At 60.7% G+C, this 57,671-nt stretch carries 46 protein-coding genes and 1 riboswitch (1 of these 47 running past the window's edge); of the genes, 26 read left to right on the top strand and 20 right to left on the bottom strand.

All coding sequences use genetic code 11. The features are described from left to right. The 4 genes from crcB to RBR41_RS11010 form a co-directional block, all read right to left on the bottom strand. Positions 1–279 carry the 5' portion of a fluoride efflux transporter CrcB gene (crcB, locus tag RBR41_RS11025; protein ID WP_320352645.1) on the bottom strand. Its footprint begins 111 nt before the window's first position, so only the first 279 of its 390 coding nucleotides appear in the window; its start codon is at positions 277–279; its stop codon lies off the left edge, out of view. A gap of 75 nt (positions 280–354) precedes the next feature. Continuing rightward, positions 355–413, bottom strand: a riboswitch (Fluoride riboswitch). Positions 414–632: 219 nt separating this feature from the next. Further along, the gene (gene lipA, locus RBR41_RS11020) at positions 633–1,517 is read right to left on the bottom strand and encodes a lipoyl synthase (protein WP_320352644.1); all 885 of its coding nucleotides are present in this window, start codon (positions 1,515–1,517) and stop codon (positions 633–635) included. A gap of 12 nt (positions 1,518–1,529) precedes the next feature. Then, positions 1,530–2,219, bottom strand: coding sequence for a lipoyl(octanoyl) transferase LipB (lipB, locus tag RBR41_RS11015; protein WP_320352643.1), 690 nt, complete (start codon positions 2,217–2,219; stop codon positions 1,530–1,532). Between the two features lie 278 nt (positions 2,220–2,497). Then, positions 2,498–4,066 carry a BPL-N domain-containing protein gene (locus RBR41_RS11010; RefSeq protein ID WP_320352642.1) on the bottom strand — a complete coding sequence of 523 codons (1,569 nt, stop codon included), beginning with the start codon at positions 4,064–4,066 and terminating at the stop codon, positions 2,498–2,500. 38 nt (positions 4,067–4,104) lie between these two features. Between RBR41_RS11010 and RBR41_RS11005 the strand changes: the two genes are divergently transcribed. From RBR41_RS11005 to argJ, 6 genes are all read left to right on the top strand, one after another. Then, the gene (locus tag RBR41_RS11005; protein WP_320352640.1) at positions 4,105–6,771 is read left to right on the top strand and encodes a valine--tRNA ligase; all 2,667 of its coding nucleotides are present in this window, start codon (positions 4,105–4,107) and stop codon (positions 6,769–6,771) included. 609 nt (positions 6,772–7,380) lie between these two features. Continuing rightward, positions 7,381–7,725: an SMR family transporter gene (locus RBR41_RS11000; protein ID WP_320352639.1), complete on the top strand. Its 345-nt coding sequence runs from the start codon at positions 7,381–7,383 to the stop codon at positions 7,723–7,725. A gap of 166 nt (positions 7,726–7,891) precedes the next feature. After that, positions 7,892–8,263 (top strand): 30S ribosomal protein S12, encoded by a 372-nt coding sequence (gene rpsL, locus RBR41_RS10995; RefSeq protein ID WP_012625691.1) that lies wholly within the window; start codon positions 7,892–7,894, stop codon positions 8,261–8,263. Between the two features lie 114 nt (positions 8,264–8,377). Continuing rightward, a complete protein-coding gene (rpsG, locus tag RBR41_RS10990; protein ID WP_179980039.1) occupies positions 8,378–8,848 on the top strand; it encodes a 30S ribosomal protein S7 in 471 nt (156 codons plus the stop codon). Between the two features lie 103 nt (positions 8,849–8,951). After that, positions 8,952–11,030, top strand: coding sequence for an elongation factor G (gene fusA / locus RBR41_RS10985; RefSeq protein ID WP_320352638.1), 2,079 nt, complete (start codon positions 8,952–8,954; stop codon positions 11,028–11,030). A 518-nt stretch (positions 11,031–11,548) separates the two neighbouring features. Next, positions 11,549–12,736: a bifunctional glutamate N-acetyltransferase/amino-acid acetyltransferase ArgJ gene (gene argJ, locus RBR41_RS10980; protein WP_320352637.1), complete on the top strand. Its 1,188-nt coding sequence runs from the start codon at positions 11,549–11,551 to the stop codon at positions 12,734–12,736. 332 nt (positions 12,737–13,068) lie between these two features. On the opposite strand, the gene RBR41_RS10975 is transcribed toward argJ, so the two are convergent. The 6 genes from RBR41_RS10975 to RBR41_RS10950 form a co-directional block, all read right to left on the bottom strand. Continuing rightward, on the bottom strand, positions 13,069–13,560 hold the full coding sequence (locus RBR41_RS10975) for a FeS-binding protein (protein WP_320352636.1): 492 nt from the start codon (positions 13,558–13,560) through the stop codon (positions 13,069–13,071). Next, positions 13,557–14,555 carry a 4Fe-4S dicluster domain-containing protein gene (locus RBR41_RS10970; protein ID WP_320352635.1) on the bottom strand — a complete coding sequence of 333 codons (999 nt, stop codon included), beginning with the start codon at positions 14,553–14,555 and terminating at the stop codon, positions 13,557–13,559. Before RBR41_RS10970 ends, RBR41_RS10975 begins: the two co-directional genes overlap by 4 nt. A 276-nt stretch (positions 14,556–14,831) precedes the next feature. After that, the gene (locus tag RBR41_RS10965) at positions 14,832–16,271 is read right to left on the bottom strand and encodes an oligosaccharide flippase family protein (RefSeq protein WP_320352634.1); all 1,440 of its coding nucleotides are present in this window, start codon (positions 16,269–16,271) and stop codon (positions 14,832–14,834) included. Between the two features lie 9 nt (positions 16,272–16,280). Then, on the bottom strand, positions 16,281–17,279 hold the full coding sequence (locus RBR41_RS10960) for an efflux RND transporter periplasmic adaptor subunit (protein WP_320352632.1): 999 nt from the start codon (positions 17,277–17,279) through the stop codon (positions 16,281–16,283). Then, positions 17,279–18,742 (bottom strand): TolC family protein, encoded by a 1,464-nt coding sequence (locus RBR41_RS10955; protein WP_320352631.1) that lies wholly within the window; start codon positions 18,740–18,742, stop codon positions 17,279–17,281. The genes RBR41_RS10960 and RBR41_RS10955 overlap by 1 nt, the downstream gene beginning before the upstream one ends. Positions 18,743–18,808: 66 nt before the next feature. Then, on the bottom strand, positions 18,809–23,281 hold the full coding sequence (locus tag RBR41_RS10950) for an acyltransferase domain-containing protein (protein ID WP_320352629.1): 4,473 nt from the start codon (positions 23,279–23,281) through the stop codon (positions 18,809–18,811). Between the two features lie 351 nt (positions 23,282–23,632). Between RBR41_RS10950 and RBR41_RS10945 the strand changes: the two genes are divergently transcribed. The 9 genes from RBR41_RS10945 to RBR41_RS10905 all read left to right on the top strand — a co-directional run bounded on the left by RBR41_RS10945 (position 23,633) and on the right by RBR41_RS10905 (position 35,226). Further along, a complete protein-coding gene (locus tag RBR41_RS10945) occupies positions 23,633–24,952 on the top strand; it encodes an aminotransferase class I/II-fold pyridoxal phosphate-dependent enzyme (protein ID WP_320352628.1) in 1,320 nt (439 codons plus the stop codon). Between the two features lie 57 nt (positions 24,953–25,009). Next, positions 25,010–26,392, top strand: coding sequence for a glycosyltransferase (locus RBR41_RS10940; RefSeq protein WP_320352627.1), 1,383 nt, complete (start codon positions 25,010–25,012; stop codon positions 26,390–26,392). Then, complete coding sequence (locus RBR41_RS10935) at positions 26,389–27,426, top strand: glycosyl transferase family 1 (protein ID WP_320352626.1); 1,038 nt, start codon at positions 26,389–26,391, stop codon at positions 27,424–27,426. Before RBR41_RS10940 ends, RBR41_RS10935 begins: the two co-directional genes overlap by 4 nt. Before the next feature lie 91 nt (positions 27,427–27,517). After that, positions 27,518–29,053, top strand: a complete 1,536-nt coding sequence (locus tag RBR41_RS10930) for a glycosyltransferase family 4 protein (RefSeq protein WP_320352625.1) — start codon at positions 27,518–27,520, stop codon at positions 29,051–29,053. After that, positions 29,041–30,966: an asparagine synthase (glutamine-hydrolyzing) gene (gene asnB / locus RBR41_RS10925; protein ID WP_320352624.1), complete on the top strand. Its 1,926-nt coding sequence runs from the start codon at positions 29,041–29,043 to the stop codon at positions 30,964–30,966. Before RBR41_RS10930 ends, asnB begins: the two co-directional genes overlap by 13 nt. A 179-nt stretch (positions 30,967–31,145) precedes the next feature. Then, a complete protein-coding gene (locus tag RBR41_RS10920; RefSeq protein WP_320352623.1) occupies positions 31,146–32,009 on the top strand; it encodes a M48 family metalloprotease in 864 nt (287 codons plus the stop codon). A gap of 94 nt (positions 32,010–32,103) precedes the next feature. Next, the gene (locus RBR41_RS10915) at positions 32,104–32,496 is read left to right on the top strand and encodes a DVU_2496 family lipoprotein (RefSeq protein ID WP_320352622.1); all 393 of its coding nucleotides are present in this window, start codon (positions 32,104–32,106) and stop codon (positions 32,494–32,496) included. Positions 32,497–33,040: 544 nt separating this feature from the next. Then, the gene (locus RBR41_RS10910) at positions 33,041–33,469 is read left to right on the top strand and encodes a TOBE domain-containing protein (RefSeq protein ID WP_320352621.1); all 429 of its coding nucleotides are present in this window, start codon (positions 33,041–33,043) and stop codon (positions 33,467–33,469) included. A gap of 548 nt (positions 33,470–34,017) precedes the next feature. Beyond that, a complete protein-coding gene (locus RBR41_RS10905) occupies positions 34,018–35,226 on the top strand; it encodes an iron-containing alcohol dehydrogenase (protein ID WP_320352620.1) in 1,209 nt (402 codons plus the stop codon). A 92-nt stretch (positions 35,227–35,318) separates the two neighbouring features. On the opposite strand, the gene RBR41_RS10900 is transcribed toward RBR41_RS10905, so the two are convergent. Then, positions 35,319–37,469, bottom strand: coding sequence for a substrate-binding domain-containing protein (locus RBR41_RS10900; protein ID WP_320352619.1), 2,151 nt, complete (start codon positions 37,467–37,469; stop codon positions 35,319–35,321). A gap of 196 nt (positions 37,470–37,665) precedes the next feature. Here RBR41_RS10900 and RBR41_RS10895 point away from each other — a divergent pair, with 196 nt between their 5' ends. From RBR41_RS10895 to RBR41_RS10870, 6 genes are all read left to right on the top strand, one after another. Beyond that, positions 37,666–38,445 (top strand): HpcH/HpaI aldolase family protein, encoded by a 780-nt coding sequence (locus RBR41_RS10895; RefSeq protein WP_320352617.1) that lies wholly within the window; start codon positions 37,666–37,668, stop codon positions 38,443–38,445. A 315-nt stretch (positions 38,446–38,760) separates the two neighbouring features. After that, complete coding sequence (locus tag RBR41_RS10890) at positions 38,761–39,675, top strand: NAD(P)-dependent oxidoreductase (RefSeq protein WP_320352616.1); 915 nt, start codon at positions 38,761–38,763, stop codon at positions 39,673–39,675. A 363-nt stretch (positions 39,676–40,038) separates the two neighbouring features. Further along, a complete protein-coding gene (locus RBR41_RS10885) occupies positions 40,039–40,809 on the top strand; it encodes a 3-deoxy-manno-octulosonate cytidylyltransferase (protein ID WP_320352615.1) in 771 nt (256 codons plus the stop codon). Continuing rightward, positions 40,810–41,604 (top strand): acyltransferase, encoded by a 795-nt coding sequence (locus RBR41_RS10880; protein WP_320352613.1) that lies wholly within the window; start codon positions 40,810–40,812, stop codon positions 41,602–41,604. 2 nt (positions 41,605–41,606) lie between these two features. Next, positions 41,607–42,257 (top strand): HAD family hydrolase, encoded by a 651-nt coding sequence (locus tag RBR41_RS10875; RefSeq protein WP_320352612.1) that lies wholly within the window; start codon positions 41,607–41,609, stop codon positions 42,255–42,257. Between the two features lie 112 nt (positions 42,258–42,369). Next, positions 42,370–43,362, top strand: coding sequence for a hypothetical protein (locus RBR41_RS10870; RefSeq protein WP_320352611.1), 993 nt, complete (start codon positions 42,370–42,372; stop codon positions 43,360–43,362). Positions 43,363–43,596: 234 nt separating this feature from the next. Here the strand turns inward: RBR41_RS10870 and RBR41_RS10865 are convergent, their stop codons facing one another. The 5 genes from RBR41_RS10865 to RBR41_RS10845 form a co-directional block, all read right to left on the bottom strand. Next, on the bottom strand, positions 43,597–44,295 hold the full coding sequence (locus tag RBR41_RS10865) for a methyltransferase domain-containing protein (RefSeq protein WP_320352609.1): 699 nt from the start codon (positions 44,293–44,295) through the stop codon (positions 43,597–43,599). A gap of 461 nt (positions 44,296–44,756) precedes the next feature. Next, positions 44,757–44,909 (bottom strand): sulfate respiration complex protein HmcD, encoded by a 153-nt coding sequence (gene hmcD / locus RBR41_RS10860; protein ID WP_320352608.1) that lies wholly within the window; start codon positions 44,907–44,909, stop codon positions 44,757–44,759. 26 nt (positions 44,910–44,935) lie between these two features. Further along, on the bottom strand, positions 44,936–46,150 hold the full coding sequence (gene hmcC / locus RBR41_RS10855) for a sulfate respiration complex protein HmcC (RefSeq protein WP_320352607.1): 1,215 nt from the start codon (positions 46,148–46,150) through the stop codon (positions 44,936–44,938). Further along, positions 46,151–47,254 carry a 4Fe-4S dicluster domain-containing protein gene (locus tag RBR41_RS10850; RefSeq protein WP_320352606.1) on the bottom strand — a complete coding sequence of 368 codons (1,104 nt, stop codon included), beginning with the start codon at positions 47,252–47,254 and terminating at the stop codon, positions 46,151–46,153. A 14-nt stretch (positions 47,255–47,268) separates the two neighbouring features. Continuing rightward, on the bottom strand, positions 47,269–48,252 hold the full coding sequence (locus tag RBR41_RS10845) for a nine-heme cytochrome c (protein WP_320352604.1): 984 nt from the start codon (positions 48,250–48,252) through the stop codon (positions 47,269–47,271). Between the two features lie 685 nt (positions 48,253–48,937). On the opposite strand from RBR41_RS10845, the gene RBR41_RS10840 reads away from it, so the two are divergent. Further along, positions 48,938–49,591, top strand: a complete 654-nt coding sequence (locus RBR41_RS10840) for a carbonic anhydrase (RefSeq protein WP_320352602.1) — start codon at positions 48,938–48,940, stop codon at positions 49,589–49,591. Positions 49,592–49,964: 373 nt separating this feature from the next. Here the strand turns inward: RBR41_RS10840 and miaA are convergent, their stop codons facing one another. The 4 genes from miaA to RBR41_RS10820 are packed head-to-tail and all read right to left on the bottom strand — an operon-like array spanning position 49,965 to position 53,657. After that, positions 49,965–50,927 (bottom strand): tRNA (adenosine(37)-N6)-dimethylallyltransferase MiaA, encoded by a 963-nt coding sequence (miaA, locus tag RBR41_RS10835; protein ID WP_320352600.1) that lies wholly within the window; start codon positions 50,925–50,927, stop codon positions 49,965–49,967. A 16-nt stretch (positions 50,928–50,943) separates the two neighbouring features. Beyond that, a complete protein-coding gene (gene coaD / locus RBR41_RS10830) occupies positions 50,944–51,483 on the bottom strand; it encodes a pantetheine-phosphate adenylyltransferase (RefSeq protein WP_320352598.1) in 540 nt (179 codons plus the stop codon). Further along, positions 51,480–52,031 carry a 16S rRNA (guanine(966)-N(2))-methyltransferase RsmD gene (rsmD, locus tag RBR41_RS10825; RefSeq protein WP_320352596.1) on the bottom strand — a complete coding sequence of 184 codons (552 nt, stop codon included), beginning with the start codon at positions 52,029–52,031 and terminating at the stop codon, positions 51,480–51,482. Before rsmD ends, coaD begins: the two co-directional genes overlap by 4 nt. Before the next feature lie 15 nt (positions 52,032–52,046). Next, the gene (locus RBR41_RS10820; RefSeq protein WP_320352594.1) at positions 52,047–53,657 is read right to left on the bottom strand and encodes an MBL fold metallo-hydrolase; all 1,611 of its coding nucleotides are present in this window, start codon (positions 53,655–53,657) and stop codon (positions 52,047–52,049) included. 452 nt (positions 53,658–54,109) lie between these two features. On the opposite strand from RBR41_RS10820, the gene RBR41_RS10815 reads away from it, so the two are divergent. The 4 genes from RBR41_RS10815 (at position 54,110) to RBR41_RS10800 (ending at position 57,542) form a co-directional block, all read left to right on the top strand. Next, on the top strand, positions 54,110–54,778 hold the full coding sequence (locus RBR41_RS10815; RefSeq protein WP_320352593.1) for a TIGR00730 family Rossman fold protein: 669 nt from the start codon (positions 54,110–54,112) through the stop codon (positions 54,776–54,778). Positions 54,779–54,786: 8 nt separating this feature from the next. After that, the gene (locus tag RBR41_RS10810) at positions 54,787–55,356 is read left to right on the top strand and encodes a nucleoside deaminase (RefSeq protein ID WP_320352591.1); all 570 of its coding nucleotides are present in this window, start codon (positions 54,787–54,789) and stop codon (positions 55,354–55,356) included. A 353-nt stretch (positions 55,357–55,709) separates the two neighbouring features. Continuing rightward, positions 55,710–57,242, top strand: coding sequence for a fused MFS/spermidine synthase (locus tag RBR41_RS10805; RefSeq protein ID WP_320352590.1), 1,533 nt, complete (start codon positions 55,710–55,712; stop codon positions 57,240–57,242). Between the two features lie 69 nt (positions 57,243–57,311). Then, on the top strand, positions 57,312–57,542 hold the full coding sequence (locus tag RBR41_RS10800) for a hypothetical protein (RefSeq protein WP_320352589.1): 231 nt from the start codon (positions 57,312–57,314) through the stop codon (positions 57,540–57,542). Positions 57,543–57,671: the final 129 nt, after the last annotated feature.

The raw sequence follows: 57,671 nt of genomic DNA, 5'->3' as shown, positions 1-57,671 counted from the left end.
CTGCTGCAAAAGAGCGGTCACTTCAGCGGAAAATGTGGAAAATGTCGTGAGTCCGCCCAGAAATCCGGTAATGCACAAGAGTCGCCATTCCGGAGGCAGGGCCGGAAAAAAGTCAAAAAAGCTGACGGCAAGGCCAACGCAGTAGCCGCCGATGAGGTTGGCCGCAAGCGTACCCATGGGGATTGGAGGAAACAGCGCATTGAGCATGAGTCCCAGCCCCCAGCGCAGAACAGAGCCGGCCGACGCCCCCAGGCTTATGGCAATGACGGATTTCAGCATATACGGGCGCTCCTTCAAAAAAAATAACCACACCCTTGGGCGTGGTTATCGCAAAAAATACCTACCGACGCCGAAGCAGTGGCAGGAGTTATCAGCAAACGCGGTTCAAGGGGAACTCCATCCCCGTTCGTCAAAACATATTCCCTTGGCGCAAAATGTCAATTCCCCGGTGAGGGCCTGCGCCTGAGCCTGCTCCAGCAGCCATCGGGGCAATTTCAAAGTGAAATTGCCCTAAAATAAACGTTTTGGGGGGAGGGGGCGTGGGGGAGGAGACCCCTTTACAAAAGGGTCCCTCCCCCACAAAGCATTTTCCCACAAAACACTCCCCCCCAAAAAAATTTCCTCCCCACAAACTACATAAAGCTGCCTGCCTGATAGCTGCTGCGCACCAGCGGGGCGGAAAACACATGCTTGATGCCCAGGGATTTTCCGTACGCGGCGTAGGCATCAAACTGTTCCGGGGTCACGTAGCGGTCGAGGGGGTGGTGTTCCTTGCTGGGCGGCAGGTACTGGCCGATGGTGATGATGGAACAGCCCGCGGCGTGCAGATCGTCCACCACCTGGCGCACCTGATCGTCGGTTTCGCCGAGGCCCACCATAAGGCCGCTCTTGGCCACGCCGCCCGCAGCGTGTACGCGGCGCAGCAGTTCCAGGCTCTGTTCATAGCGGGCCTGGGGGCGCACGCGGCTGTAGAGGGCCGGATGCGTTTCCACATTGTGATTGATGATGTCGGGCGCGGCGGCCATGACCGTGCGCAGGGCGGCTTCATCCCCCTGAAAATCGGGAATGAGCACCTCGATGCTGCTTGCGGGCAGGGCGCTTCTGACTGCGGCAATGGTGCGGGCAAAATGCGCGGCTCCGCCGTCTTCCAGGTCGTCCCGCGTGACCGAGGTTATGACGATGTGCCTGAGGCCGAGGGTCTGGGCCGCCTTGGCCACGCGCTCCGGTTCGTCAGGGCTGGGCGCTGTGGTCTGCCCCGGATGGATGTTGCAGAAGCGGCAGTTGCGCGTACACGTTTCACCCAGGATCAGAAAGGTGGCCGTGCCCGCAGAGTAACACTCCTGCCTGTTGGGGCAGTTGGCGGCCTTGCACACGGTGAAAAGGCCCAGGTCGTCCACAAGGCCGGTGGTGGTGAAAAAGCGCTTGTCAGAGGCCAGGGGGCGGCGCAGCCAGGGGGGCATGCGCAGGGGCTTTTGCGCGCCGTCGCCGCAAGAGGGGGTGGCGGTGGTTTTGTTCACGTTTTTTGTCCTTTATACACTGTGAAGCAGGGTCATAAGACTGTCGCGCCCCTGCATGACGGGCGGTTCCCCGGCAACGGGCTGAAAAACGGCGTGAAACTCCCTGATAAAGGCCCGTTTGACCGCGTCCATGGACGGCGCGGCCTGCGCGGATTCTCTGGCAATGGAAGTGGCGACAACGCCGTCCAGTCCGCAGGGCGTGACAAAGTTGAAAAGGGAGAGGTCTTCGGCCACGTTAAGGGCCAGGCCGTGCATGGTCACGTATTTTTTTACGGCAATGCCCAGGGAGGCGATCTTTCTGCCGTCTGTCCACACGCCGGGGAAGCCCTCGCGCCGGGCGGCGGTGACGCCAAAATGCGCCAGCATGCGGATGGCGGCCTCCTCAAGGTCGTGCACATAGGCGCGGATGCCGCCGGAGCGCTTTTTCAGGTCAATGAGGGGATAGGCCACCAGCTGACCGGGGAAATGGCAGGTCACGTTGCCGCCTCTGGTGCTCTGCACCACGTCCACATGGCCCTTACACAGGGATTCCAGGTGGGGGGGCACGTTTTCCGCGCCGGAATTCTTGCCAATGCTCACAGTGGGCGGGTGCTCAAGCACCAGCAGAACGTCGTCCCCGCCAGCCTGTACCCATGCCAGTACACGCTCTTGCAGGGCGAATGCGTCAAGATAGCCGATGCGGTCAAGATCAAATGCCAGCATGTTCACGCCGTGGGTTTGTGGGTCTGAGGAGTTTTGCGCATGAGCGTATGCCATGCATGAGCGTATGCCATCGGCCCTGTTCGCGTTGTATCGCCCACGACAGGTATGCGAGGACAGGGCAGAGGCATGGCCCGCGCAGAAGCTGCCGCCGCCCTAGAGCAGTTTACGAATGAAATGAGTTAAATGCTCTGCAAGGATTTTTCTGAAAATCCTTGCCACGAAATGCGAGTAGGCGGGCTTTTGCCTGCCGTACGCGAGCATTTCAAGTGCTATATGCTCTAGCGGAGGTCGCACGGGATCGCGTCCTGCGACAGAAAAATCAGTTCTTCCGTGATGTCCAGCAGTTCTTCCATCAATCCGCCGCCGCTCATGGGATGGCCGAAAAGCGCCTGCCGCTGGTTGTCCAGACCGCGTCTGTCCACGGCGTCCGGCAGTGTGGGATGGAGGGTTTCGGCAAGTCGGCAGGCCAGAAAATAGCCTTCGGCCCCGGCGGCGAACAGATCGGCCAATTTGCTGAAGTGCGGCTCCACTTCCCGCCAGTAGGCCAGAGCGGCGGGCGAGGGCGCAAGGCTGGCAGCCGTGCACAGGGCCGCGTGCAGATTGTTGCAGGCAGCGCCGGGCAGGCCCGCGCGCCAGCCCCACAGCCAGTGGGTGCGGGCAAAAAAGAGATGGTGCTCGACGGCCAGGTCCAGCAGGCCGCGCATGTGGCGCAGGGCCGCCAGCAGCGGGCCGCTGTCTTCCGGCCAGGCGTGGCAGGGATGGCGCAACTGCCACAGGGGCACGTCGGCGCGGGACGGCGCAAGCCCGGTAAGCTGGTGCAGCAGTTGGGCCAGCCATGCGTTGGCGTCCGGGCTGTGCGGGGTCTCCAGATGGGAATAGCTCAGCACATAGTGGCCCTGGCCGTAGTCGCCGCTGACCACAAGGGGCTGGCCCTTGAGAAAGTCCGCCGACAGGTTGACGCCGTACAGCGCCTGCCACTGGTCGAATATGTAGGGCGGCACGCTCTGCAAGGGCAGATCGGCCAGCCAGAAATCGGCGTCGGGCGCGTCGTAGGCCGCCAGAACGCGCACGGGCGTGTTGTCTTCGGCGGCAAAGCGTCCCGGCCACCATACGGGCAGGCTGGGGCCGCCGGGGGCGTCCTGCTGCGGCAGGCTCTGGCGCGGGCTTGGGCATTGGCCGGATTTTTCGGCTGTGGCCGCCGCACTGGCGCGGCGCTGACGTGCAGCGTCGCCCGCTGTACGGGGGTTCGCCTGTGCGCCGCCTGCGTCATTTGGGCTGCGCACGCCGCCTGCGGGGCCATCCGCCGGGCGGCCCTTGCCGTCCGCACCGCCCGCGCCTTCCGCCGCGCCGCGCGCTGGCGGGCAAAAGGAAAATTCGTCGCCCTCACGCATGCGCACACGCGCATGGCCGGAAATAAGGTGGTGCAGTCTTTCGGGGTATCCGGCGCGCGACCAGGGGCAGATGCCCAGCCCCTCCGTGGGCGCGGCATGGCTCAGGGCCAGTCCGGCCCCGCCGCAGAAGCCCAGATAGTTGCCGCCAGCGTGCATCCACTGGCGCACGGCGGCCCTTCCCGCTTCACCCAGTCCGGCCGCCTTGAGGCGGGCGTTGCCGCCGGGAACCAGCAGCAGGGCGGCGCGGTCTGCCGCATTTTTGTCTGTGGCGGCAACCTGTTGGGCCTCGCCGGAAGCGTGAAAACGCTGCGGCTTGCCTAAAAGGATGCCTTGAGCTATCTCTTGACCCTTAACCAGGCGGCAGGGCAGTCCCATGGCGCGCACAGCGCGCCAGGCCATGAGGCCCCAGATGTGGGACGAATCCCATAAAATACAGATTGGCTGAGCAGCATGCATAGTGCTGCACTATTGCCGCCTTTTACGGAGAATGCAAGATGGCGGATACCCTCCCCAAGGGCTATGAGCCCCATGACGTGGAAGCCCGGTGGTGCAAACACTGGGAAGAAGACAAGACCTTCACGCCTGACCCGGACGCCCCTGGCGAACCTTATTCCATAGTCATTCCGCCGCCCAACGTCACCGGCGCGCTGCACATCGGCCACGCCCTCAACGTCACGCTCATCGACGTGCTCTGCCGCCATGCCCGCCAGAAGGGCAAAAACGTGCTATGGGTGCCCGGCACCGACCATGCGGGCATTGCCACGCAGAACGTGGTTGAGCGCGCTCTGGGCAAGGAAGGCAAGGGCCGCAAGGACCTGGGGCGCGAAGCCTTTATCGAGCGAGTGTGGGAATGGCGCGAAGATTACGGCCATCGCATTCTTGATCAGATCCGCGCCCTCGGCGCTTCGGTGGACTGGTCGCGCCTGCGCTTCACCATGGACGAAGGCCTTTCCGCCGCCGTGCGCAAGGTTTTTGTGCAGCTCTACAATGAAGACCTCATTTACAAGGGCGACTATATCATCAACTGGTGCTCCCGTTGTCACACGGCCCTGGCCGACGACGAAGTGGAGCACGAGCAGAGCAGGGGCAAGCTCTGGAAGGTGCGCTACCTTCTCAAGGACGGCTCCGGCTCCATCGTCATCGCCACCACGCGCCCTGAAACCATCCCCGGCGACACTGCTATCTGTGTGCATCCCGAAGACGAGCGCTATGCCGACATGATAGGCAAGACGGCCCTTGTGCCGGTGCTCGGGCGCGAGATTCCCATCATCGCCGACGCCTATGTGGACCGCGAGTTCGGCACAGGCGCGCTCAAGGTGACGCCCAGCCACGACCACAACGACTGGATGCTCGGCAAAAAGCACGATCTGCTCTTTATCCAGGCCATTGACGAAAACGGCATCATGAAGGCCGAGGCCGGAATTTATGAAGGCCTGACCAAGGAAGCCTGCCGCGAAAAAATCGTGGCCGACATTGAAGCCGCCGGTCAGCTTGTGGGCATTGAAGAGCTGGATCACGCCGTGGGCCACTGCTACCGCTGCCATACGGTGGTGGAGCCGCACGTGTCCACCCAGTGGTTTGTGGCCGCCACCAAGATGGCCCCCGCCGCGCGCGACGCCGTGCCCGACATGACCCGCATTTTGCCCGAAAACTGGCTCAAGACCTACTATCACTGGCTGGACAATATCCGCGACTGGTGCATCAGCCGTCAGATCTGGTGGGGGCACCGCATCCCCGCCTGGACCTGCGAGGCCTGCGGCCAGCTTATTGTGGCCGAAGAAGCCCCGGACGTCTGCCCCCACTGCGGCAGCGCCAGCCTCAAGCAGGACGAGGACGTGCTGGACACCTGGTTCTCCTCCGCGCTCTGGCCTTTCTCCACCATGGGCTGGCCCGAAGACACCAAGGAACTGCACCGCTGGTATCCCACATCCGTGCTGGTGACGGGCTTTGACATCCTGTTCTTCTGGGTGGCCCGCATGATGATGATGGGCATCCATTTTATGGGCAAGCCGCCCTTTGCCGACGTGTATCTGCACGCCCTGGTGCGCGACGCCTCCGGCCGCAAGATGTCCAAGTCCACAGGTAACGTCATCAATCCTCTGGAAATGATCGACAAATACGGCTGTGACTCCCTGCGCTTCACCCTTACGGCCTTTGCCGCCATGGGCCGCGACATCCGCCTTTCCGAAGAGCGCATCGAAGGCTACCGCCATTTTGTCAACAAGCTCTGGAACGCGGCGCGCTTCGCCCTCATGAACCTGCCCGAAGAGGCCCCGGCCCCCGTGGATCTTGGCAGCATTCAGGGCTTGCACCATCAGTGGCTGCTGCACAGGCTTGAGACGGTCAAGCAGGAAATGGATCTGGCCCTTACCGAGTACCGCTTCAACGATGCGGCCCAGCTTGGTTACAAGTTCTTGTGGAACGAGTTCTGCGACTGGTACCTCGAACTGATCAAGCCCGACATGTACAGCGAAGACGAACAGCGCAAGGCCGCCGCACAGTATGTGCTGTGGGTGGCGCTGCGCGAAACCCTGCTGCTGCTGCATCCCATCATGCCCTTTGTCACCGCCGAAATCTGGGCAGCTCTGCCCGTATCCTCCGGTGAAAAGCCCACGGATCTCGCCCGCGAACTGTACCCGGCCATGCGCCCGGCCTGCGTGCGTCCCACCGAGGCCGCGAGCATGGAGCTAGTTCAGGGCATCATCGTGGCCGTGCGCACCATCAAGGCGGAACTTGGCATCAGCCCCTCGCACCGCGTCAGCCTCATGCTGCATCCCGTGGATGCCGACCAGCAGACCCTGCTGGAAGAAAACCGCGACCTCATGCTGACCCTGGCCCGCCTGGAAGAGCTCACCGTGGGCGTTGACGTGTCCGCGCCCAAGGCTTCGGCCTCTGCCGTGGTCGAAGGCTGCCAGGTCATTGTGCCCCTGCGCGGCGCGGTGGACCTCAATGGCGAGCTGGCCCGTCTGGACAAGGAACTGGCCAAGCTCGAAAAAGACGTTGTGGGCGTCAACATGAAGCTCAGCAATGAAAGCTTTGTGAGCCGCGCGCCCGCCGACGTGGTGGAACGTGAACGTGAACGCGCCGGAAAACTGCTGGACGCCAAGGCCAAGATGATCGCGCTGCGCGCGCGTTTTGCCGAGGCTTTGAACGAGGAATAAGAGCGACAGCGTACCGCGCTGTAAAAAAGGGGTTTTCAACCTTGCCTTCCGCACGCTTTGCGGCAGGCAGGATGAAAATCCCTTTTTCGCGCCCGGCCGCGCAGGCTGTCTGTGCCGTCAGGAGTGTGCTGTTGGAAAGGCTTTGTGGGGGAGGGACCCTCTTTAGACCAGATTACCTTTGAAATGTTTTACATTTCAAAGGTGTCATTCTGCCGAAAATGCGATTTGCGGCAGAATCCACGCCACGTTGTGGCGCGCCGCACTCTCGTGCAGCGTTAGAGCATTTAACCTTTTTTAAAGGTTAAATGCTCTAAAAAAGGGTCTCCTCCCCCACGCCCCCACCCCCTAAAACTCTTGTCGCGATAGAGTGTGGCGCGCAGTGGTTTCTGATCTGAGGCGGGGGCAGGCAGAAGCAGCGTCTTTTAGGCAGCGCACCGCGCAAGGTTTATTTGCCAGGTTTATTTGCGCTGCTGCGAGCCGGAACGGGCGTGGCGAAATTTTGTGCGAATGCGCATTCTCGACGCTGATAGGTTTCTGGCAAAAAGACCGTGAATCGTCAGCATGTTGTAACCATGGGCATGGCAGAACTTGCCCGTGAACGAGGAAAGTATGAGTCCCGCCAGCATAGCCTACGTGCAGCTGGGCAGCGCCATTCTGCTTGAGGTGCTGGCCACGGCCTTTCTCAAGCAGTCCAACGGCATGAGCCGCATCGTGCCCTCGGCGGCCGCCCTGGTCGGCTATGGCGTTTCTTTTTATCTGCTGGCACAGGTGCTCAAAATTGTGCCCATGGGCATCTCATACGGCATCTGGAGCGGAATCGGCATTGTTCTTGTTTCCGTCCTGGGCCTCGCCCTGTTCGGACAAACGCTGGACATGGCCGCCTGCCTTGGCCTTGGCCTCATTGTGGCGGGAGTGCTGGTCATACATTTTTTTTCAGGGTCAATGCCGCATTAGGTCGAGCGACGGCAACAGCCCGCGAACACATATTTTTTTCTGGCATGTCAGAAAAAAGCCCGGCGTTTCCAATGCCGGAACGCTATTGACAGTTTTTGGCGGGCAGGCTATGACCTGTCCTCTTAAAGGTTTTAGTTCAGAGTAATATCCAATATGGAGAGAAAGAATGCCCACTATTAACCAGCTTATCCGCATCGAGCGGAAGGCCGTGCTGAAACGCAAGAAGACCCCCGCCCTGCAGGCCTGCCCGCAGCGTCGTGGCGTTTGCACCCGCGTTTACACCACCACCCCTAAAAAGCCTAACTCCGCTCTGCGTAAGGTCGCCCGTGTGCGCCTGACCAACGGCATTGAAGTGACGGCTTACATCCCCGGTGAAGGCCACAACCTTCAGGAACACTCTGTCGTCATCATCCGTGGCGGCCGTGTAAAAGACTTGCCCGGCGTGCGTTACCACATCGTGCGCGGCACCCTGGATACCTCCGGTGTGGCCGATCGTCGCAAGAGCCGTTCCAAGTACGGCGCCAAGCGCCCCAAATAAGGTTTTATCATTTGTACGGCGTGCGCCATGCGGCGTGCCAGGCTGCCCGTTATTGCGGAGCGCCGGCGCGTTGCGGGGTTGGTGACGCCGAAACCCGCATGAAGGAGAAACCCCATGCCCCGTAAAGGTCCTGTTCCCAAAAGGGAAGTGCTGCCCGATCCGATTTACTCCAGCCGTCTCGTCACCAAGGTCGTGAACCGGCTTATGTATGACGGCAAGAAGGGCGCCGCTGAAAAGATTTTCTACAGCGCTTTGGAAACCCTGGCCGAAAAGACCAGTGAAGATCCCATGCGCGCCTTTGAAAAGGCCCTGGATAACGTGAAGCCCCACATGGAAGTCAAGGCTCGCCGTGTTGGCGGCGCGACGTATCAGGTGCCTATGGAAGTGCGCCCCGAACGCCAGGTTTCCCTGTCCATTCGCTGGCTTATCAACTACGCTCGTTCCCGCGGAGAAAAAGGCATGACCGCCAAGCTTTCCGCTGAACTGCTGGATGCTTTCAATGGGCGCGGTGGCGCGGTGAAAAAACGCGAAGATACCCACCGCATGGCTGATGCCAACAAGGCCTTCTCACATTACCGCTGGTAAGAGGCCGTCCCGATTTTCTCATGAATGTATCCCGACGCCGCATCCGTAAGGAAGCGGCGTCGGTTTTGCACCACACCGCATCCGCAGTATGGAGGAAAACCCTGTGTCCCGCACCGTTCCTGTAAACAAACAGCGCAATATCGGCATCATGGCTCATATTGACGCCGGCAAAACGACCACCACCGAGCGTATTCTATTTTATACCGGCGTTAACCATAAGATTGGTGAAACGCACGAAGGCCAGGCCACCATGGACTGGATGGAGCAGGAACAGGAGCGTGGCATCACCATTACCTCCGCTGCCACCACCTGCTTCTGGAAAGACTGCCGCATCAACATCATCGACACCCCCGGCCACGTGGACTTCACCATTGAAGTTGAACGTTCCCTGCGCGTGCTCGACGGCGCTGTCTGCGTGTTCGACGCCGTCGCCGGCGTTGAGCCCCAGTCTGAAACCGTGTGGCGTCAGGCCGACCGTTATCACGTGCCCCGTATCTGCTTTGTGAACAAGATGGACCGCATCGGCGCCAACTTCTTCCGCTGCGTGGGCATGATTCACGACCGCCTGGGCGCCAAGGCCGTGCCCCTGCAGCTGCCCATCGGCGCTGAAGACAAATTTGAAGGCGTTGTGGACCTCGTGACCGGCAAGGCCATCCGCTTTGACAAGAGCACCAAGGGCGCCGAGTTCCTCATTGAGGACGTGCCCGCCGACATGATGGAACTTTACGAAGAAAAGCATCATGAAATGGTGGAAGCCGTCGCCGAAGAAGACGAAGTCCTGCTCGAGAAGTACCTGAGCGGTGAAAACCTGACGGAAGAGGAAATCATGTCCTGCATCCGCAAGGCCACCATTGCCCGCAGCATCGTGCCCGTCATGTGTGGCTCGGCCTTCCGCAACATGGGCGTGCAGCCCCTGCTTGACGCCGTTGTGGAATACCTGCCTTCGCCCGTGGACATCCCGCCCATGCCCGGCCACGTGCCCGGCAAGGAAGACGAAATCATCGAATGCAGCTGCAACGACAAGGAACCCCTTGCCGGTCTTGTGTTCAAGCTTTTCTCCGACCCCTTCATCGGTCACCTGTCCTTCTTCCGTATTTATTCCGGCTTCCTTGAATCCGGCATGACCGTGTACAACGCCAACACCACCAAGCGCGAGCGCATCGGCCGCATCCTCAAGATGCACGCCAACAAGCGTGAAGACGTGAAATGGGCTGGCGCTGGCGACATCGTGGCTCTGGTGGGCCTTAAAAACGCCTCCACCGGCGACACCCTGTGCGACGAGAAGCGCCCGGTCATTCTGGAATCGCTGAACATTCCCGAGCCGGTCATTGAAGTGGCCATCGAGCCCAAGACCAAGCCCGACCGCGACGCTCTTTCCGCCGCCCTCAACAAGCTGGCCAAGGAAGACCCCTCGTTCCGCGTCAAGGGCGACGAAGAAACCAACCAGACCCTCATCGCCGGTATGGGCGAACTGCATCTGGAAATCATCGTTGACCGTCTGACCCGTGAATTCGGCGTCAACGCCAACGTGGGCAAGCCCCAGGTCGCCTACCGCGAAACCATTTCCAAGCCCGCCAAGACCGACCTCAAGCACGCCAAGCAGTCCGGCGGTCGCGGCCAGTACGGCCACGTCGTCATCGAGGTCGAGCCCAACCCTGGCAAGGGCTATGAGTTCATCAACGGCATCACCGGCGGCGTTATTCCCAAGGAATACATCCCCGCAGTGGACAAGGGCATCAATGACGCCCTGAAGTCTGGCGTCATGGCCGGCTTCCCCGTGGTGGACGTGAAGGTCAAGCTGGTCTTCGGTTCCTACCATGAAGTGGACTCTTCGGAACAGGCCTTCTACGTGGCTGGCTCCATGGCCATCAAGGACGCCATGCACAAGGCCGGCCCCGTGCTGCTTGAGCCCATCATGGACGTGGAAGTGGTTACGCCTGAAGAATACCTCGGCGACGTCATGGGCGACCTCAACGGCCGCCGTGGCCGCGTGCAGAGCATGGAAGCCCGCGCTGGCGGCGCACAGAGCGTGCGCGCCCAGGTGCCGCTGTCTTCCATGTTCGGCTATGCCACTGACCTGCGTTCGCGCACTCAGGGCCGCGCCACCTTCACCATGCAGTTCGACCATTACGAAAAGGTGCCCCAGGCCATTTCTGACGAAATCCAGAAGAGCAGAACATAGGCATCAGAAGGGTCGGCGCTTGCATGCGCCGACCCTTACCCTTCATGCCAGGGGCGGCCTTGCCGCCCGATGGCAAATGAAGACAGGGGAAGGACATCTGGCGAACAGGCGAGATTCCTTCCCCTTGGTTTTGGGCAGCGCCTTATGCCAAAACAGCGACGAACGCCATAAACTCGTTGATCACGGGCATGTTCAGTGCAAAAATGCTCACAACAGCGTGCGGTCATTGCACCTCTGCACGCTTGAGCAGATGTGCAGTTAACCTGCATGTTCCACTGCCTGGGCACGGCCATCACGCGCGCGTTGTCGCGTATCGGCGTGTATCAGCGTGTATCGGCGTGCATCTGCGTGTACCTGGGCATGCCGCCTGCGCTACTGCCTTCAGGGCGAGCGTCTGCAAACACAGACGTCAGGGCAATTTCAGGGTGAAATTGCTTTCAACATGTACCTTGCTTCCGCAAGCCCGGCATTGTGCGCCTGGGTGCTACCTGCGGACGACATACTTTCAGGAGAGCGCCATGCAGAACGATTTGCCAAAAGGGTTCAGGGCAGGGGCCGCGGCAGCCGGGTTCAAGAAAGCCGGTCGGGACGACCTTGGTCTTATTGTTTCCGACACTCCCGCTGTACTGGCAGGCATGTTTACCCAGAATCTTTTCAAGGCCGCACCGGTACTGGTGTGCCAGGAAATTTTGACCCGTTCGGGCACGGCGCGCGCCGTGCTTGCCAATGCAGGTCAGGCCAATGCCTGCACCGGCGATGAAGGGCTTGCCAACTGCCGCGCGACTCAGGCCATGGTGGCCGGGCTGACAGGCCTTGATGCCGACGCGATTCTGCCGCTGTCCACCGGCGTGGTGGGCGCGCATCTCAGGATGGATCGCTGGCTTGACGCCGTGCCTGCGCTTGTCAAAAGCCTGGGCACGCGCGATGCCGAGGGTTTTACCCGCTCCTTTATGACCACCGACGCCTTCCCCAAATTCGCCACGCGCGAAGTGACGCTTACGGGAGGTACGGTGCGCCTGACGGTCATGGCCAAGGGCGCGGGCATGATCTGCCCCAATATGGCCACCATGCTTTGCGTCGCCCTCACTGACGCGCAGGTGGAGCGCAAACCCTGGCAGACCATGTTCGGGCGCGCGGTCGGCAAGACGTTCAACCGCGTGAGCGTTGACGGCGATACCTCCACCAATGACACCATTCTTGGCCTTGCCAACGGCGCTTCCGGCGTGACCGCCGCGAGCGCGGCGGATATGGGCCTGCTTGAAGAAGCGCTTACCGCCATTCTGGCCCAGGTCTCCTACATGCTGGTCAAGGACGGCGAAGGCGCGCACAAGGTTATCCATATCACGGTGACTGGCGCGGCCAATGATGCCGACGCGGAACTGGTGGCCCGCAGCGTGGGGCATTCGCAGTTGGTAAAGACCGCCATTTACGGCGGCGACGCCAACTGGGGGCGTATCGTGACGGCGGTGGGTTACAGCGGCGCAAAGTTCGACCCGGCCAAGGTCAGCATGAAACTTTGCGGCATTGAGCGCTTCCGGAAGGGCTGCCCGGTGAATGACGACCAGGAAGACGCGCTGGCCGAGCTGCTCAAGGGCAAGGACGTGCAGGTGGACATTGAACTTGGCAACGGCAATGGCTCATACAGCTTCAAGGCCTCGGATCTTGGGCATGAGTACGTTACGCTGAACTCGGACTACCGGTCTTAGGGAAACGCTGATTTATTCCGTTTGGCGGCGTTGCTTCACGGTGTTTCCGGGAGGCTCTTTACTCAGTGCTTTCCTACAAACTACCATAAAATTGTTAGAGCGTGTGGGAGGAACTCGTATGCATACGAGTCCTTCCCACACGCTTATTTTCAGATGGGATTGCCATTCAGCGCAAAAAGCGATTTTCAGAAGGCTCCACGCCGCATTGCGTTGCGCGCACTTACGGTAAGAGTTTTGGGGGGTGGGGGCGTGGGGGAGGAGACCCTTTTGCAAAAGGGTCCCTCCCCCACAAAGTTTTCCCCAATAAAACTGCTCCAGCGCCGCAGCGGCAGTTATACGGAAGGCCGCCCTTTTTCAGTGGTGCAGGCTTTCAGTGAACTGGGTCTTCCGGCAAGCCACAGCACTCCCTGCATCAGAAGAATGGGCACGAGCAGCAGGGCGCTGTATAGGTGGCAGAACTTTATGGCCGTGTAAGCATTCCCAAAAAGGGCCACATCGGGCAGGTTGTGCAGCATGAGGCCCAGGCCCGAGAGGGACAGCAATACCAGCAGAACCGTGCGGATGGCTCCGCAGCGTGTGAAGGAAAACTCTCTTCTGCCTCCGCACCACCATATAATGACGGCATATGTGCCGAGCATGAGCAGTACGGCTGCCGCGTAGTAATGCCATATGGTCGTGCGTGCGTCCGTCTGGACGAGGCCGTAACGGACGGCAAAGGGCAGATGCGACAGCCCGGAAAACACGGCGGTCAAGAGGGCTGTTGTCCAGAAAAAACAGAAAATGCCTGAAAACAGCTGTGTGGGTTTTTTTTGTGACCGCATCATGACTTTCGCCCCTTCGCTCTGTCGCGCAAAAGCCGCAACGAAGCCAGGGCCGCTCCCGCCAAAGGTGCTGCCAGTACAATATCCACAAGGCTGTTTTCTTTTTCCATGCTGGCCCCGGCCGGGCGCAGGCTGGGTCTGCCAAAGCTCACCTGTTCCTGTTGCAGCATGGCGGCCTCGATATCACGGAAGGGGATGGTCGAAACGTAAATGGTATTGGTGCCGCCGTTTTCCCTGAGCCCGAAAAGCTCGCCCTTTTTTTGTTCGGCCATTTCCTGCGCGTGGGCAACCATCGCGTCCCTGATGCCAAAGCTCTGGGCTCCGGCAGGACAGGCGGCAACACAGGCAGGGGGCTGGCCCTGGGCCAGCAGTTCATGGCAGAAGTCGCACTTGAAAATCAGGCCGTAGCCCTTATAGCGGGGAGCAAAGTTGAGGTACGGCCCGACCCCTGACTGTCGCTGGGGAATCAGCCAGGGACAGGCCCTCTGGCAGGGGCCGTCGCCAAAACAGATGTTTTCATCAATGTAGGCAGCACCTTGAGGACTTTGGCGGGCCGCGCCGGAAGGGCACAGGCTCACGCATTGCGGGTTCAGGCAATGCAGGCATCGGCGGGGCATGAAAACCCGGTGAACGCCGTTAGCCGAGGGCAGGGTGCAGGACTGGATATATATCCAGTTGTAGGGCGTCAGACGGTTGTTTATGTGCTGGCGCGTTGACCAGTCGCTGATGGGAACCCAGGAGGGCACAGGTTGGGGGATGGGTTGCTTGGGCACGGGCAGGTGCGGAAGGTTGCGGGCACGGCAGGCTGCAACGCAGGCCCCGCAGCCTGTGCATTTGTCCACATCAATGACGGTGCAGCAGTCAACGCCGTCGGAAGACAAGCGCAAAGACATGCCTTGGCTGGGCCTGGGCCCGGCCAGCGCCAGGCTGGCGGCAGCGCCAGCGGAGGTCAGCCCCTTGAGAAGTTTTCTGCGTTGTAGAAAATGATCACTTGGCATGAAATCACCTGAAGTTTCTAACTCTTGCGCAAGAGCCTAATTACAGGGTACGCGCTGCCGGAGGCTCACGTCAATGCAAGGCGGGGGATTGCGGATAAAAAATGCCCTGGCTGCCCGAAAAATTTAAGCATTTTGCCTGGGTGCGCGAGGCGAATGGCAGATGCAGTGCCCACTGCCAAAGCGGTTGTGCCGGTGTGGCGCAGCGTGCGGTGCGCGTCACGCTCCTGCAGCCCTGCGCATGCCTTTTTTTACGGTACACTGCTCTGGCGGGTTGACTTACGGCGTGCCCGTGGTTTCGGCCTGCGGTGGTTCGTCCGTGGGTTTTTCAAAGGGCGCCGGGGGCCGCCACCGCCAGAACAGGGCCAGCAGGGGGATGAGGCCCGCAGCTTCTGCAAGCTCGCGCGGAGCGACTGTGCCGACGCCCCACCAAAGGGCCACGCTTGAGGCTGCGGTGCCCAGCATGAGCAGCCATTGCCCAGGGCTCATGGGCCGGGTTGTCCACTGGAAAAAGCCTACAGTGAGGATGGCGACCCATACCTTGGTAATGGTCAGGGAAAGGGCCGCGCCATCCAAAGGATTGGCCGGGATAAGCGTCAGACAGCAGACAATGTTGAGCAAAAGCCCGCTGACATAGAAGAGCAGCAGCAGGCGGTGGCGGCGCATACCGATCATGGCATAGGCGGCGAGATTGTGCAGAAAGGCCGTGGCCAGACAGGGGGTAAGCAGTTGTTGGGCGCGAACCGCGCTTTCATAGCTGGGGCCGTAAACGAGGGGCAAAAACCTGTCGCTTTCCACACAGATAAGAAAGATGACGGGCAGGGATGCCGCCCACAGGGAGCGGGCCGTCTGTCCGGCAAGCTGACGGAAGGCGTCTTTGTCCTGCTGCCAGAACTTGGCCAGCAGCGGAAAGATGACCTTGCCGAGCAGGGCGCTGGACACCAGAACCGACAGGCCCTCTACGGTTTCCCAGGCCACGCCGTAGCCGCCCACATCGGCGTTGCCGCCGTACTGCTTGAGAAAAATGACGTTGATCTTGTTGTAGAACATGGCGCAGGCCGCCATGCAGGTGAAGATGAGGCCGTGCTTCATCTGGCGGGCAAGATCCAGCATGCCCTCACGGCCCACGCCCGCAAGGGGGTTGCGGCCCAGGGCGGCAAGAGCGAACACGATGCACAGGATGGATTCAATGGGCTTGTACAGCGCGATGACGATGGGCGGCGCGCCCATGACCACGCAGGTGATGCCGAAGCCGATGCCGATGAGCGCCGAAGGCACGCGGATGCGCATTTCCACATCCTGACGGCCACGGGCCTGGCACAGCGCAAAAAAAGAGTCGCTGACGCCGTCAAGGCCAAGCCCGGCGGCGATGCACAGCACGATAAGGCGCAGTTCCGGGCTGTAGTTCTGCCAGCCGGTGACAAGCCAGGTGACGGCCAGGGCCAGCACCAGCACTGTGAGTTTGAGCCAGGTTACTTCGCCCAGCAGGGCGCGGGGGCGGCCTTCGCGTCGGGCAAAGGTGGACAGCAGAAAATCATTGAGGCCAACGTCGGCAATGGTTTTTACCAGATAGCCAAAAGTAAGGGCCAGAACCACTTGCCCCATGATGTCGGGGCTGCGGCGGGCCAGCAAAATGGTAAAGGCCGTCCATGCCAGGTCGCGCGTCCATTGCGCGCCCAGAATGTAGCCGAGCCTGCGGGGAATGCTCTTGAGCTTCATGTGGGGGCTTTACCTGCTGCCCCCGAAACGCACAACAGCCTTGAAGCCGGGCTTGAGCTCCAAATCCGGGTTGGGCACGGTGATTTCCACAGTGTAATACGAGGGATTGGCAACGTTCATGTCACTGGAAACCCAAGATATTTCGGTTACCTTGCCCGTAAATGCCTTGTTGCCGAGAGAGGGAATTTCCACGGCAACTTTGTCGCCTTCGGAAATGCCGCTGACCTCGGCTTCATACACCGGCACCTGGATAAGCACGGGATTAAGCTGCCCCACCTTGATGGGAGCGCTGCCGGCGGAAAGCAGGGTGCCGGAGTTGAGCGTGGCGTCCAGGGACAATACATAGCCCTTGAGGGGCGAGGTCAGGGTCAGGGTATCGGGCAGAATTTCCCCTTCCTTGATTTCCTGTCCGTAGTAGCTGCTCAATTCCTTGAGGCGTACAGCAAAGCTGTTCTCGGCCTTGTTAATGGTGATGCGGGTGAGTTCGATGCGCTTTTGCAGGGAGGCCACGTCCTCTTCAAGACGGCCCGACGCCTGCCGCGAGCCAAGGCCCGAGGCCGCAAGCTGGCGCGCCTTGTTGCGCTGGGCAATGGTTTCCGCCAGTCGGCGCTCAAGATCCAGCACCTGGCTTTTGAGGCCCTCTGTGCTGGCGCCTTGCATGACTTCGCGCTGCACGGCGCGTTCCGCATCTTCATGCAGATGGTAGCGCATGAGGGGCGCGCCTTCTTCAACGGCATCGCCGGGCTTGACCAGCACGGTATCCACCACAGAGTTAAACGGCATGGGAATGGCGCGGATGACCGTGGTCATCACCTTGCCTGTAAGAATGGTCCCGCCGGATTTCGGGGCTTCTGCTCTCGGGGCGTCCGCTGCAAAGGCCGACGCAGCGAGAGTCAGGAAGAGCATAAGGGGCGCGAGGGACAGTGCGAGGGCCAGTGGGAGGCCCAGCACGCTCGTGCGGGGTGAACGGGCTGCCCCTGCGGGGCTGGTGCGGGAAAAACGCGCCATTACAGCACCTCCTTGGCGGGCAGGCCGAGGAAACGTTCCTGAAGCGAGGTGGCGAGGTACATCCATTCAAGCTGGGCCAGTTCACAGGCAAGTTCTGCCCGGATAAAGGCGATCTGGGCCTGCACCATGGCTTCCTGCCTGTCGGCCACGGCGGGAAGATCAGCAATGCCTTCGTTGAAGGAAATGTGGGCTTCCTTGTATTGCATGGTCGCCGTGTCAAAGCGGGTGCGCGCGAGTTTGAGCTCGGTTTCGGCCAGGGCAACGTTCTGTTCGGACTGCAGCCATTTGTTGGAATAGTCCGTGCGCTTGCGGGCCATTTCGTGGAAGGACTGGGCCTTCACCATGCGGGCGGTCTGCACGCCACGGTAGCGGCGGCCCCAGTCCAGCAGGGGGAAGTCGAAGTTCAGATGCAGAAAGGTGTCCTCACTGCCGCTGGGGGGCTGGTACTGTCCTGGAGGCGGGTAGCTGTTGACGCTGATGCTCATGCTGGGAATATACTGGGCCCAGGCGACCATGATATTGTAATCACCCAGTTTGATCTGGCCGCGCAGCAGCAGATCGTCTTCGGTGGTGTTCCAGCGGTCGTCCCACTTGAGGCCGCGCCCGTTGAAGCCCTTGAGGATGTCGTCCGCGTTGGCGGTGTCCACGTCCAGCCTTTGCTGTGGCTCCACGCCCGCGAGAATTTTCAGCTGGGTAAGCTGCATGGTTTCCTTCATCTTGGTCTGTTCCACCATCAGCTCCAGCTCGCGCTGGTGCTGCATGGCCAGATTGAGGGAAACGCCCTGACGGCCGTCCACGGCTTCCACCTGCTGCCAGTAGGCGATCAGTTCCTTGCCGATGGGCAGCAGGTCTTTCTGCACCTTTACGATTTTTTTCTGCGCCTGCAGTTGCAGGTAGGCCTGGGCAATCTTGTAGATGGCTTCGCCCACGGCCTTGCGGTGCGTGGAAATGGCCAGGTTGACCATGGCCTTCTGCACCTGATGTTCAAAATAGGTGGCCACAGGATTGGGGAACGCCGCATAGAAACCCACGGAAAGCTTCGTGCGCCCGTAGTCTCCGGGGGTCTCCTTGTTGTCCAGGTTGTTGCGGGTGAGGTTGTTGCTGACCTGCATGGTCATGCGGGGTTCTGGCAGATACTTCCACACGGCGTCGGTAAGGGCCACCCGCTTGATTTCCAGGTTCACAGCGCTGTTGACCAGCAGTGGCGACTGCTGGATGGTCAGGAAGACACAGTCTTCAAAGGTGAAAACCTTGCTGGGATCGTAAAGATTGGGCACTGCGGCCTCAAGTTTTGCCTTGTTTTCCACAGGCACGCCGGGCGCTTCTTCCAGCCAGTGCTTGGCGGGCAGTTCCGGGGACTTGAGCCCGGCCTTGTTGGAGGCGCACGCGGAAAAAAACAAGGTCATGACGAGCAGCAGCGGCAGATATGCACGCGCTGAGAGAGTACGTATAATATGCGGCATCAGGCACCCTTTGCAGTCTCGCGCTCGGCGCGTTGGTATATTCGCTATTGCTGTGGCGGAGACGCGCTAAAGCGCGGCGGCCCCGGTGTCCCGCCGGTTAAATTCAAGATGGTGGATAGTGAGAAAGATGCGGCCCTTTTCGTCGGCGGCCTGACCGTCAAAACGCAACAGGGCGGGGTCTGACCAGGAACGGCGCAGCATTATGTACCATGGTCCCTTGCCCCTTTCGCTGACAAAGCGGATGAATCCCGCCGCATGCAAGCGCCAGCGCCCCATGGCGTCGGCAACCGCCCCTGCGTCCATGTCGGCTTTGCCGGTACCCCGGGCAATGGCCAACCAGGCGGACTGCACCATTCCTTCCACCACATTGAGGATGTCAGTATAGCCTTTATTGCCATCGGGGGCAATGGCTGTATGACAATGCTCCAACCTCGCTGCGTACTTGTGGTTGGGCAGAACGGTAAAGTCGCGCAACATGCGCCAGGGGTGTCCAAACCCCATGGCGTTGTAAAAAACATCAGTATTTACTGTGTGTTGTATTGAGCCCGCGGGTGCGTCTTCACCATGCGCCCACATGGGCGGCACCTGCCCGTTGGCGGCGGCCAGCAGGGTCATGCCCGTAGCCACCGGCGTGTAGCGCTCAAGGTGCCTGCCGTTGGGCGTGAGCTCCCTTACGTCCAGAGTATTCCGGCACATGCGCGCCATGACGCCGTCCTGCATGAGCCAGGGTTCCGCCTCCACAGTGGCCCGGCATTCACGGGTAATGCCCGGCGGCAGCAAAGGGGGATCATAAAAGCGCAGGTCCAAAAAGCCGGTGACCGTCAGCCAGGGCAGCCACTGGCTGGATGCTTCCAGCAGGGCCGCCAGAGCACGGCTCGTCGGCAACCAGGGCGTGTCGCCCATGACGTTGTCGGGCTGGCCGCCGTGCAGGGCGAGATCCGTGTCGGCAAAGCGCGAATAGTGGCAGCAGCCCTGAAAAAGAGTGGATGTGGCCCGGTAGGGCGGCTGTGGATCGGGGAAAACCAGGGGATACAGGCGCGGCCTTTCCTGAATAACAAGCCCCTGCGGCAGGCCTTCGTTCCTGCCCGCATGCCCGTGGGCAGCGGCGGAAGTAGATCGGAGGCCCGCGCCGGATGCGGAAAAACCGGGCAGTGTTGTGGGCCGCACCCATAACACGTGGCGTGAGGTGCCCCGCAGAAGTTCGCGGGCCATCATGTCGCCCCAGTCATTGAGTCCGGCGCGCAGGCTCTTTTCCAGCAGGCGTATGGACCGGGTGCCCACGCCGGTTTCTTGCCCGAGTTCATCAAAGCGTTTTTCCAGCGGGCTGTCGCAGTACAGGTTTTCCTGCGTGGGTTGCAGCAGACTGCACAGGCATGCGTAACGCAGGCCGTGTATCTGGGTTACCCGCATGGCCGCAGCCAGCAGCTTGGGCATGCCGACGGCGGCGAAAGAAGCGGGTGAAAGGAGCGGGGCGGCATCGTGTTCTTCACTGTCGTAATGGCCACCAGGCGCAAAGATCAGCCCGTCTACCCTGCCTTCGTTTTTTACCAGACTTGTCAGGGCGGTGGCAACTTCCTCCGCCATGGTCTGGGCATCGGAGGCATCCCGTGGAACGCGCGCGTCAAGGTTGAGCGGCACAATGCGCGCGCCAGCCTTGGTCAGAGGCGCGCATGCCGCAACCTGTCCGCGCGGCACGGCCAGCACACAGCCCAGAGGCGCGAGACCGTTCATGAGAGAGGGCAGCAGGGCTGGCTCGAAAAACAGCAGGGCCAGAATGTCCCCCCGGCGGATGGGCAGGCCCTGGCCGCAGGGATCCAGCGGCAGTGCCTTGGGAACCTGGCTGGAATTTTGGGCTTTTTCTCCGCTTTCAGCCTGCGTAATCCGTTGCAGCGGGGTGAAGCGGCACAGCGGGGCGCAGGCCCGCACAAGCGCCTTCTGACGAACCCCGGCCTTACGGACAGCCTCGGACGTATCGGAGTTCTTCACTGCACCAAGACCGGACGCACCAAGAATACGTGCAAGATCGCCCACTGTGGACACTTGCAACAGGTCTTCAAAATTGACGGTGATATCCAGGGCCTTTTCCACTTCCTGAATGATGAGCGGAAAACGGCTGGAACGCAGGGCCAGGTCGTAACGCAGGTCCAGATCGGGCCGCATGTCTTCCACCGGACGGCCGCTGGCGCGGGCCAGCACGTCCAGCACCACGCGCAGGGCCGCTGCTGACGATACGGAGTCGGTGGCGTGGGCGGAGTCGGCGGAAAGGGGGGCTGCGGGCGCGCCTTCAGGCGTGGGGGCCGTGGCGGGAGCTGCCGTATTCATCGGCGCATTCATCGGGGCAGTCGCCGGTGCCGTCACCGATGCCGTCACCGGTGCAGGTGTCGCCGCAGGTGTCGCCGCAGCTTCCGGCGCTGCCGTGGGGCAGCCTGGGCCGCTGCCTGAGCCGCAGTCGGGGCCGCAGTCCGGCGAATCCACGGGAACAAGGCCGCAGTAGGGCAACGGCATATGCGCGGCCACGACGGCGTCCTTGCCCTGGCGTATGTCGGCCATGCGGGTGTTGATGGCTTTTTTGCTCAAATGTCCGAGCGCGTACAGGCGCGCGCACGTCTGGCGCATGCCTTCCACTTCCTTGCCCTTGCGTCCGGCGGACAGGCAGAAAGCCTGAGGTTCGTTGTCCTTGGCCAGACCGCAAAGGGTGTCCTGCGGGCCCAGTTCCAGAAAGTGGCGTATGCCGTCCCTGCGCCATGCCGCGCGTACGCATTCGGTCCAGCGAACGGAATTTTCATCCAGATCCGCGATATGACGGCAGATGGACGGCTGGTCGTGAGGGTAAAAATTCGTGGTGATGCAGCTCATGGTGGGGTGGAGCGGCGCGTGCATTTCAAGCGCATTGAGGCGGCGCAGCGCAAGGTCGCGCAGCATGCGCATGCTTGGGTGGTGGAAGGCCAGGCTCACGTTGAGCATGATGGCCGGTATGCGCCGCTTGCGCAGGCTTTTGCGGGCTTCCACCAGCACTTCGCGCGGCCCGCTCAGGATGAACTGCTGGGGGCTGTTGTAGTTGGAAACATAGAGAGCAGGCCATGTGGCGCGTGTTTCGTCAATGATCCCGGCGCTGGCGTGAACGGCCATCATGCCGGTCTCGCGCGTGGCGGCGGACTCCAGATCGGCCATATGCACGGCGCGGGTGTCGATTATGTACCAGGCCACTTCCGGGTCGTAGAAGCCGCTGAGGCACAGGGCGATCAACTCGCCCAGGCTGTGCCCGCAGAACAGCGTGGGCCGCAGGCCGAGGGAGGAAAGGACGCTCCACTGCGCAAACTCGAGCATGAAGAGGTAGGGAGACTGCCAGCGCGTGAGGCTGACTTTTTCAATATCCTTTTCATCCATAAGGCCGAGCACATCCCAGTCGGCCACAGCAGCGATGCGGTCCATGGCGGCGCGCGCCACAGGAAAATTGTCGTACAGTTCGCGGCCCATGCCGGGCCATACGGAACCAAGACCGCAGCACATGACGGCAAGGGGCGGGGCCTCGACTTGCGGCGAAAGCCAGACGCCGCGTCCTTCGAGGCGGGCCAGGTCGGCGGCGTCGGGATTGTGCGGCAGGGCCAGCAGTTCTTGCCGCCAAAGCGGATTGGTGCCCCCCATGCGCCACATCAGGCCGTCCTGGGGCAGGTTCGCGTAGCGCACGCCGTCCAGAATAAGCTCTTCCGGCAGTCCATCGTTTTCCGAGGTTCCGGCGGGGCTGGCAACAGAACTCAGGCCAGCGCCGGAGGTGAGACCGCCGGGCTGCCAGAGCGCAGGCGTTGTGCCGGAATGGTGCGGCTCAAACTTTTGTTGCTGGGGGTTTTTGCGGCATCTGAGCGTGTCGCAGCACGGAGGCGTGGGCGCAGGCAGGCTCAGGAGAAGCGGCTGGCACTGTACCGTGAGAGGCTCATCTGCCTGAAAGTCCAGCAAAAGGATGGTGGGCACCCGCCCTGACTGCGGGCGCATGGACTGTTCATCACCCAGGGCGCAATCCGCGTCGGAAGCGAAGTAGTCAGGGCATTGCGGCATGCTCACGCCCATGGTGTCTGTCTGCGGGGCGCTGCCGATCATGCACGGGTAGGCGTTTTGTGTTGCAGTGTCCGTGCCGAGCGCCGCGCGCAGCAGTCTTTCGCATTCCCTGAGGTGCGCGGGCTGAAAAGATTCAAATTGCAGGCGTACAGGCCCGAGCCGCCACAAATTTTGCAGCCCTTCCAGGGCAAGGCTCAAAGACTGGGCCAGAGCCGAAGAGACGGCGGATTCGTTCCAGTGCAGGCAGAGCATGACAGGCCCGGGGTTTTCCACAAGCTTGAGCCAGTCAAGGCAATGCCGCATCAGCGTCTTGGCGCACACCTGTTCGGAAGACGTGCCGGACTCTGCCGGATTTTCTGAGTTGGAACAGGAAAGCGTGATGCCTGGAGGCGACGCCACAAGCAGTCCGTCCTCAAGAACGGCGCTGTCTGGCGCATGGGCCTTGTCTGGCGGAGTGCCGGGAGCTGGAGCAGAGTCTTGCTGCATATATTTGGGGCCTATGGCGCGGGGCTGGTCAAATGGGCCAAGCCATAATGGGGTTTGATTAAGGGTTGTATGTTAGAGTATATTGGACCTCTTGTCCAGAAGCCGGGCAGAAAATAAGCCCTGGCGGCGGTGCGGCGAACCGCGACAGTGGCATCCAACAGGGCGGCATAATGACGAAAACTGCCCCAGCGGCGTTACGAGGCCTGGCTTGCTGACAATAGACATTCCGCACTTGCCATAGGTTGACGGTTTAGCTATACTGAATCCTTACAAAGTTGCGCCTTTTGCCCTGCCGCTTGCTGTCGGCTGCGGGCGGTGCATTTTTTTGGACAAATTTTAAGAGGATACGGCATGAAGAACGACCATTCCTGTCAGGCTGGCCAAGAGGCGGCGTCACCTGCTGCCGCCGCAGAAAGCTCCGCAGGCGGATTCAGCCGCATGCGTTCCAAGCTCGCCTTTGACCGGCTTGTGGAGATGGGAGCCAAGATGGGGATGGAAAATCCTCTTTTCCTCTGCCACGAGCGGGCGGCCAAGGCCACCACGCTCATAGGCGGCAAGGAATACCTGAACTTTTCCACCTACGACTATCTGGACATTAACGCCCATCCGGAAATTACCGAGGCCGTTACCCGCGCTGCCACCGTTTATGGCACGTCGGCCGGAGCCAGCCGCCTTGTGGGCGGCGAGCGCCCGCCCCACCGCGAGCTTGAGCGCGCCTTTGCAGACCTGTACGGTGTGGAAGACTGCATTGTCTACGTGAGCGGCCATGCCACCAACGTGTCTACCCTCGGCTTTCTGCTCGGTCACCGCGACGCCATCTTTCATGACGGCCTGGCCCACAACTCCCTGGTGCAGGGCGCACGCCTTTCGCACGCCGCGCGCTACTCCTACAATCACAATGATTGCGACGCCCTTGAAGAAATGCTCAAGGCCAAGCGCGCCGAGCACAAGCGGGCCATCATCGTCACCGAGGGCCTGTTCAGCATGGACGGCAATATTCCCGACCTGCCCCGCATCATCCAGCTGAAAAAGCAGTATGACTGCATGCTGCTGGTGGATGAGGCCCACTCTCTGGGCGTGCTCGGCAAGACCGGGCGCGGCGCGCACGAATATTTTGGCATTGACGCCACTGAAGTGGACATGTGGATGAGCACGCTCTCCAAATCCATGTGCGGCTGCGGCGGCTTTATCGCCGGCAAGCACGAACTGGTGGAATTTTTGAAGTACGGCTCGCCGGGCTTTGTGTTCAGCGTCGGCATGCCGCCCGTTATCGCCGTGGCCTGCCACAAGGCACTGGACATCATGCTGCGTGAACCGGAGCGGGTGCACAAACTGCAAAGAATTTCGCAGTTCTTTGTGGAATATGCCGCCAGCATCGGTCTGGATACGGGCTCGGCCCAGGGCTATGCCATCGTGCCTGTCATGGTGGGCGATCCTATGGTCGCGGGCTTTTTGTCCAATGCGCTTTTCAAGCGCGGCATCTATGTTATGCCCATCACCTTTCCGGCGGTCAAAGAAGGCACCGACAGGCTGCGCTTCTTCCTTTCCGCCGCCCACACCGAAGACCATATCCGTCAGGCCCTGGACGCGGTGAAGGAAGAAATTCCCAAGGCGCAGGCCATTGTAGAAAAATACAAAAGTGAACACGCCGAAGAAACCCTGGGCGAATAAAAAAAGCACTCCGGGCCGGGCCATCAGGCCCGGCTCTCGTTTATAGCGGAGATCGATATGCCTTTAACCAGCGGCGCTGCCACAGAAGCGGGCGCAACAAGCGGCCGGCAGACCGTGCCGCCTGTTGTTGCCTATGTGCTTCTCTGGTTTCCCCTGTCTTCAGAGACATTTATTTTTCGTGAGGTCGTGCAGCTGAGAAAACGGGGAATGCCCGTATTCGCCTACAGCATGTATGGCGAGAATCTCAAGGGCTGCAGTGAGGAAATGCGCGCCTATGACGGCCCGGTCGGCCGTATGGGCATCAGGGCCGCAGGCCGGATACTGGCCGCTTTTGGGCGCGCCCTGCGGCAGCGGCCCGGCGCCACGTGGAAGCTCATGCGTGAAGGATTTTTTCGCCGTATGCGCAACCTTGAAGCGCTGGGCGAAAATCTCTGGTGTTTTCTGGCGGGTTTTCTTCTGGCCGAAAAATGCCGCGAGGATGGCGTGCAGCTTATCCACGCGGGCTGGGCAAATGGCCCGGCCACAGCCGCCTGGGTGGCCTCGCGGGTGACGGGCATTCCTTTTGCCTTTACCGGCCGCGCCGGAGACATCTATCCCGAAGACGGCCTGCTCAGGGAAAAATCGCGCGACGCGCTGTTCATCCGCACCAACAATCGCACCAATGTGCAGTGGCTGCGCGGCTTTTGTCCCCCCGATGCCGCTGACAAGGTGCACGCCATCTACAATAGCCTTACCTTCCGTCCGCGCGGCCAGTGCGCCATGCCCATGCAGCCTCCCTATCGCCTTCTGGCCGTGGGCCGTTTTGCCCGCACCAAGGGCTTTCCTGATCTGCTCACGGCAATGGCCCGTCTGCGGCGCGAAAATGTGCCCGTGACCCTGACCTTGGTGGGCGACGGCAATTGGCATCGCAAGCTCGTCAAGCTGCGCGATAATCTGGGGCTTACCCAGGATGTGGACATGCCAGGCTTTATCCCTCATGATAAAATCTGCTGTTTTATGCTGGACCACGATATGCTCATCATGCCCAGCGTAGTGCATGCCAACGGCGATCGCGACGGTATCCCCAACGTCATAATGGAAGCGCTCTCGCACCGTATGCCTGTTATTTCCACCGATGTTTGCGGCATAGCCGAGGTGGTCATGGACGGCGAAACCGGCCTGCTGGTTCCGCAACGCGATCCACGCGCCCTGGCCAACGCGGTGCGCCGCATGGTGGCCGACAGGGACGCTGCCCTGGCCATGGCCGAGGCAGGCCGGGCCCACGTTGAAAAGCTTTTTGACCCCACGCGCAATATCACGGCGGTCTACGACCTGTATGTGGAGCAGTACGCCAGGGCTGCCGGCTCAACTGATGGTGCCGGGGCCGCCGAGGCTGTCGGGGGCCAACAACAAAAAATTTACGGCCCGGCCAGCGCGCACGTGGAAAAAGAGGAACTATGAGCCGCCCTGTGCTCTATCTTGCCGTCAGTCTGGACGTGGAGGAAGAGGGGCTTTTTGGCGGCCGGTACGCGCGCCGGGGCTTCTCGACGGCCAATACGGCCAGCCTGGCGCGGCTTGCCCCCCTGTGCGAGCGGGGGATACGGCCCACATTGTTCTGCGCGCATTCCGTTCTGGCCGATACTGCTTCCCGTTCTGCGCTGGCGCACATGCGCGACAGGTATGGGGCGGAAATAGGCGCGCACCTGCATCACTGGAATACCCCCCCTCTGACCATCGAAGGCCCCGTGGCCGATGCCGCGCTGGCCGACAACGCTCCAAGCGTGCCTGCCGCCGACGTGCCCACGTCGCTCATGGCCGCCAAGCTTGAGAGTCTTATGGCTGTGGGCAGGGAGTTTCAGTCCGCGCCACTGACGTCGTTTCGCATGGGCCGCTGGGATCTGCACAAAAATCTCTGGCCCTTGCTGGCCCAGGCCGGAATAAAGGTGGACGCCTCGGTGCGTCCCCTGCACTGCGGGGCTACGCCCCTGGCCGGGCCGGATCATTTTGACGCTCCCTGCAATCCCTACTGGGTGTCTGTGGGAAAAGAGCGTATTTTTGAGGTTCCGCTCAGTGTCACGCCCCTTGTGCGTCCTTTGCCCGGCCTGGTGCGCCGGGCGGCTCCCGGCTTGCGCCCGGGATTCAAAAACTGGGGTGCGCTGAGTCTGCTGCCCGTGTATCATCCCCTGTGGGCCATGCAGGCAGTTACCAGGCTTTTTGCCGCCAGAGGCGGGCAGGTATTGTCGCTTACCTGGCATTCGTCGGAAATGATGCCGGGCGGCGCGCCCCATCTGCCTGACGCAGCCTCTGTGGACAGGCTCATGAACAAGATACTGGCCTGGACGGACTGGCTCACATCCCGCTGGGAGGTGCGCTGCCTGACCATGGCCCAGTTGCGCGAAGCGCTGGGGCCTCAGGCTCCCGACAGTACGGAACTGCTGCGCGGCAGCGGTACGGGATGCAACGATTGGGCATACCCGCCCCAGGAAGCGCCATAGTTGGCATTTTTTGCACTCCGGCCCGTCAATACGTGGAATATCAAGACATAACCTGTGGGTTTGCCCCTTCGCAGACGCTCAGGAGTAAGCAATGACAGAATACAAGACAAGTGAGCCGGTCATCCAGAAGCCATTTGAGCCCGGCCTGCCCCATATGGCCTGTGTGCTCCTGTGGTACCCCTTGTTCACGCAACCCTTTATTTTCCGTGAAGTACAGGGACTCAGAAAACGCCTTCCCGTTTCTGTCTATAGTTTGTACGGAGCCAATCTGCGGCATTGTTCCACAGAAATGCAGATGGCCGCGCGGCAGACCCACACCCTGGGCACAAAGGCTCTCTTTGCCATCCTGGCTGAAGTGATGCGCCAGGTGTGCGCCCATCCTCTGCGTATGGGCCGTCTTTTCAGGCGTACCATGTTTCGTCGCTGGCGCTGCATTGAAACCATGGGCGAGAACCTCTGGGCTTTTTGCGCGGGGGTGTATCTGGCCCGGCGCTTCAAAGAAGCGGGCATTGACATGATCTACGCGCCCTGGCCGCGCGGCACGGCCACCGCCGCCTGGGTTGCGGGCAGTATTGCCGGGCTGCCGTTTGCCACCTGCGCGCGGGGCGACAATCTTGAGCCAGCGGACCCGGACCTTGGCGCAAAGCTTGATGCGGCCTTTCTGGTGCGCGCCAACAACGGTGCAGACAAGGCGCGTATTGAAAATTTTGACAAGGGCCAGGCCAAGGGCAAGGTGGAACTTGTGTACAATGGCCTGACCCTGCCGCCTCTGGAAGATGTTTCCGTGGCAGAACCGGCGGGGCAGGGCGATCAGGCTGGACAGGCCCAGGCCGATCCGGCAGAACCGCTTGAACAGGTAAGGCTGGCAGAGCAGGGGGCATCTTTGGCGGCCCAGGCTTCTCCGGCCCAAGCTTCTTTGGCCCAGGCTTCTTTGGCCTGCTGCGATTTCAGCGATATTGCCCATTCCCTCCCGCAGTTTGAGGCGGTTCCTGCCTCGCCATCGCCTGTTCCCATGGCGCGGCCCGTGCGTCTGCTGGCTCTGGGCAGGTTTGACGTCACCAAAGGCTTTGACGTGCTGCTCCGGGCGTGCGGCTTGCTGCAAAACAGGGGGCTGGACTTCACCCTGACGCTGGCGGGCGGCGGCGGCACGGTAATGGGCCTTGGCAACATGCAGGCCGAATTGACGCGCCTGCGCAAGGAACTGAACCTCGAAGCCCGCGTGAGCATGCCCGGCCTCATTTCGCACAACGAACTGCCCCGTCTGCTCAACGATCATGATATTTTTGTGGCGCCCTGCGCGGTGCACGCTTCTGGCCGACGCGACGGCATCCCCAACACCGTTATCGAGGCTCTGGCCTATGGCCTGCCCGTGGTCAGCACCACGGTCAACGCGCTGCCCGAGGTGGTCCGGCACGGCAAGACAGGGCTGGCTGTGCCCCAACACGATGCCGTGGCCCTGGCTGACGCTGTGGAAACGCTGGCCAAAGATGCGGCCCTGGCGGCTGGCCTTGCCCGCAACGGCAGGCTGCTGGCGGCCAGAATGTTTGATCCTGAAGCCAATAATGACCGTTTGGCGCGAATTTTCATCAATAATTACAGGTGCTGGAAAGAAACATGTGTGGAATAGCCGGTATTTGCCAACTGGACGCTTCGCCTCTTGATCCCCAGGCCCAGTACTGGGTCAAGGCCATGACCGATTACATCGCCCACCGGGGGCCGGACGGCGAAGGGCAGTGGCTGAACGGCCCGGTCTGCCTGGGGCACCGGCGTCTTTCCATCATTGACCTTGGCACGGGCGGTCAGCCCATGCACAGCGTTGACGGGCGTTATACGATCGTATTCAACGGCGAGATCTATAATTTCGTGGAACTCAAGCAGGAACTTGCCGCCAACGGCGCGCGTTTTTGCACCAGCTCCGACACCGAGGTCATACTGGAAGGCTACCGCCAGTGGGGCGTGGACTGCTTGTCCCGCTTTAACGGCATGTTCGCCTTTGCCCTGTGGGATGCCCACGAGCAGCGCCTTTTCTGCGCGCGTGACCCTTTTGGCAAAAAACCCTTTTTCTACACCGTGCAGCAGGGCAGACTGCATTTTGTCTCCGAACTGACGGCGCTGGAAAAAATTCCCGGCCTGAGCCTGACCATGCAGCCCGAAGCTGTCATGCGTTACCTGGCCTATGAGTATGTGCCCACGCCGCAGACCGTCTATGGCGAGGTGGAAAGCCTGCCCCCCGCGCACTGGCTGATGGTTGAGGGCGGCGTCGTGCGTACGGGCCGCTACTGGGACATGCCCATGCCCGACGAGAGCGACAGGCGCAACCCGGATCAGCTTGGCGAAGAGTTGCGGTTTCTGATGGCGCGCGCCGTGCGTCGGCGCATGGTCAGCGACGTGCCGCTGGGCGTGTTTCTTTCGGGCGGCATTGACTCGTCCATTGTGGCCGGGCTTATGGCGCAGCAGTCCCCCACGCCCATAAAGACGTTTTCCATCGGCTTCACGGAAGCCAGCTATGACGAGTCGCGCTATGCCCGCATAGTGGCCGAGGCCTTTGGCACCGACCACCATGAGCGTGTGCTTTCCGCCGAAGAGTGCGCCGACAATCTGCCCGGCATCGTCAGCAGGATGGACGTGCCCATGGCCGACGCCTCGGTGGCTCCCACCTGGCTGCTTTCTGGCGTCACGCGGGAAAAGGTCACCGTGGCTCTTGGCGGCGACGGCGCGGACGAACTGTGGGCCGGGTACGAGCACTACATAGGCTTCAAGGTGGCGGAATGGTACAATGCCCTGCCCGCCCTGGTGCGTCACAAGATGGTTGAACCCCTTGCCCGTCGCCTGCCTTCATCCGCCGGGTATATCAATCCGCGCCTGGCTGTGGCCACGTTTTTGCGGGCGGCCCAGGCTCCGGCCTGGCAGCGGGTGCAGACCATGCTCACCGCCTTTACTCCCGATATGCAGGCCGAAATTCTGACCGGAGCCTTCAAGGCGCAAGCGCCGGGCTTTCTTTCGCCGGAGCGCCTTTTTGCGCCCACACGCGAGCAGTTTGAACACTGGCAGCCCTACAATGCGGCCACGCCTCTGGCGCGCGCGTTCTATGTCTACGCGCATCAGTTCATGCTGGACGACATCCTGGTCAAGGTGGATCGCTGCTCCATGCTGCACAGCCTTGAAGTGCGCGCGCCTTTTCTGGACAAGGACGTGGCCGAATTCGCCGCGCGCCTGCCCGTGGATCGCAAACTGCACGGATTCAAGCGCAAATGGTTGCTCAAACGGGCCTTTGCGGGGCTGTTGCCCAAGGAAATCCTGCACCGCAACAAGAGGGGATTTCAGATCCCCGTGGCGGAGTGGCTGCGCGGGCGCATGCGCCCCCTCATGGAAGACCTGCTCAGCCCGGACAGCCTCAAGGCCCAGGGCATCTTTAACCCTGCCACCGTGCGCGCCCTTATGGACGAGCACATCTCCGGCAGGGCCGATTTGCGCAAACCCTTGTGGACCCTGCTGGTCTTTCAGCTGTGGTGGCAGGCACGCCAGCGCCCCGCCGCGTAGTGGAGCGCTTGCAGCGACAGCCCCCTTGCAATGGTGCGAGCGGGCTTGCCGTGCGGGCTGGATGCGGGAAAAGCGGCTGACGCACACAGGGAAAAGCCTTCTTGCCAGCCGCAGGCCAATGCTTATATCATCTTGCGAGGTTTTAACGACGCGCAATATTCGCATATAGAGGAGTACGCATGACCAGCCAGATCAAGACAGTTCTTCTTCTGGGTTTGCTTTCGGGCATTATCATAGTGCTTGGCGGCCTGCTTGGCGGGCGCACGGGCATTGTCATAGCCTTTGGCATGGCCCTGCTCATGAACGTGGGCAGCTACTGGTACTCGGACAAAATTGTGCTTTCCATGTACCGTGCGCGTGAGCTTGCCCCGGAAGAAGCTCCGTATTTACATAAAATTGTTGAAGAACTTGCTCACAACGCCAATGTGCCCAAGCCCCGCGTCTGTGTCGTGCCCGAAGAGGCCCCCAATGCCTTTGCCACCGGGCGCGATCCCGAACACGCGGTGGTGGCCGTGACCGAAGGCATTTTGCGCCTTCTGTCGCCAGAAGAGCTGCGCGGCGTGGTGGCCCATGAGATGGGGCACATCGTCAACCGCGACATTCTCATTCAGACCATCGCCGGGGTCATGGCCTCTGCCATTGTGACCATGGCCAACATTTTTCAGTTCACGGCCATATTCGGCGGCGGCAACCGTGACGGCGAGGGCGGCGGGGTCAATCCCATCGCGGCGCTGGCCATGGCTTTGCTGGCCCCTATGGCGGCCGGTCTTGTGCAGATGGCCATTTCGCGCTCGCGGGAATACCTGGCTGACGACACGGGGGCAGAACTTTGCGGTCAGCCCCTGGCGCTGGCTGGCGCTCTGGCCAAACTCGGCGCGGCCAGCGGGCGCATACCCATGCGCGAGGGCAATCCCAGTACAGAGCAGATGTTCATAGTGTCGCCCATGTTTGCCCACAGCAGCATGGCCAATCTCTTCAGCACGCATCCGCCGCTGGAAGAACGCATTCGCAGGCTTCAGGCCATGGCGGCATCCCGGCGCTGATTGCCGGAATTGCCGAAAACGGGAACAGAACCGCTCAGACAACGGGCCGAACAGGCTCTGCCGGGTTCCAGGAACCCACATATTGAGGAAGACAATGTACGTACGTCTTTTGCTGGTAGCGTTACTGGCTCTGCCCCTCCTGGCCTGCAAAAAGCCCGCGACTGTGGCCGAAAACGAGCCCCTGCCGCCTGCTGAGCCTTGCCCCTTTGTCTATGTTGTCGCCCCCGGCAACTATATTGTGGACATTGCCAGCGGCTCCGAAGTGGTGCTTGACCCCGGCGTCAGTGAATTCGAGCTGTTCTGCTCGCCCGGAGCCGCCCGCGCGGCCGTGGATTACGCCGTGGCCCGCGGTTCCCTTCCTGAAGGGGATTGGCGCATCTACCGCCTTGACGGCAACCTGGACGATCTTGCCTACAGAAGCCCGCAGAACCGCTATACCCTCAAGCGTATGGCAGAGGTTGTGGACTGGGTGACGGAAGATATCTAGGGAAACGCTGATTTATTCCGTTTGGCGGCGTTGCTTCACTTTTTTTGAAACAGTCGAGGACGGAAGAGTCCACTCCTGCTTCAAAAAAAGTTCGCGCCTTGCCAAACGAAAGAACTACGCGTTTCCAGGAAGCTCTTTAATCAGTGCATCCGCCCGCCGCAGAGGTGTAAGCGCAGTTTATCTGCACGGTTAAGCACCGAAGCGAGCGTATCTTAAACTTTGAGAATGTACATTCTCAAAGGTAATCTGCTCCAAGGCAGTGCGAGATTCCCAAAATTGTCTGCTCCAGAGCGGTGTTAAAAGCGCTTTCTGACAAAGGGGCCGGTCTTGAATACCGGCCCCTTTGTTATTGGAAAATGTGCAGGCATGCTTGCCTTTCTTGTGCGTGTATGAGTAACTTTCTGTTATTTCAGATGTTGTTGCTCTTTTATGCATACAGCGTGCATGGGTGGCACGGTGTATTGTCTTGTTGTAGACTTGTTGTATGCGAAAAAAAAGTTTTCGCGTTTACCAGCCGGGGGATACCCGGCATAAGGATATTTATATGCAAACCAGCGCAAGAAATGTTTTCAAGGGTAAGGTCGCGGCTGTACATTCCGGAGCCGTCAATGATGAAGTGGAATTGTCCGTTGAGGGTGGATTGAGCATTGTTGCTTCCATTACCCAGGTCAGCACCAAAAAGCTGGGTCTCAAGCCCGGCGTGGAAGCCATCGCCCTGATCAAGGCCAGCTTTGTGCTGCTCATGAACGATGCCGAAAATTACCTTTTGTCCACCCGCAACCAGTTTGCGGGAACGGTGAGCAAGGTGACGCCCGGCGCGGTCAATGCCGAAGTGCTGATTGATCTGCCCAGCGGCAAATCCATTGCGTCCATCGTCACCATGGGCAGCCTCGCCAACCTTGGCCTGGCTCCCGGCAAAAAAATCACGGCCATCGTAAAGGCTTCACAGGTTATTCTGGCGGTGCCGAAATAACCTTGGGGCAGCGCGCCTTGCGCGCAGGGCCTTTCAAGAGGGCATGCTCCGCGAGAATGCAGGTTCTCAAGGGGTAAGGGGCATATGCGACGGATGCGGGCTTTACCTGCGGCAGGCGAGGCTTCAACTGCCGTGTGCAGGCATGCGTGGCATGTGATCACGCCCAACGGTCGTTGGCACATGCTGACGGGCGAACTCCACGATGAGCTATTCTGGCGTTCATGGCCTGCTTGCAGGCCATGAACGCTCCAAAAACCAAGGCCCGGATCGCGTTAGCGATCCGGGCCTTGTGGCGTTAAAAACGTGTCGTTAGACCATGCCTTGAAAAGCAGCATGAAGAGTATTTGTCGAAGGGGCCGGTTTTTAAGGGAAATTGTTAGTTGAAAATTTCACAAAAAGTTTTTTTTACTGTGCTCCGACATTTTTATCAAGAAGAAAATTATTGCAAAATTTATGTGAAAAATTGCGCAGGTTCTTGACCTAATGTTTTATTCATTCTACGTTACTGCAGCGCAATAAAACGTCCGGCGTGATCGCAGGAGGCAACCGTGTGGGATAACTGCTGCGACTATGACACTGTTCGTGAAATACGTGTTAAAACAACGGCATATATTGGCGTAGGCGCAATAGACAAGATTGACGGCATCCTGGGAAATTTGAAAAACGAGGGCGTTACATCAGTGCTCTGCGTTTGCGGCGGGCATGCCTACCGCGCTTCGGGCGCGTGGGATAAAGCCGAGGCCGCAGCGCAGCGGCAAGGCATTGTACTGGCTCTGTACAACAGGGTCATGCCCAACCCGACCACGGATACCATCAATGACGCCGCCGCCCTTGGCCGGGCTGTCAATGCCGGAGCCGTGCTTGCCATAGGCGGCGGAAGTCCCCTGGACTGTGGCAAGGGGGCGGCTGTGTTGCTGGCCAACCCCGGTAAAAGCGCCGAAGATCTTTTTTGCTTTCGCTTCACGCCCCAAAAGGCCCTTCCGTTAGTTGCCGTCAACCTCACCCACGGCACGGGCAGTGAAGTAAACCGATTTGCGGTGGTTACCGTGGCCGGGCGCAACCACAGATCCATTGTTGGTCATGATTGCAGCTACCCGCGCTATGCCATTGACGATCCCGCTCTCATGACGGGGCTTTCGGCAGAGCAAAGCCGCTATGTGTCCATAGATGCGCTGTGCAGGGTAGTGGAGGCCGCAACCACCACAGTGGCAGGTCCGCTGGCCGTAACCCTGGCGCGCGAGACTGTCGGGCTGGTGCACAGGTGGCTGCCAACAGTGCTGGCCGAACCGCACAATCTCAAGGCCCGTTATGGCCTGTGTCTGGCGGCGCTTCAGGCCGGTGTGGTTTTTGACAACAGCCTTTTGCACATGGCGCACGCGCTTGAACACCCGCTGAGCCGCTTCAAGAAAATTCCGCACGGTCTGGCGCTGGCCATGTTGCTGCCCGCCGTCATCGGTGAATGCTATGCCGCCAAGCCCGACGTGCTGGCCCATGTGCTTGAACCCCTGGCTCCCGGATTGAAAGGTGAGCCTGAAGAAGCCACTGCAGCGGCCAAGGCCGTTGAAAACTGGCTTTTCAGCCTGGGCGTAAAACAAAAACTCCTGGACTTGGGAGTCCAGGAGTCAGATGTGGAAGACTTTTGCAACTTCATCGAGCAGACGCCTTCGCTGGGTCTTCTGCTCTCGGTGGCGCCGGTTATGAGTTCCCGCCAGCGTTTGGCGAGAATCTACACAAACTCGTTACGCCCTATGCCGTGAAATTGCCCATCTTCCTCCAGGATCGGACTGATCTGCCGCAGTCCGCTCCATACCCAGCCCCTCCGTTTGCCGACGGTGGGGCTTTTTTAGTATCACGCTCCAAGGCGAACGCCAAGCTCAAGTTTTTGGCCTGTCAAAGTGGTCTCATAGCCGCCCAGGGCGTCGATACGCTTTTTGAATTCGGTTTGTTGCAAAAGGGATTGTACGCTGATAACTCGCGGGTCATCAAGAAATGCCTCGGGGATCACAAGATCCCAGCGTTCGCCGCCCAGAGGAACAAAATCCAGGCCCATGGCGCTGGCCGCAGCGGCAACGCCGGGGCCGCAGTCCGCCTTGCCCGTGAGAACGGCGGCGGCGACGGCAAGCTGGCTTTCCGCCTCGGTCTCATAACCAGAAACATCCTGGGGAGTCAGCCCGGCATGGCGTAAAAGCGCGTCGAACTGCAGGCGCGTGCTGGAGCCAGCCAGGCGGTTGACGCAGCGCAGCTTTTTGTCCCTGATGTCGGCAATGCTTTTGAGCCCGCGCGGGTTGCCGGCGGGAACCACAAGCCCCACCTGCCGGATTGCCAGGTTTACAAAAATTACCTTGCCCTGGGGCCAGTGGCGCTGCACAAAGCCAAAATTGAATTCGCCCTTGTCGTCATCAGCCATATGGAGCACAGCCGCATGGCAATGACTGTTCTTCAGGGCCTCAAGCGCGTCGCCCGCGTCGGCTCCCACGGAAATCGCATGTACGGGATGCGGTTCACGCAGCAGGGCGTCCGCCATAAGATCCAGAACCATGTCCCTACCGCCAGCGCAAAAAAGCGTCGAATACAGCGTTTCGACCGGGCGGAGAGGCTGCGCGCGAATCCTGCTGCCCAGGGGCGCGCCCTTGCCGTTGGCGGAAATGTGGGCAAAGCCCTGGGTACGGACTGTGGTTTTGTACCCTTCGCCAAGGCGCAGGGGCAGGGCCACGGTTTTTTCGCCCACTCTGGCCAGGGCCAGGGGGGAGAAGACGTCAAGACCGGGATAGGCGGGCAGGCTGGCGGCCAGTTCCGCTGTAAGTTCGCAGCATTCGGTGGGCGCGCCGGACTGAGCGCTGACGTATTGCCCGATGGGGCGACGCGACATCAGCAAAAGGGTCGGCGACACCAGAGCCGAGAAGGCGCTCAGCGATCCGGCAGGGCTGGGGGGCAGGCAGAATATCGGCCTGCCTTCATAAACGGCGGTCATGGCCGGTGCGCCGGGCAGCAGGCCCACATTGGGCGACACAATCTGCCCCTCGGCTTCAAAAAAACTGCGCACAACGGCCAGCGCCGCTTCATCGGCTACGCACAGCAAGAGTGCATGTCCGCCAGCCGCCAGGGATTTTTGAAAAAAATCCCGTAGGGCCTCTGCCGTAGCGGCAAGGGGCGCGGCAAGGTGGGCGCGGCAGTCCAGCGCTTGTGTCCGGGCTGCCAGAGCGGGGCTGATGCCGTCCACCAGGCGGGTATCTGGCAGACGGGTATCTGGCGTCGCGCCCGTGGCTGTGCCGGACGTTGGGGTACTCGCGGCACCCGTGGCGGTGCCCGGCGCGGCGCCAGGCGTTCCATCTGCGGCGCCCGTGCCTGTGCCCGTGCCTGTGCCCGTGCCTGTGCCCGTGCCTGTCCCCGTGGCAGCCCCGTCAGCAGTGATTGCCGAACGATAGTTGCCGCCCACGGTGGCCAGAAAGACCTCAAGCCTGTCCCACACCTGCACCTCGTTCACACCCGCCGCCAGAAGCGCGCCGATGTCGCTGGGCCGGAGAATATGGTTGCGGCAAAAAAGGGCTTCTTCTGCGGCAATGTCCGAACCAACGCGCCGAACGTGCAGCCACGGCAGCATGGGTGCCGTGATGCTGACCCCGCCCTTGCCGTCCACAGCGGCATGGGCTGACAGGGCAATGGCGTCGCAGGATGGGGGCAGGGCGTCGCCGGAGCTTACGGCAAAGCAGGTTTTGCCTTCCTGAAGCGTGGCCGGGGCCTCGTCGGTTGCCGCGTAGGTGTCGGCTGCCTTGAGGGCATAGCCGCTGGCCGCGGCGAGAGCAAAGGGCGGAAAGGGGCGGGCGGCGATCACTGGCGCGCACAGCACGCTGCCTTCGGCCTGACCTGTGGGGCAGGCCATGGCCTGCGGCAGTTGCTCCTGCCCGCTGGATTCCCGCGCCGCATCCAGGGCTTTGAACAGCTTGTCAAGGGCATCGTCAAGAGACGTAATTTCCGTATATATATTTGCGTCGAGGGGCATTGTATCCTCCTGGGAAGGGCAAGGGACGTGAGTGGACGGAAGGAGAGAATCTACCCGACAAACATACATCTTCACGGCACACATGCAAACATCTGTTGCGGGCATGCCGCTCTGGGCCGTATTGCGTGCTGTCGCGCCTGGGCGTATAGTGATCCTTTATATGTAACCTCAACCCTGCGGCGGTATGCCGCTTGATATGACCGTACATGACATACGCAAGCTTCTGGCAGCGGACAAAGCCACGGTAGGCACATGGCTGCAACTGCCCTCCACGGACGTGGCCGAGCTTATGGCCCGCGCCGGGTATGACTGGGTAGCCGTGGATATGGAGCATGGCTCCTTTGGGCGCACCGGCCTGCCGGACATTTTCCGGGCCATTGAATGCGGCGGCGCAGCCCCCTTCGCCCGCCTGCCCGAAGCCAGCAAAACCCAGATAAAGTCCGCCCTTGAGGCTGGAGCCCAGGGGCTGATCTTTCCCATGATAGAAAGCCGCGAGCAGCTTGACCGCGCCATTGACTGGGCCGTGTATCCCGGTCAGGACACGTGGCGGGCCAAGGGCGAGACCGCGCAGGAATACAGGGGCGTAGGCTTTTGCCGGGCCAACGTGTTTGGCAAAAACTTTGACGACTACCGCACCCATCGTGCCCCGGAGCTCTTTCTTGTGGCGCAGATAGAGCATATCCGCGCTGTGGAAAATCTGGACGCCATACTGACGCACCCGCGTCTGGACGCCATCATGGTCGGGCCGTACGACCTTTCCGGCTCCATGGGCCTTACGGGGCAGTTTGACCATCCGGACTTCAAGGCGGCCATGGCGCGCATCGTGGACGCCTGCGCGCGGCACAAGGCCCGCATGGGCTTGCATATCGTGCAGCCCGACCCGGCGGAACTGGCGCGTCAGGTGGCGGCGGGCAGCCGTTTTATCGCCTATGGCATTGATTCCGTCTTTCTTTGGGGCGCGGCTGAACGCCCCTAGAGCAATTTCTCTAGCGATGCTGTTGCCATCCGTAAGGCTTCTTCGTCGCCTAACGGCTGCCGCTTGAAATTGCTCTGGCGGATGCGGGAGCAGACGCCCGCCGCAGAGGCGTAAGCGCAATTTATTTGCGCGGTTACGCGCCGGAGCGAGCGTCTTGGAAGCATTGAGAATAAATATTCTCAATGCGAAAATGCTAAATAAGTCTGCCGCCGGATAACGCGGCAGCAGGCCCGTCACAGGGCCGATTTGCCCCCCTGCGTCGCGCAGCACTGCGGACGCGCGTTTGATCAAGAAAATTCTCCAGGGAGAATCATTGTGAAAATAACTGTTTTTGGCGGTTCCGGATTCCTGGGTTCGCATATTTGCGACAAGCTTTCCGAGGCCGGACATAACGTCACCATTGTAGACCTGCATCCCTCGCCCTGGTTGCGACCCGACCAGACCATGCTCACGGGCAACATCCTTGAAGAGGAGACCGTGTACAAAGCTGTGGACGGCGCTGACATGGTCTTCAACTACGCGGGCATCGCGGATATTGGCGAGGCCAATAACCGCCCGGTGGACACGGCGCGCATTAACGTGGTCGGCAACGTCATGGTTCTTGAAGCCTGCCGCAAGGCGGCCGTCAAGCGCTACGTCTTCGCCAGTTCCCTTTACGTGTACGGCAAGTCTGGCGGTTTTTACCGCTGCAGCAAGCAGTCCTGCGAAGTGTATATTGAAAACTACCAGGCCATGCACAACCTGCCGTACACCATTTTACGCTACGGTTCGCTGTACGGCCCCCGGTCGGACAGGCGCAACGCCATCAATCGCTTTGTTTACGAAGCGCTCACCACGGGCGGCATCACCTACTACGGCGCGCCCACGGCCCTGCGTGAATACGTGCATGTGGATGACGCCAGCGCCGCCACCCTGGCCGTGCTCGCCCCGGAGTTTGAGAACCAGAACATCATCATCTCCGGCAACCAGCCCATGCGGGTCAGCGACCTCTTCAAGATGATAGGCGAAATGCTGGGCAAGGAACTGGTCATCAATTACCAGAACGACCCCAACAGCGGCCACTACCAGGTGACCCCCTACGCCTTCATGCCCAAGGTGGGGCGCAAGCTTGTGCCGCCGCTGACCGTGGATCTGGGCCAGGGCGTGCTGCGCGTGATGGAAGAAGAACATAAGGAAATCCATCCCGAACTGTCCGCCGAGGGCGGCTATCTCGTGGCAACCGACGACTAGAGCGAAGTGTCGCTGAAAGGCGCTGCATTTCACGTTGTCATTCTGACGAAATGCGATTTGCGGCTGAATCCACGCCACGTTGCGGCGTGCCGCCCCTTTGTGCGGCAGCAGGGGATGTGACCGGTTTCAGCATAAAACGTTCTGGAGCGCCGCTTGCTGTGACATGCCCGTTCCCGGCATCGCAGCCCGCGTGCGGCGGTAGTGTCAGCACCGTGCCTGCGCTGACGACGCTGCAAAAAATGTTTCTGGCAAAGAATTGAGGTTCGCGAAAATCCGCCATTGTCGGGGCGCAAGCTCGCCCCGCCGGGTTTCGGAACCAGAGCCTGGATCTGAAAATTTTATACGGACACAAGGAGCCGTTGCATGAACATCATTGCCATCATTCCCGCGCGTATGGGGTCCAGCCGTTATCCCGGCAAGCCCCTGGCCCTCATCCACAACGTGCCCATGGTCGGGCATGTGGCCTTTCGTACGGCCATGAGCAAAACCCTTTCCGCCACCTATGTGGCCACCTGCGATGATATCATTGAAAATTACTGCAAGGGTGCGGGCCTGGACTGCGTCATGACCGGCGACCATCACGTGCGCTGCTCGACGCGCACGGCCGAAGCCCTGCTCAAGATTGAGGCCGCCACGGGCAAAAAGGCCGACATCGTGGTGATGGTGCAGGGCGACGAACCCATGGTGCGCCCGGAAATGATCGACGCCGCCATTGCCCCCATGCTCACAGACCCCAGCATCAACGTGACCAACCTCATGGCCGATATGGACACCCTTGAGGAATTTGAAGATCCCAATGAAGTCAAGGTGGTGGTGGACCGCTTTAACGACGCCCTGTACTTCTCGCGCGAACCCATCCCCTCGCGCAAAAAGGGCTCGGACAAGGTGCCCATGCGCAAGCAGGTCTGCATCATTCCCTTCCGCCGCGACTATTTGCTGCGCTTCAATGAAATGGAAGAAAGCCCCCTGGAAATCTATGAATCCGTGGACATGATGCGCATCCTCGAATACGGCGAAAAGGTGCGTATGGTTCCCACCGACTGCCGCAGCTGGAGCGTGGACACGCCCGAAGATCTGGCCCGCGTGACGCGCCTGATGGAAGGTGACGATCTTATGAAGGCATACAGCAAGTAAATGGCTGTGTCTGAAAAATCAGGCATGGGGCAGGGTGCGGAGGCGGGGTCGGCCAATGGGTCGGCTGCGCCTTCCGCTCCTGTTTCTTCCGCTCCTGTTTCTTCGGCAAGCACAGCCGCGCAGGCTGGGCCCGGCGGGAGCACGCCGCCACCTGCCCATGGCGCGCCGGGCTGGCGTCGTCGGCTTGGGGCCGCGCTCGAAGAATTGTGGGTGGCGCTGCTGGGCTGGATCCCCACCCCCGTGGGTCTGGCCCTGCGTCTGGCTGGCTGGCGCTGGATGTTTGCCCGCTGCGGCTCGGTGCGCTTCGGCACAGGGCTGAGCCTTGCGGGGTGCAGGGGCATGACGCTTGGCGACAATGTGCGTCTTGGGCGCGGCTGCTTTATCACCGCCACGGACGGTACGCTTGTGCTGCATGACAGCGTGGCCCTTTCGCCTTTCGTGCATGTGGGGGCCGACGCCGGACGCATTGAAATAGGCAGCCATACGGCTGTGGGGCCGGGCACGGTCATACGGGCGGCCAACCACTGCATAGCCCGGCAGGACGTGCCCATCATGCACCAGGGGCATGTGCCCGGCGTGATTGTTATTGAAGAAGACGTGTGGATCGGGGCCAACTGCGTCATTACGCCCGACGTGCGCATTGGGCGCGGCGCGGTGGTGGGCGCGGGGGCTGTGGTCACCCGTAACGTGGCTCCCTTCGCCATTGTCGGCGGCGTGCCCGCCAAGGTCATCGGCATGCGTGGCAGTAACGACGCAAGCGTTGGCGGATCGGCGACCCAGGCCGCAAAAGGATAGTTATGGCTTTGCAATGCATTGTTTTTGACTGCGACGGCGTCATACTGGACAGCGTGCCCGTGAAAACACGGGCCTTCGCGCGTATTGCCGCGCCCCACGGGCAGGAAGCCCAGGACCGTTTTGTGATGTACCACACGCGGCATGGCGGCGTGAGCCGTTACAAGAAGTTCCAGTGGTTTTACAACGAGGTGCTGGGCCGCGAAATTTCGGATGAAGAGTCCGAACGACTGGGCCGTCTGTTTGCGGAATACGCCCTGGACGAAGTGCGCCGTTGTCCGCTTATCCCCGGCATTCAGGAGGTTCTGGACACCTGGAAGGGCAAGTTGCCCCTCTATGTGTGCTCCGGCGCGCCCCTTGAGGAAGTGCAGGCGGTGCTGCGCGAGCGCAATCTGGAGCAGTATTTCGTGTCCATTCACGGTTCGCCTCCGGCCAAGGCCAAGCTGCTGGCCCAGATTGTGGCCGCGCTGCCCATGGCTCCGGAGGACGTGCTCATGGTGGGCGACGCCCCCACGGATCACGAGGCGGCACAAGAAGTGGGCACGCTTTTTTACGGCGTTGGCCCGGACATCAAACCGGCCTCGGAATCTCTCTATCCCTGGGGCACGGATCTTACCGGGCTCAATGACTGGATAAAGGCCCGCGCGGCGCAGTAAGGAAACGCTGATGTATTTCTTTTGGCGGCGCTGCTTCCTTAATCCCAACAGCACACAACAATAACCGGATCTCCGCGCCACTTGGGTGGGGGCGTCCGGGACGAAACACACTATGATGAAAAAACTCTACATCTGGCTTGCATGCCTTGGAGTGCTGTGTCTGGCTGCCTGCGATTCCGGCAGCAAGGAAGAGGCCCCCGCGTCTTCCGCAAAAACGGAGCAGGCGCAGCCCGCTCCCGCCGCAGAGGCCAACGTCGTGGCAGATGCTGGCAGCGCGCCCCAGGAACTGGGGCCGCCGCCCACAAAGGAGCAGCTTGATGCGGCCGACGCCCTGGTGGCTTTCTATAATACGGCGGCCAGTACCCTTGCCAACCCGTACTATACCCAGGCCGATGTGATGATGGGCAACGTGCGCTACTACCTGCACGAATGGATGCTGGCCCCGCGCCCGGATGGCGGCGACGGCAAGCCTCTGGCCGCGCGCCTTGCGGCCCCGAAGGGGATGTTCAGCGAAGACGAGTCCCGCGCCATGGCGCAGTGGGTGGAAGACATGCGCCAGAGCCTCGACAGCATGCGCGCCGACTACCGTTCCCTTGAACGCTATGTGAAGGACCAGAGCATTCGTGACGACGGCGTCAAGGGCAAAACTCTGGCAGCCAACATCGAGAAGACCTATGATCGCTTTTCCGCTGCCCGCAGCGGCTACATGGGCACGGTGGAAGCCAGGGCCGCATCTGTGGAAGAAGTGCTGCTCTACGGGCATCCGCTCAAACGGCAGATACTGGAAGCCAGAAAGGTTTTTGGGCTGTTTTCACGAACGGCCGGTCTGCTCACTGCGCAAAAACCCGACCGTGAGGCCCTGGAGCAGGTGAAGACCAGGCTCGAGGCCAGCCTTGCCGATGCCGGACGCCCTCCTTTTCCCGCTGCGCCGGATGTGGAGCGTACCTACCGCGAGTTTCTCAAGCAGGCCGCCGAGTTTAAAGAGGCGCTTGCAAAAGGGCTGGACGAGGGTTTTTACAACCCCGTGCGGGAGGAACTCAATAATGCCGCCGTGGGCAGCCGTCAGGCGTACAATGTTTTTGTGCGCGAAGCCAACCCTGAATAGCCCGGCAGATTATCTGGCGCGTTCGTCAGGACGCTGCTGCCAGTGGGACGGAGGCGTGTGGGCAGACTGAGCCGCCGCGCTTCATAAAGAAGAAGACCCCGGCACATGCCGTGAGAGTACATAAAACGCACAAGGCCGCGCGATTATCGCGCGGCCTTGTGCGTTAACAATCCTCAAGGCATTTCAACGTGACAGCGCCCTGGAGCAGATTAACTTTGAAAAAGTGTAAATGCTCTAACGCCCGCGAATCCAGTACGTTTCAAAGCCGTCCTGCAGCCAGCCGTCCTTCACTTCCGTCATCCCGGCCTGCTTGAATATCTGGCGGTATTCATCGCGCGTGCGCCGCCAGCCCCAGAACTGCTGACGCCGTATGCCAAGGTAATGCAGAATGCCGCGTATGAAAATCTTGATGGCATTGACGAAGCTTCCGATAAAGGAATCCTCTTCCAGCAGCGAGGCGGAGAGCAGGATGATTTCGCCCCCGGGCGTAAGCTGCGCGCGCAGTTCCTGAAGCAGATGGGTGAATTCGCTCGTGGGAATGCCGTAGTCCACTGTGGACAAATATATCATGTCATAGTGAACGTCCGGCGGCAGGCAAGCCGGCGGCAGGCCGATATAGATACGCTCGTTGGGGATGACCTCCCGCAGCCACTTCATGCCCACGGTGCTGGGCTCGTTGACGTGCAGCTCCAGGTCGGGCAGCTCTTCAAGAAGGATTTTTTCCATATAGCCGACGCCACTGCCGATGGAAAGCACGCGCACAGGCTCGGTGCGCTGCTGGGTTTCCCTGGCGAGCTGGTCACGCAACTGCCCGATAAGCCAGCGGGCGTCCTTGCGCTTGTTGGTGCGCCAGACGGCGGGCAAATCGTCCCAATCCTTGAACCGGCGAAAGAGCTCTTCATAAAATACGGCGTAAAACTTGGGCTCCGCCAAATGGAAAAAGGAGATATGCGAAAAGGATGTGAATGGAATTCCCTGCCAGCTTTCTTGATAAAATCTTCGCACGTCAACCCCCCGCTCATGGCTGCATAAATGCGTTATGGCAAACGCGCCGAAGCCACTCTACGCAGCCAACTATAGCGCAAGCCTTCGTAAGGCGCAATGCGCTCTGTAATTGTTCTCAATGTGCCTCTGTGCTGTGAGAGCGGGCTCTCCCCCAGGCCGGGCATTGCAAAGGTTTAGGCATGGCCGTTGCGGCGCTGAAGCATGCCCTCTTTTTCAGGGGCAGGATGCGCTGGCAGAGGCCAGTACCGGCAAAGGGCGGGCGCAGCAAAAGCGGCCTTCAAAAAAAACGCGCCTGCGCCGCATGGGGCAAAAGCCTTGCCAAATGACAGGGGACGACGCTTGCGACGCCGCCCCCTGCGAATTTCAGGCAGATTCAGACCAGTTATGGCCTAGTGCCCTTTGGACTCGCCGTTACGCCCCTTTTTGCGGGGAAACAGCACAAAGTTCCAGTACACTACATAGAGAGGGAGCACCACGAACATCATGACGTACGCCCAGCTCTTCGTATAGAGGAAGTAATCGTAAAAAGTATGGAATTCCATAGTATTCTCCTCTTTCGGATTGACTACTAGTGCTCATCCCTGAAGTCGGGGTGTTCGTACAGCACCGGCATGTGGTAGACGATAAAGCGGTACACGGTAACAATCATCGTCACCACAAAGATGGAAATGCAGAATTCCCAGATGCTGGGGAAGTAGCGTTCCGCTGAGGGCAGATTGTAGTTGAAGGCAATCATGGACACGTTGAAACGGTTCAGGACAATGCCGAGCACCGCGTTGACCGAGGCAATACGGCACAGGGTCACGTTGCGTTCACGCGCGCCCTTGGCGTAGAGCAGGGCGGGCAGCAGCACGAAGCCCAGTATTTCCACAAGCCACCAGGCGCCATAGCCGGAGAAGACGTAGGGCAGGTTCGCCTGCACAAGCATGTCAATGACCTTGAGCATGAAGTAGGCAAACAGGATGAAGGAAGCCGCGCGCGCAAAGCTGAAAATGACGCCGTCGGCTTCACGCAAATGGGTTTCGTCCATGTAGTGGTGCAGACCCTTGTGGGCGAACATGCCTTCAAAAATGACCATGGAAGATCCGGCAGCCATGGAGCTGACGAAGAAGAACATGGGCATGAAGGGCGAGTACCACAAAGGATGCAGCTTTTCAGGCGCAATGAGGTACAGCGCGCCCAGCGAGGACTGGTGCAGGGTGGACAGCGTCACGCCAAAGATGGTGAGCAAGATGGTGGCCTGCACCACGACCTTGCGCCACTTGAGCAGGAAGGTGAACTTGGACGACAGCCATTCCATAGGCGCCACGGAGAACTCGATGAGCAGCACCGTAACGTAGGTGGCCACGCACAGGCCCACTTCAAAGAGAACCGAAGTGGTGCCGGGGAAGAAGAACATGAAGGGCAGACGCAGCGGATGGCCCAGGTCGTACAGAAGGGCCACAACCACGAAGGCATAACCGAGAAAGGCCGTGGTGACGGCGGGGCGTACTGCCGAATGGAACTGCTTCATGCCCATGACGTAGCAGGCCACGGTGGTAAAGTAGCCGCCAGCCGCGAGCGACACGCCGCACAAAAGGTCAAAGCCGATCCACAGGCCCCAGGGCTGGGTGTTGCTCAGGTTGGTGACCGAGCCAATGCCCATGGTAAAACGGATAATGGTGATTACCAGGCCCACCGACAGGATGATGGCCGTAATGATGTTGCCCGGCGTCGGTCTGAAGAACTCGCCAAGATTGAACAGCTTGTCCTTGGTAGGAATGACTATGCTGTGGTGCGACATTTACTTATCCTCCCCGTGACACTTGCACTCCGTTTCCCGGGCCTTGAGGGCCTCGGTCATGGCGCGGCGAGCCGTGTCGGCAGCACCCGGCCCCTGGGTTTCCTCAATCTTGCGCACAGCGGCGTCAACGGCGGCGGCCACGTCTTCGTGGGCTTCCTTGATCTTTTCGTCCTTTTCAGCCTTGTACATGGCTTCGCGGCGCTTGCTGATGGCATACGCACCGCCGAAGAGCACAGGCCAGAAGGCCACGATCATGGGCACCGCGCCCAGCGCGCCGTAGGTCAGTTCACCCATGGGGCGGTTGCCGAGGTGGGTGTTGAGGCCAAGCTGTTTCAGTTCGTCGCCAGCCAGCGGCGCGTCGTCCGCCGGAATGGCGGCAGCGGCCTGGCCCACAGCGGGGCTCAGAACCATCCATGCGGTACCACCGGCGTCGGTTTCGCCGTAGATGTAGTTGACGTACTTGCCGGGATTGTCGGCCATGCGGGCACGGGCCACGCGGAGGAGGTCACTGCGGCGGCCGAAGGTGAGGGCGTCCTTGGGACAGGCCTGCACACAGCCGGGCAGCTTGCCTTCCTGGAGCAGGGGCTCACAGAAGGTGCATTTTTGCACCAGGGGATCAAAGGCTTCGTCGTACTGGAAGCCGGGCACGTAGAAGGGGCACGCTATCATGCAATAGCGGCAGCCCACGCACTGCGAGCCGTCGTAGTGCACAGCGCCGTTGGGGTGCTTGGAGAAGCACTTGGCAAAACAGGCCGAGGCGCAGGCCGGGTCGTTGCAGTGGAAGCACTGCAACTTGCGGAACACGTCCTTGCCGTTGACCTTGTACTTGTTCACCACGGTCCACTGGTATTCACTGGTACGGCGGGTGGTGTCGCACACGGTGAGGTCGCTGAAGGGCTTTTTGGGCTTGGGCAGGTGGTTGACCTTGTTGCAGGCCTCTTCGCACTTGCGGCAGCCGATGCAGCGGGTAGTGTCGTGCAGCACTCCGTAACTGTCAGCATAATATGGGAAGGTGTGGGGGCCAGCCTGGGCTACCTTGGCAGTGCCAAGGGCCGAGACCACGCCCGCGCTTCCCAGAATGGTCAGAAATGTTCTGCGTTTCATATTCTTACTCCATGCTAGTCGGCGCTCTTGGGCGCGGCCTTATGGCAGGTGGTGCAGTCGGTATCTCTGGGACGCGCGACGTTCATGCCCTTATGGCAACCCATGCACTGCAGATGGTAGGCGGCCATGAGGTTGGGACGGCCAGGATTGACCTTGTCGATTTCCTTGGCATGGCAACTGCCGCACTTGGGCGGCGTGAGAGAGAGCGGGCTCCTGTGGTGGCAGGTCGCACACAGAAGTTCAGGCTGATTGTGGAAAGCCTGGGCCAGCTTGTCGTCCTTGATCCCTTCAATGAGGGAGGTCAGGTGACGGCGATGGGTGAAGTTGCTTCCCTCGTACTTGTCGGCCAGAGAGTCGATGACCACCTTGAGGGGGGCCAGCATGGGAGAAACAGGCGTAACGGGCTTCTGGGCCAGCACGGTTTCGGCTGCCAGAGCTTCATTGTCGCCGGGCAAAAGGGTTCCGTTGATGCCCTTCTGCATTTGTTCCGGCGTCATGGACGGCGTAACATTGTGGCATGTGGCGCACCATGCCGAGTCGCGCTTGGGCGTGACAATGGCATGACAGCCCGCGCATTCGCGCCTTTCCTTGGTTTGCTGTTCGTGACAGCTCACGCAGCTGACGGGAGTGTTGCCCTTGGCGCGCTTGGCGATGTTGGTGGCGTGCATGGCACGCTCAAGGGTGATGAAATTGCCCTCGGCCTTGCCTTCCACGGTGTGACAGGTGCTACAGGCCACCGGATCACCCGTGTGGTGACAGGTCTCGCAGTTTTCAATCTTTTTTTCGTGATTAAGGTGATTGAAAACCGCAGGTTTCATGGCCGCGCCCTTGGGATTGGGCTTGTCGCCGACCGGAAACATGACTATGGCCGATGGCGCGCCGCTGTCTGTTGGCTCCAGAGCTGCGGCATTTGCCGTACCAGCCCCCAGCGCCGTAAGACACGCCGCGCCAGCCAGGGCGATAGCCGCCAGCAGAAGCAGTGATGTGCCGTTCCTCATGTGCTTGTCCTTTTGCATTCAGACATTACCCCATAACCCGCCGCCTGGCGACGGGATCCTCCGGCCCCGCCGATCCCTGCGGGGGGCAAACACGCAGATATTGCAACGGTATCGCAGGCTGCGAGACACGTCAAGGAGGGGTCAATCTTGGAATGGCTTCTCATGCTTGGAAAAACAAGGTGATTGGGAAAATTTTCATTAAATTCGTTTCGCCAATAAAAACCAAATCAAAGCCTTAAGGCGAAAAAGCGGTCAGCTTGCGCACAAGGGCACATGGCTGCGAGTTTTTTGAAATTTTTTTTGCAGGGGCAAAAAAATCCCTTACACCGGGCCAGCACGTGATAAAAAAGAAGACCTGCGGGAGCATCTGGGGGCAAAGCAAAAATTTCACCAGTCCTGGCGGGCTGTGATAGTATATTGTAAATTATAATTATTTTTATGGTGTCAGGCCTGCCTGGCGTGGCCGCTCACGGCAGGGGGGCGGGGGCGGCTGGCGGAACTTGACCTGCACTGCGAGATGCTCTACCCCCAAAGGGATTGGGTATTACACGAAATTGCCCGCAGGCCGATGCCCGCCGTCCGTCCCGGACATGGTCTTTCGGGAGGGCGCGTGTGATTTTACTTCCGCCTGTGGTGGATATGGCTATGGAGCCGGCAGCTCCTGACCGATAACGGAGGATCGTTGATGAAGAGTGTTGAAAGCCTGTTGCAGGGCAATGAACTGTTTCAAAAAAACTATTTTAAAAAGAACGAAACCGAGCTTCTGGAACTTGTCAGAAGCGGCCAGCATCCCAAGGCGCTCTTTATTGGCTGCGCCGACTCCAGAGTTATCCCCTCGCTCATAACCAATGCTCCTCCCGGCCAGCTTTTCGTGCTGCGCAACGTGGGCAATTTTGTGGCTCCCCACAAGCCGGACGAAGACTATCACGCTATGGCCTCCGGCATAGAATACGCCGTCACCACCCTGGATATTTCAGAAATCATCATCTGCGGGCATACGTACTGCGGGGCCATAGAGGCCCTGTACAAGGAAATCAGCGGTGACCAGCTCATCCACACCAAGAAGTGGCTTTCGCTTGGCAAGAAGGCCAAGGAACTCGCCCTGCTGGCGCTTGGCAAAGATTCCGACAAGGACAGGCTGTTGCGTCTGACGGAAAAGCTCTCCATTGTCTTTCAGATTGAAAACCTGCTCACCTATCCTTACGTCAGGGAAAAGGTGGAAAATGGCACCCTGCATATCCATGGCTGGCTTTACCATATCGAATCCGGCGAAATGGAATACTATGATCCCGACCAGCACGAATTTCTGACACTGAGCAAGTCGGAAGCCGCGCTGTAGGCGCACAGGGTTGCCGTACAGCTTTTTGTGCGCAAGGTACGTAAATTTCAGGCGGCCCGCTTTAGAGCGGGCCGCCTGTCTGCGTTTGGCAGTCTGATAAGCAAAAGCGGCTGGAAGCATTCCAGTAACTGGGTCGCCGCCAGTTGTCGTGCTGGTGCGCCGTCAGGAGTACCCTGGTTCTGCCCCCCCCCATTTCAGTTCAGAACTCCCACGGTACCCGCCCGGAATATCATAAAAGTTTTAGGGGGAGGGGGTGTGGGGGAGGGGACCCTTTTTCAAAAGGGTCCCTCCCCCACAAAGTATTCCACAACGGGCTTTTCAGCCGCGCGGGAGCAGGATAGGCGGTCCCTCCCCCACAAAGTATTCCAACATACTACCCTTCTAACCGCGCCCAGCCGCTGCGCGCGGCTGTAACCACGCCGTCCACATCTTCCGGCGGCAGCCAGAGGGCCTGCTTGCGGGCGCGAAACCAGGTGAGCTGCCGCTTGGCGTAGGCGCGTGTGTTACGCAGCCAGAGCGAGCGGCATTCTTCGAAATTCAGGCGGCCGCGCAGAAAGGCCAGGGCTTCGGCGCAGCCGATACCGGACCAGCCGGGCGCGCCGTCGTCGTCGCAGTGTTCAAGGGCGGCGCGGGCCTCGTCCATGGCCCCTGCGTCGAGCATCATGTCCAGGCGGCGGGCCAGGCGGGGTTCCAGCCAGGCCAGGGGGGCATCCAGCACCAGCAGCGGCCCGGTGCAGGGCGGGGGGCTCATGGCGTTTTTGTGCCACCAGGTGAAGGGTTTGCCCGTGGCCTGGCGCACTTCAAGGGCGCGCACGATGCGCTGGCGGTCATTGGGATGGATGCGGGCGGCGTATTCCGGGTCCACCTGGGCCAGTTCGGCGTGCATACGTGCCGCGCCGTCGGCTTCCATGCGGTCGGTGAGGGCCAGGGTCAGGGCCGGGTTCACAGGAGGAATCTGGGCCGTGCCGTGCAGCAGGGTGTGAAAGTACAGCCCCGTACCGCCCACCAGGAGGGGCGTCTTGCCCCTGGCGAGGATGTCGCGGGCAAGGGCCGTGGCCTGGTCAGCCCAGCGGCCCGCGCTGATTTTTTGCGCTGTGGGCAAAAAGCCGTAGAGGTGGTGCGGGCAGTGGGCGCGTTCTTCGGGCGTGGGCTGCGCCGTTATGCAGGGAAAATCCGCATAGACCTGCCGGGAGTCCGCATTGATGACCTCGCCGTTCAAAGCGTCGGCCATGGCCAGGGCGGCGGCCGTCTTGCCGGAGCCTGTGGGCCCCGCAAGGCAGATGACAGGCAGCGGGGCAGCCTGTGCCGCCCCGCTGTTGGTATGCGTGTTCCGCATGGATTTCATCCGGCGGTTACGAGGTGCGAAAGCCGCTGTGGGGCGGGGCAAGACAGGGGGTGGCCTGGGCAACCTCGCCTTTTTCGTATTTTTCCATAAGCGCCAGCCGCACGTTTTCGGGCACAAGACCCTTGATGTCCGCTCCGTGGCTGGCCGCCGCCTTGACGATGGTGGAGCTGATGAACAGCCACTGGTAGTCGGTCATGAGAAAGACCGTCTGGATATGGCGCTGCAGGCGGCGGTTCATGAGGGCCAGCTGGAACTCGTATTCAAAGTCCGAGACGGCGCGCAGCCCGCGCAACAGAACACAGGCCCCGCGCTGGGCGGCGTACTCCACCGTGAGGCCCGAAAAGGGTTCCACAATGACCTTGGGTTCGTCCTTGAGCGCCACACGGGCCATGTCCACACGTTCTTCATGGCTGAAAAGGGGGCGTTTGGGCGTATTGTCGGCCACCGCCACGATGAGCTGGTCAAAAACCTCGCAGCCCCGGCGGATGAGGCTGAGGTGCCCGTTGGTCATCGGGTCGAACGTGCCGGGATACATGGCTATTTTCATGGCGCTATCCAGATGCAGACGCGGGTTTGGCCCAGCAGTCTGTCAGTTTCCAGGGTGAAACCGGAAGGTACGGCAAAGCTTGCCTCTTTTTCAATCTCCGCAGTGACAAAGGCTCCGGGCGTAAGCCAGCGGTGGGCCGCCAGCAGCCGCAGGGCCGGTTCGGCCAGCTTTTTGCGGTAGGGCGGATCCATAAAAACCAGGTTATAGGGCTGTTGCGGCGGCCGCCTGAGCACCTTGAGCACGTCGTCCTTTATGAGGCCCGTTTCGGCCTGCACGCCCAGCGTTTCCACATTGGCCTGAAGGCAGCGCATGGCCTGCACGGAGTTTTCAACCAGCAGGGCATGGGGCGCGCCACGGCTGATGGCCTCAAAGGCCAGACTGCCGCTGCCCGCGAAAAGATCCAGCACCCGCGCCGTGGACCAGACAAGCCCACGGGCGGCGAGCATGGAAAAGAGGGCCTCGCGGGTTTTGCTCATGGCGGGGCGGTAGCCCTCGCCTTCCACAGTTTTAAGAGTCCGGCCGCCGAGGCGGCCTGATATGATGCGCATGATCCTCCCGTATGCCTACATGCGCGAGATAAGGCGCGTGAGGGCGTAGTCCATTTTTTCCAGAGCTTCGTGCAAATCGGTCTGTTCCACCCAGGGGCGGGCTTCCACATCGGCCAGCTTGCCCTTGAACATGCCCCACTTGCGTTCCACTTCGTCGGTGAGGAAATTCCAGTCCACCTTGGGGTGGGCCTTGGTCTCGTGCGTGATGGTTTCGGCAACCTCGCAGCCGACCAGGGTCATTTCCTCAAGGTAGGAAGCTATGTGGGGCGTGACGGCAAAGCGCTCATGTATAAGCCTGGCCAGGACTTCCTGAGCCTTGGATTCACCGTGGGTGAGCACCACCTGCGCGCAGTTGTGCACCAGGGGGGCCAGCCATTCCAGAAGCTGGCTTTGCCCGGCATGGCCCGAAAAACCGTTGATGGTGAAAATACGGGCGGCTACGTCCATATCTTCACCGAACAGCGTTATTTTTTTGGCTTTTTCAACAATCTTGCGGCCTGGCGTGCCCACGGCCTGATAGCCCACAAAGACGATGCTTGCGCCGGGCTTCCAGATATTGTGGCGCAGGTGGTGGCGTATACGACCCGCGTTGCACATGCCGCTGGCCGAGATGACGATGGCCGGGCCCTTGTAGTCGTTGATGGCCTGCGATTCCGTCACGGACAGGGTGTAGCGCAGGTTGGGCAGGGAGAAGGGATTGTCGCCGTTATTGAGCATTTTTTGAGCGGCGTCGTCAAAAAGCTCGCGGTTGCGCTCAAAGACTTCGGTGGCGCGGATGGCCAGGGGGCTGTCCACGTACACGGGCATGTCGGCGGGCAACAGGCCCTTTTTGTTGAGCACATGCAGACAGTACAGCACCTCCTGGGTGCGTTCCACGGCAAAGGCGGGAATGATGACCTTTTCGCCCTTGCCGTAGCTGTAGGCGATGGCGTCGGCCAGTTCCTGATCGCTGAGGTCTTCATCCTTGTGGTCGCGGTCGCCGTAGGTGGACTCCATAAACACATAGTCGGCCTGGGGCGGATTTTCGGGGCTGCGCACGATAAGAGACTGCGGGCGGCCGATGTCGCCCGAAAAGATGAGGCTGGTTGTCTTGCCGTTTTCGGCGGCTTCAATGCGCAGGGAGCCGGAACCGAGGATGTGCCCGGCGTCATAATAGGTGACCGTGATGCCGGGGGCGGGTTCAAAGGTCTTGTGGTAGTCCACCGCAGAAAAGAGGGTGACGGCTTTTTGCGCGTCTGCCACGGTGTACAGGGCTGCGGGGGGATTTTTAAGCCCGCGCCGCATGTATTTTTTGGCTTCCCACAGGGCTTCCATTTCCTGGATATGGGCGCTGTCCTGCAGCATGAGGTCCAGAAGCTCGCTTGTGGCCTTGGTGCAGTATACGGGGTTTTCAAACCCTTCGCGCACCAGCTTTGGCAGCAGGCCGGAATGGTCGATATGGGCGTGGGTGATGAGGACGAAGTCAATATCAGTGGGACGGTAGACTTCAGTTTCCCGGTTACGCGCCTCAATGGCCTTGTTGCCCTGGTGCATGCCGCAGTCGATGCAGAATCTTTTGCCGCAGGCCTCAATCATGTAGCAGGAGCCGGTCACGGTTTGAGCCGCACCCAGAAGTTGAACCTTCATCGTGGCCTCCGATAATAAGTAACGGCCAGAAGCAGCCGCAAAGTCCGTCGTGGCGGAGGGCAGGCAGGCTGCTGTTTTCCGTCTGACGTGCCCCACCGCCGCAAAACCCGGTGCAGTACAGGGCGCGGCGCGTAAAACGCAGTGTGTGCGGCCATGCGTTGGCCGCAGGTCGCGTTGGGGACTTTTTTCCATAGCCGCTTGAGGCGCGCAGCGTCAAGCCTGCGCCGTCCGGCGCGGCTTTGCTCCGGTTTTCCACGTGCATTGGGCAGTGCATTGCCTTTACCGCGCCGCCCACATATACTGTTACTCTGGTTCGCCGGGCGGCAGCAGGCCCCCGGCCCATTTACGCGCTTCCGCCCGGAAGGCCGACAAAGCTGCGGCAGCCTGCCGCTGCTGATGTTTTTTTGCGTTTGTTTTTTCGGGAGTAACGGGAGATACCCTAAGGAGAATCCATGCCTGAACTGCAACAAAATATTGTGGACGATCTTGCTTCCGTCACCACCGAATCCTGGCGTACCTTCCGCATCATGGCCGAAATGGTGGAAGCTCTGGACACCCTCAACGCTCTCAAGGTCAACTGCATATCCATCTTCGGTTCGGCCCGCAGCACGCCGGACACGCAGGAATATAAGGACGCTGAAAAAATTTCGCGTCTGCTGGTCGAAGCCGGTTTCGGCATCATCACCGGCGGCGGCCCCGGCGTTATGGAAGCGGCCAACAAGGGCGCTTTTGACGCGGGCGGCGAATCCATCGGGCTGCACATCCATCTGCCGCATGAGCAGGGTTGCAACCAGTATGTGAAAACCCGCTGCAATTTCCGCTATTTTTTCATCCGCAAATTCATGTTCGTCAAGTATGCCATGGCCTATGTGGTCATGCCCGGCGGCATGGGCACCATTGACGAGCTTTCCGAAGCCTTTGTGCTGGCCCAGACCGGGCGTACGCGCGCCTTCCCCATTGTGCTGTACGATTCCAGCTTCTGGAGCGGCATGGTGGAATGGCTGCGCAAGAACATGGCCGCGCGCGGCTTTATCAGGGAAAAGGAAATTGACCGGCTCATCACCGTGTGCGACACGCCTGAAGAAGTGGCCAGTCATCTGCGCAAAATAGTTATTCTTTAGGACGCTGCATGAAGCGGCAGGCATCAGACCTTTTCTTCCCCCATTCCGGCGGCCCTGCCTCCGGAAATGGGGGAGTTCGCGTTTTTGCGCCAGCCGGGCCTGTGCCCCCCGCGCCGCCGGGGCATAGCTGGGAGAGCCTCATGGGGCGTGCGCTTGAGCGTGCCCGACTGGCCGCCGCTGCCGGAGAAATCCCCGTGGGCGCGGTTATCGCGGCCCCCGACGGCACAGTGCTGGCGGAAGCGGGCAACGCCCCTGTGGGCCTGCACGATCCCACGGCCCATGCCGAAATCCTGGCTCTGCGCCAGGCAGGGCGCGTTTTTGGCAATTACCGGCTTGGCGGCTGCGTGCTGGTGGTCACCCTTGAGCCCTGCGCCATGTGCGCTGCGGCCTGCCTCCATGCCCGCCTGGCCGGAGTGGTTTACGGGGCGGCGGATTCGCTGGCCGGGGCCGTTGTCTCGCGTGCCGAATATTTTGACGCGCAGAGCGCCAACCACAGCCTCTGGCATATGGGCGGCGTGCGCGGGGCTGAATGCGCGGAACTGCTGCGCGGTTTTTTTGCCGCCAGGCGCGAAGAATAGGGGAGCCCGTCGCCCGCAATACAGGATATGTCAGGGCTGGCTCCGCTGTTCAGGATATTTTGCAATCAGCCGGGACTGGCAGCTCCGGCAGTCGCGGCAGTCGCGGCAGTCGCAGCAGTCGCGGCAGTTGCGCGCGCTGGCTGGCGCTGCCGGTTCACAGGCACTGCCGTTCGCGCTGCCTATGTTATTTTGCGGGTGGCAATGCCGGGCATGTATATACTTTGAAACAGCGCGTGTTCATTGGTGATCTGCGCTGGATGTATGACTGTGGGGAAGCGATTGATGCGCGGCTTGTGCCGCGCTGCCGGAGCTTCGCCCCAACCGCCAGGGGCTGGACCCCAAAAAGGAACGCCATGCTGGAACTGACGGTTTTTTTTAGCGGCGCGCTGGTGATGGTGCTGGAAATGGTGGGCGCGCGTGTGCTGGCCCCCTATGTGGGCACCTCGGCCATTGTGTGGACAAGTCTTATAGGCGTGGTGCTGGCCTGTCTCGCTCTGGGAGCGTGGGCGGGCGGACGCATGGCCGACAGGCATCTGTCGCGCCGTGGGCTGGCCCTGGCCCTGGCCGGAGCCGGACTTGGCTGCGCGCTTACGGCCCTGTGTCATTCGCTGGTGGGCCAGTGGGTCACAGAGGGCATCGGCAATCTGTACGTGGCCGCCGTGGCCGCCGCTGTGGGTATTTTTGCCCTGCCTGCCCTCTTTTTCGGGGCCATAAGCCCCTATGCCATCCGCCTGCGCATCGGCAGCGTCGACACTGCCGGGGCCACGGTGGGGCGGCTGTACGCGCTTTCCACGGCGGGCAGCATTCTGGGCACCTTTCTGGGCGGCTTTGTGCTCATTTCCTTTTTCGGCAGCGCCAGCATTCTCTGGGGCGTGGCCGTGTGCATGATGGCGCTTTCGCTGTGCAATGCGGCGCGCGGCGGCAAGGTGCGCGCTGCCCTGCTGGCCCTGTGCCTGATTGGGGCCGTCATGAACGGCATGTACGGAACCTGGCAGGAGAACAGGGGAGGGGTGCGGCTTGTGGAAAGCCCCTATAACAGCATCCGCGTCTATGAGGGCATGGACTGGGGCGAGGGCGGGCGCGCCGTGCGGCTCATGGCCACTGACCCCGGCTACAGCCAGTCGGGCATGTACCTGGATGACCCGGCGGAACTCTATTTTCAGTACACGCGGTTTTATGCCCTTGGCCCGCGCTTTGTGCCCCAGGCCCGTTCTGTGCTCATGCTTGGCGGGGGCGGCTATTCCGTGCCCAAGTGGATTCTGGCGGGCAAGTCGGCCTTGGCAGCGCCCGACGAGGTGCGCATGACCGTGGTGGAAATCGACCCGGCCATGACTGCAACCGCCCGCCGCTGGTTCGACCTCAAGGACGACGCACGCCTTACGGTGCAGCACGAGGACGCCAGGGCCTTTTTGAACCGGCAGCAGGGGCAGTATGACCTGGTTTTTGTGGACGTGTTCAACTCGCACTATGCGGTTCCCTTCCAGATGGGCACGGTGGAAGCCGCGCGGGCCTTGCGGCGGGCCGTTGCACCGGGGGGCGCGCTGCTCATGAACGTCATTTCCGCTGTGAACGGCGAGGACGGACGATTGTTTCAGGGCATCTACGGGGCATTGTCCTCGGCCTTTGCAGAGGTGCAGGTGTATTGCGTGTCCCGCCCCGACAGGCTGGGCGAGGTGCAAAACCTCATGGTTGTGGCTTTTCCTGAAAAAAGGACGGGCACAGCCGGGGAAAAGGCACGGGCAGAAGAGGCGGGCGCAAACGCCGACGCGGGCATGGCCGCCATGCTGGCAACCCGCCTTGAAGGCCCGCTGGTTTTTGACACGCCGCCCCTTACGGACGATTTTGCCCCTGTGGAGCGCTATGCGCTCATGCTGCTGCGGCAGTAATGGGCTGGCCCCTTGCGATGCCGGGGCGAAAAATGTAGCATTCTACAACAAAAGTAGAGGAGGCGGCCCATGAAATTCAGTACAGTGAGTCCGCTGAGCTTGAGTGAAAATGTTCTGACCATACTTGGCAACAAACTGGCTGCCGGACTGGAACTCACCATGACCGAACGGTTGATGGCGCTGTCTGCGGCTGGAGCGATTGTCGCCAGCAAATACGGCCCCGGCCCGGCGGAAATGGTACTGACCCCGCCGCAGCTTCCTGAAGATATACGTGGTCTGCTGGCAGACTATGCCGGATAATATTGCTCGGTCAGGCGAGCGGTCACAAGCCCCTGCAGGGAGAATGCATTTTGAACGAAACCATTGACGATCTTACAGTACAGTTTGAAGAAAACGGCCAGATCATTGTGAATGAACTGGACAAGGTTG

The organism is Desulfovibrio sp. (genome assembly GCF_034006445.1).
In the GTDB taxonomy this organism is placed as follows: domain Bacteria; phylum Desulfobacterota; class Desulfovibrionia; order Desulfovibrionales; family Desulfovibrionaceae; genus Desulfovibrio.
Note: the sequence above shows the minus strand (reverse complement) of the source record. Positions and strands in the feature narration are given on the sequence as shown.

What these genes read in the sequence shown, in the direction of transcription:
- lipB (WP_320352643.1), bottom strand. Translation starts at nt 2,219, where the DNA reads ATGCTGGCATTTGATCTTGACCGCATCGGCTATCTTGACGCATTCGCC.
- RBR41_RS11010 (WP_320352642.1), bottom strand. Translation starts at nt 4,066, where the DNA reads ATGCATGCTGCTCAGCCAATCTGTATTTTATGGGATTCGTCCCACATC.
- RBR41_RS11005 (WP_320352640.1), top strand. Translation starts at nt 4,105, where the DNA reads ATGGCGGATACCCTCCCCAAGGGCTATGAGCCCCATGACGTGGAAGCC.
- RBR41_RS11000 (WP_320352639.1), top strand. Translation starts at nt 7,381, where the DNA reads ATGAGTCCCGCCAGCATAGCCTACGTGCAGCTGGGCAGCGCCATTCTG.
- rpsL (WP_012625691.1), top strand. Translation starts at nt 7,892, where the DNA reads ATGCCCACTATTAACCAGCTTATCCGCATCGAGCGGAAGGCCGTGCTG.
- rpsG (WP_179980039.1), top strand. Translation starts at nt 8,378, where the DNA reads ATGCCCCGTAAAGGTCCTGTTCCCAAAAGGGAAGTGCTGCCCGATCCG.
- argJ (WP_320352637.1), top strand. Translation starts at nt 11,549, where the DNA reads ATGCAGAACGATTTGCCAAAAGGGTTCAGGGCAGGGGCCGCGGCAGCC.
- RBR41_RS10975 (WP_320352636.1), bottom strand. Translation starts at nt 13,560, where the DNA reads ATGATGCGGTCACAAAAAAAACCCACACAGCTGTTTTCAGGCATTTTC.
- RBR41_RS10970 (WP_320352635.1), bottom strand. Translation starts at nt 14,555, where the DNA reads ATGCCAAGTGATCATTTTCTACAACGCAGAAAACTTCTCAAGGGGCTG.
- RBR41_RS10965 (WP_320352634.1), bottom strand. Translation starts at nt 16,271, where the DNA reads ATGAAGCTCAAGAGCATTCCCCGCAGGCTCGGCTACATTCTGGGCGCG.
- RBR41_RS10960 (WP_320352632.1), bottom strand. Translation starts at nt 17,279, where the DNA reads ATGGCGCGTTTTTCCCGCACCAGCCCCGCAGGGGCAGCCCGTTCACCC.
- RBR41_RS10955 (WP_320352631.1), bottom strand. Translation starts at nt 18,742, where the DNA reads ATGCCGCATATTATACGTACTCTCTCAGCGCGTGCATATCTGCCGCTG.
- RBR41_RS10950 (WP_320352629.1), bottom strand. Translation starts at nt 23,281, where the DNA reads ATGCAGCAAGACTCTGCTCCAGCTCCCGGCACTCCGCCAGACAAGGCC.
- RBR41_RS10945 (WP_320352628.1), top strand. Translation starts at nt 23,633, where the DNA reads ATGAAGAACGACCATTCCTGTCAGGCTGGCCAAGAGGCGGCGTCACCT.
- RBR41_RS10940 (WP_320352627.1), top strand. Translation starts at nt 25,010, where the DNA reads ATGCCTTTAACCAGCGGCGCTGCCACAGAAGCGGGCGCAACAAGCGGC.
- RBR41_RS10935 (WP_320352626.1), top strand. Translation starts at nt 26,389, where the DNA reads ATGAGCCGCCCTGTGCTCTATCTTGCCGTCAGTCTGGACGTGGAGGAA.
- RBR41_RS10930 (WP_320352625.1), top strand. Translation starts at nt 27,518, where the DNA reads ATGACAGAATACAAGACAAGTGAGCCGGTCATCCAGAAGCCATTTGAG.
- asnB (WP_320352624.1), top strand. Translation starts at nt 29,041, where the DNA reads ATGTGTGGAATAGCCGGTATTTGCCAACTGGACGCTTCGCCTCTTGAT.
- RBR41_RS10920 (WP_320352623.1), top strand. Translation starts at nt 31,146, where the DNA reads ATGACCAGCCAGATCAAGACAGTTCTTCTTCTGGGTTTGCTTTCGGGC.
- RBR41_RS10915 (WP_320352622.1), top strand. Translation starts at nt 32,104, where the DNA reads ATGTACGTACGTCTTTTGCTGGTAGCGTTACTGGCTCTGCCCCTCCTG.
- RBR41_RS10910 (WP_320352621.1), top strand. Translation starts at nt 33,041, where the DNA reads ATGCAAACCAGCGCAAGAAATGTTTTCAAGGGTAAGGTCGCGGCTGTA.
- RBR41_RS10900 (WP_320352619.1), bottom strand. Translation starts at nt 37,469, where the DNA reads ATGCCCCTCGACGCAAATATATATACGGAAATTACGTCTCTTGACGAT.
- RBR41_RS10895 (WP_320352617.1), top strand. Translation starts at nt 37,666, where the DNA reads ATGACCGTACATGACATACGCAAGCTTCTGGCAGCGGACAAAGCCACG.
- RBR41_RS10885 (WP_320352615.1), top strand. Translation starts at nt 40,039, where the DNA reads ATGAACATCATTGCCATCATTCCCGCGCGTATGGGGTCCAGCCGTTAT.
- RBR41_RS10880 (WP_320352613.1), top strand. Translation starts at nt 40,810, where the DNA reads ATGGCTGTGTCTGAAAAATCAGGCATGGGGCAGGGTGCGGAGGCGGGG.
- RBR41_RS10875 (WP_320352612.1), top strand. Translation starts at nt 41,607, where the DNA reads ATGGCTTTGCAATGCATTGTTTTTGACTGCGACGGCGTCATACTGGAC.
- RBR41_RS10870 (WP_320352611.1), top strand. Translation starts at nt 42,370, where the DNA reads ATGATGAAAAAACTCTACATCTGGCTTGCATGCCTTGGAGTGCTGTGT.
- hmcD (WP_320352608.1), bottom strand. Translation starts at nt 44,909, where the DNA reads ATGGAATTCCATACTTTTTACGATTACTTCCTCTATACGAAGAGCTGG.
- hmcC (WP_320352607.1), bottom strand. Translation starts at nt 46,150, where the DNA reads ATGTCGCACCACAGCATAGTCATTCCTACCAAGGACAAGCTGTTCAAT.
- RBR41_RS10850 (WP_320352606.1), bottom strand. Translation starts at nt 47,254, where the DNA reads ATGAAACGCAGAACATTTCTGACCATTCTGGGAAGCGCGGGCGTGGTC.
- RBR41_RS10845 (WP_320352604.1), bottom strand. Translation starts at nt 48,252, where the DNA reads ATGAGGAACGGCACATCACTGCTTCTGCTGGCGGCTATCGCCCTGGCT.
- RBR41_RS10840 (WP_320352602.1), top strand. Translation starts at nt 48,938, where the DNA reads ATGAAGAGTGTTGAAAGCCTGTTGCAGGGCAATGAACTGTTTCAAAAA.
- miaA (WP_320352600.1), bottom strand. Translation starts at nt 50,927, where the DNA reads ATGCGGAACACGCATACCAACAGCGGGGCGGCACAGGCTGCCCCGCTG.
- coaD (WP_320352598.1), bottom strand. Translation starts at nt 51,483, where the DNA reads ATGAAAATAGCCATGTATCCCGGCACGTTCGACCCGATGACCAACGGG.
- rsmD (WP_320352596.1), bottom strand. Translation starts at nt 52,031, where the DNA reads ATGCGCATCATATCAGGCCGCCTCGGCGGCCGGACTCTTAAAACTGTG.
- RBR41_RS10820 (WP_320352594.1), bottom strand. Translation starts at nt 53,657, where the DNA reads ATGAAGGTTCAACTTCTGGGTGCGGCTCAAACCGTGACCGGCTCCTGC.
- RBR41_RS10815 (WP_320352593.1), top strand. Translation starts at nt 54,110, where the DNA reads ATGCCTGAACTGCAACAAAATATTGTGGACGATCTTGCTTCCGTCACC.
- RBR41_RS10810 (WP_320352591.1), top strand. Translation starts at nt 54,787, where the DNA reads ATGAAGCGGCAGGCATCAGACCTTTTCTTCCCCCATTCCGGCGGCCCT.
- RBR41_RS10805 (WP_320352590.1), top strand. Translation starts at nt 55,710, where the DNA reads ATGCTGGAACTGACGGTTTTTTTTAGCGGCGCGCTGGTGATGGTGCTG.
- RBR41_RS10800 (WP_320352589.1), top strand. Translation starts at nt 57,312, where the DNA reads ATGAAATTCAGTACAGTGAGTCCGCTGAGCTTGAGTGAAAATGTTCTG.